This window comes from Sphingobacterium multivorum (assembly GCF_900457465.1).
Classification (GTDB): Bacteria; Bacteroidota; Bacteroidia; order Sphingobacteriales; family Sphingobacteriaceae; genus Sphingobacterium; species Sphingobacterium multivorum.
Genome location: NZ_UAUU01000009.1, coordinates 980,411 through 1,038,081, shown reverse-complemented (window position 1 = coordinate 1,038,081; position 57,671 = coordinate 980,411). Strand labels below are relative to the sequence as shown.

Here is a 57,671-nt window from a genome sequence, read left to right as displayed (position 1 = left end):
GCCGAAAGAGTAGGCTGTCTCGGGTATGCTATCCCGCTCATCACTATTAGCCCGCGATACTGAGATATTGAACAGCATAAACATGCCGAGCAATAGGACGGTTAATCTGGCAACTTTTTTGTTCATAATCTGTCAGTTTTAATAGTAACGTTAATAAGCATTTTTCTCTCCTTGCAGCATGTTCAAAACGGTCATGCACACAATTTTAAAGTCGAGCATGGCCGACCAGTTATTCATATAATCCAGGTCATATTCGACCCGTTTGGCCATTGCTCCAGGATCCTTAGTCTCCCGCGGCAGCCATTGACCTGTGCCCAGCCCGTAATTCCGGGCTTTACAAAATGACGCACCATATAATGCTGGATCAGCTGGCTATAATGTTCGGTATGGGCAAGCATATGCGGACGTGGACCGACAACACTCATCTGCCCCAGAAACACATTGATAAACTGCGGAAATTCGTCCAGATTTGTCTTTCTTAAAAACTGACCTATTGCCGTAATACGCTTATCGCCTTTGACGGCTTGCTTTGCATTGGACTCCGTATTGACAACCATACTCCGAAACTTATAGCAATCAAAAGTCTGATTATTACGTCCGGAACGCGGCTGCTTGAAAAAAATCGGACCTGGACTCTGGATCTTGATAATCAAACCGATAATAGGAATCAACCAGGATAAAATGAATACGATCACGAAAGTAGAAATGACAAGATCGACAATGCGCTTCTTGATGCGGTTTTCCATCGTCGAAAGCGATTCGTCATGCGAGCGAAGCACGGGCAACTCCACCGTCAGCACGCCATCTTTGCTGGAATACGGCATCATTTCAGCCGGAGCAGTCACAAAATTGAGATGCACACATTTGCTGTCAGCTGCCATGATCAATTCTCTGCTGCAGCTCGAAATATCGGGGGAATTGACGACAAACACATCAAAGATCCCCAAACTGGCGACCTCCTCAAAATAACGTCTGAACCTAGTCAAAGTATCATCTTTGCTCGGCAAACCAGGATCGTCGCGGTAAGCGATTGTGTTGACATGATAAAATGGATGCTCCTTGGCAAGGATCCCTGCCACACCAGCCATGTAATCGTTGTGGCCGATCAAGGCTACTTGCTTGCTCCAACCTAAGCGCCGCGGCAATACCGTATAGACATAGGTCAACACAAAACGGGACAGAGCAAGGTAGATAAACATACCTGCTGCCACCACGACAAAGAAAACCCAAACTCCCCTAAAATGATGGCCGATCAGGATACAGCCCGCAAAAATTGCAACTAGTAACAGTGCCGTACGCAACGTGATACGGAATACATTCTCAAGCCGCTCGATGGTCGCATCAGCATAAAGCCGCATATAGAGCGACGAAATGATAGCAACAAGATTAAAAGTCGTCCACAATGAGTAAAAACTAGCCGGCACCTCCTGCCCCACATCCATCCAACCATTGTTGGCTACGACAGAGTAGGCAAGCACAAATAGGATATTCAAAGACACTGCATCTGTCAAAGCGAGCAGCATTTTTAAATAAGCTAAAACGCGATTTTGAACATACTTATGCATAAAATAGTTAATAAAAAATTAAAAAACCTAATTTTAAACATTTTTCCCAACAAGAAACATAAGCGGCGCAAAGTACCCGTACAGGTAACTACCTATACTTGAGAAAACTATAGCTCAAATTGACTTCCCCATGAAGCCGAAGAGCAATAAATTCACTTTTTCTATGTCAGTTCTATCTGTTTATGATCAGATCTCAATAATTGTTTTTTTTAAATAATAAGGCTTCTCTTCAGAATTTAGTTGACTGGATTTTTCCGCACAAATTGCATCATCCGCTTGGATAATCATGCAGTCAAATACTCTCGTGTTTTAATAATTGTAGATTGTAGTATGACAAATATAGACAACAAAATTTAATAATCTTTATCTTTTTTAATGTTTTTATCAAAATTTCACAATTACTTCACAATTCCTTTAAAAATTGAGCTTATTTAGACCGTAATTTGCACGAGAAAATGCACTTATTTCCTCGAAATCAGGAAGAAAACCTTTAAAATTTACGGAGAATAAAAAAATTAGGAAATTGTCACAAAATTATGACCAGGAGAATCTGCCAAATTAAAAAAAACTTCTTCAACTTGGAAACTTGGGTCAAAAGGGGGAAGCCGGTCGTAGATTGGACTGCACTTTAATTACCTCCTCGATCAGTAGAGGTACAGAATTACCATAAGAGGCGGCTCAATTGAAATCAAAGTTGATATATCAACCGAAAAGTCCGAGGAACTACTTCGCAACCAAAGAAAGGGCACTAAATATCAAATGATTGCTTTCTATTTTTAAAGTAATCCAAGGGATACGTATGGTCATCGTTTGCTGCGTGTTCAATTGCATAGTCGGAATATACGAGCAATTCACTTTCTGATTCCAAAGCTCTGAACGCGGTACCATAGCCTGCAGGAACATGAAGTACGCGTAAATTGGCCGCAGATATAACCATATTATCGACAGGAAGATCTGGGGAGGCTACTTCCCAATTGTCAATTTTCACCAAATCTACGGAAAATGATCCAGAGAGTACATAAAACCAACGTTGTTCAATCTTATGAGCGCGCCAACCTCTTACCAGCTCTGTATCTAGATTCTTGATAATATAAAAGCGCTTAACAAGACTCATGTCAAAATCATTGACAAATCTTATTTGTCCTCTATGGTCTTTGGCGACTCCCCCTTGTATTATATTAATCCTATTTTTCATTTATCCAATGTTTGAAATACTGAATTTTGTGATCGGTATTCGGGCACAATTTGCTTTATCAATCTTACAAGTTCCATTTTATCTACACGAGGGTTTGCATTTTCTACAAATTGACAAAGATATTCTACTCTACTTTTTTGGATAGCTAAGTCAGCGGTATTTACTTTGGCAATCATAATCTTTTCATGATACGTCTTCTCGGTATTTTCCCCATTTGCCAAAAGTTCCTCAAATATTTTCTCCCCAGGCCGCAACCCCACCACCTTAATATCAATATCCTCTGGATAGTTATATCCTTTTAAGCGGATCATCTGCTTGGCGAGATCCATAATCTTAACGGGCTCGCCCATGTCAAAGACAAATATTTCACCTCCTTTACCCATTACCGCGGCTTCCTGTACCAATTGGCAGGCTTCGGGTATGGTCATAAAATAACGGGTGATATTCGGATCGGTAATTGTCAGCGGTCCACCTTTGAGCATTTGTTTTTCAAACAATGGAATGACAGAACCATTGGAACCTAATACATTGCCAAAACGCGTGACGATAAAGTTGGTTTTGGAGTTTATATTCACCGTCGATATAGCAATCTCCGCGACACGTTTGGTTGCCCCCATGACATTGGTGGGATTCACTGCCTTATCCGTGGAGACCATAACAAATTTGGAGACCCCATAATTATCTGCCAACTTAGCTAAGGTATAAGAGCCGCACACATTGGTCAATATTGATTCATAAGGATTGGCCTCCATGAGCGGTACATGCTTATAAGCTGCTGCATGAAAAACATAAGTAGGCAAAAATGTTTGAAAAACGTTTTCCATAAAAGGCCTATTCCGGATATTCCCAACAATAAAGGTAAAACGGTCGAAATTCACATTGGAACTAAGTTCCTGCTGAATTTCGTAAAGTGCAGATTCTGCCTGGTCTACAACAATAAGTTTCAACAGATCGGTATGTGCCAATTGCCGTACAAGTTCGCTGCCTATAGAACCCGCGCCACCAGTTACCAATACAATTTGGCCTTTCATTTCCGATGCAATCGTCGGATTATCGAGATCAATCGCTTTACGCCCAAGCAAATCTTCGATTCGGAGACTTCGTATCTGCCTCGTGGCAACTTCTCCAGCAAGTAATTTAGCCGTGTCAGGAATTATCTTTACAATAAGTGGAATTGGTTCTGCCAGTTTAAATATCATATTCAGGCGCTCGGGAGCCCTATTATCTATAGCTACGATAAGTTCAGCTGCATTTCCGTGCCGTTGAACAAATGCTTCATTCAATTCACTGATATCGTGGATCTTGAAACCTTGGATACGGTTACCAATACGATGTGGATTATCATCCATGATAGCTACGATCCGATATTTGTTGCGTGATGTTGTATGGATAAAATGAAAGGCTGTATTACCCATATTTCCTGCACCAAACAAGATAACGGGAATACGGTTGTCTTCATTACCCCACATCAGTTCGTGATATAGCGCACGGTAAAGCACGCGGCTAAAGGTCATACTGAAACCAGCAATCAAGGCATGAAAAAGCAATTGTGTATCTGAAAAAGGAAAGATTGTTTTTAAAAAGTCAGGCTGCGACCATTCTAATATTTTAGAGACGAATACCGTAGAAAAATAAGACAGTACAATAGCCATCACAATGCGCTGCAGCTCACGTATACCTGTTTTATGAACCACGCCCCTAAATGTGTCCAACGTACAGAACCAAATTAGGTATATTGCAGACACCAACATACATTGCTGTTGCGTTGCATTGATATTAATACCACCTCTATGCTTAAAAATCAGCACATAGCTCGCAAAGAAAGCAATAGCGACTATGAGCATATCCAACACTAAAATGATCCAACGTGGCTTGTTAATCGACAAGCCCTTTTTCCATACATTACCCATGTAGACTATTATAAAATATTATGATCTTCTATTACAAAACACAATATGAATCCATTTCGTAGACCGGTTTCAAAAATACTGAATAAAACGAAAAGTTTTTCCGTTATATAACAAAAATCCTAATTCAATACCCTCCCACCGTAATCTTGTCCGCCTGTAATGTGTACACTATATACTAATGGACTGAAATTTTCAACTTACTAATTGATCAACACCTTGCGTAAACCGACCTTTTAAAATTTCGTTTCTCACACTTATCGACCATACTGCATTTCCATCGGAGTATTTTAAAATTGAAATCACTTGCGTTCTAAACGTTAAAAAAGCGGCGATCTTTTGATATAGCAAAGTTGCTATATTTAAATCGCTAAATTTTCTTACACCACCATGGTAAATTTAAACGTTTTTATTCAGATTTTATCGCTTATCGACCGCGAATTATGCAAGGATTTGGTGGCTAAACATAATAGTGATAAACATAGCAAAGGGATCAATAGTTGGACGCATCTTGAGAGCATGATATTCTGCCATTTTTCCTCGGCAGATTCAGTTCGGGATATCAGTATATGATACTCGCTATTTGCTGGACAACTTTTTACTAAACTAAGATATAATTATGATACATTTTTAATTTCCTGATAGAACTTATCATCAGTCCAATTAGACAGTGGCTTTTGTCAAAAAGATATTTTTGAACATTTGGAACAAAAATCGCTAAAATATATTGTTGCTGCAAAGTTTACCCACCCTGTACAACATTTAATCGACTAGCAAGATCCCAGGTTGATGGTGGATGAGGGAATTGATATCTGCGACAAGCGCTATCACTTGGGACAAGCAACCTAGACTGGTAAGCGTCCGACAGAAGATAGCCAATAGACCCAATGCACCTGGCAGGAATTTAAGTTTATTTCCTGAGGATGAAATCCACAGAAATTATCGCTATTCTGCATACTTTACCAATAATGAATTTGCTGCAACTGATGTATGGCGGATGTATAGCCAACGTAGGGATGCAGAAAACAGAATCAAAGAATTGAAGGCTGATTTTGGAGCAGAGAGCTTTAACCTGAAAGCATTTTATACAACAGAAGCTGTCTTAATATTCTCCATGATAGCCTATGATCTAATGTCGCTATTCAGAATATTCGTCTTGCAGGAAAAAACGCAAAAAACACTATCAACACTACGTTACAGAACTTTTGCTATTGGAGCTTATTTTGAAAAGGTAGGTGATACACTCAAACTCAAAATTGCACTAACCAAATAAACCTAGAAAATGATTCCGTGGACTTTGGGATTGCCCTATAGATCTTCAAATGAAAAGATCTACTGCGTAATCTGGGTTAAAGTAGATCCAAAAGAAGGCCAGATATGATTGGAATCTTTCCAATCTTGTGGCATTCATCAGAATGAATATCTTCGTGAAAATAAACATCTGGAAATGGATAGATGATCCATTTGTCAGGCCTTCGGTCAAAGAAAAAAATGGTTAGCTGAACATCTTCACGGAATGAAAAGTAGGGCTCAAAATTCAAATGAGCAAAAAACTATCGTTGTAAACACAGAAAACGACTCCTAAAATTTATTTAGGACACATATGATACGTACATTATTTATGTAATGCATAATTCCTTAATAGATAGCCGATCAATATAAAATAAATTCCGCTTAAGCTGGTCAACAAAATTATAGCGAATGTGACCTGTATATTGATTGCTTTTTCTGAACACCAGATCACTCCATAGCCAATAACAATTTGAATAATCGCATACAAAAACGACACCCATAATTTATTGAAACCAGCTTCATTGACCAAATACTGATAGAGGTGCGAACGATGCGCGGCAAAAATATTTTCTCCCCGCAATAAACGTCGAACAATGGTCCAAACTGCATCAATTCCATAGACCACTAAAAACAGCATATATATCAAACTACCAGTCTTTATTATTAACGCACCTAAAGCAAATAAAAGAATATAAGCGATTGCGACGGAGCCAACGTCACCGGCGAAACATTTTGCAGTTATCCTAAAGTTAAAAAAGGCGAATACTACAACACCCAACATAGGGAATATTAGAAATTCATCTTCTACAAAATGCACTTTTTTGTTAATTAATAGCAACAATCCGCCCACTGCGATACTATAACAAGCTGTTATTCCATTTATCCCATCCATGAAATTGTATGCATTAATAACGCCAACAACAACAATAAAGGCGGCAAGTAAAAAATACCAGGGCATTGAAAAGATATTCAACTGGTAAGCCATTAATAATACTGAACAAAAATGAAATAACAATCTTATTTTGTTGGACAACGTAAATACATCGTCCAAGAAAGAAATCGCAACCATTAAAGATAACCCTAAAAAGAACCATGGATACTGAAATCCTGACCATATACAATAGGTCACTGACCCAAAATAAAAAATGATTCCACCGCCCCTTAAGGTAACATTGGTATGAGAAGATCTTTCGTTTGGCCTATCTATGATATTAAATCGATCAGCAAATTTAAAATACAGTAATTCAAGGACAAACAGTAGAGCGGTAACAATAAAATACATCATAAAAAAAATCCAACTTACAAATATAGCATTTATCTCATACTTTTTTTCAAAGATAATCTGTATATTTCAAATAAAAATTTGCTAGAAATGGATATCGCAAAATTTGGATGGTCTGATTACCAAATTGTAATCAGTGATCAAAAAAACAAATATGAGTTGGAAGCAGCAGAACTATTGAAAACTTCTTTATTTAGAATTACTGGCGCTTTTATCCCCATTGTTAACAATAATGAAAAATCGAAAAATCATGAATTGATTATTGGATCAAAAACAATCAGAAATTTCGAAAATGAGGTAGTAGCAAAAGACTCGTTTGTCATCTTTCGGGAAAATGAGAAAATCTTTATTGCCGGCAAATCCCGGGCGAATGTTTTAGGGGTAGCTTATTTTATTCAAAAATATTTAGGTGTAATTATGACTGTGGAGAATGACATATCGTATATTACACAAAATATACTTTTAATCAACAACATTAAAAACGAGTTACAAAAACCTGATTTTGAATACAGACTAGTCTACTCTAGTTTATCTTTCTCAAGAGATTATAGCAACCATAACCTTGCAAGCCTATTTGGGAATGACTCACAAACAAACTATAAAACATTTGAAGACACAGGAAACCCATCACACAGTATATTACCGCTTTTGGGACACGACAAATATTTTAAAAGCAATTCTGAATTTTATGCACTTATCGCCGGAAAAAGAAAATATGGGGAAAATATTATGCCCTGTTTATCCAATAATAATGTCTTTGACATTATTGTGGCAAACTTAAGAAAAAGAATTGCAGATGAGCCGAACTTTAAAATTTGGGATGTCAGCCAACCAGATGGAATTCTAGATTCTTCAGGTTATTGCTCCTGTAATCTATGTAAGCCGAAACATGACAGAGGTAACGGCCTATCGGAAACCCTATTCCCTTTTGTAAATAAGATTGCCTTAAAATTTCCAGATAAGATTATACGTACGCTGGCTTATAATATTACCTCCAAGCCGCATACAGCAAAAACAATTATTTCATCTTCGCAAGAGATTCCAGGAGGAAGGTGTGTATCCAATGTTGAGGTGATGTACACATTGACGAATAACAACAAAATCAGAGCAGTTAGAACGGCAAACGATGAAAGTTCTATCTTATTAAGAAGGGAATTAGATCTTTGGACCAAATCAACGAAAAGGTTATTTATATGGGATTATGGTGTCAATTATTCGTATATATTGTTTCCTTTCCCTACCCTTCATGTCGCTAAAGATAATCTAGCATATTTCAAAAGCAAAGGCACAGCCTCAATGTTCATGGAATTAACGGCAGTTGAGTGGTGCTCCATGAAAGAGTTAAAAACGTTTGTTTATTCTTCATTATTCTGGGATCACAATCAGGATCTGGATAAATTAATCTCAAGGTTTTGCGCGGATTTTTATGGCGCTGGTGCGATGGAAATGAAACAATATATCGATTTACTACATGAAAATGCTATGAAAGCTGATGACCACAAATGGGAAGTAATGTCTTCGACAGGATCAATGATCGAACATGCGAATCCCCAATCCAATATGGAGAATTCGAAAGTTTTTAGTATAAAACACCTCGAAGCTTATTATAAATTGATCCACGCTGCATTATCAAAAACAAGAAGAACGAAATATTATTTTCGGATCAAGCGGGAACTATTATGTTTAAAATTTGTTGAAATTGAAACGGCAACAAAGTACGCTAACAAGAAAAACTCAGTTTATTCTGAGCAGTTTGTAGGCTACTTCAAGAGAAACAAAAAAAACATACTGGACATCCTTAACGAATTCCAGGCACTATGTAAGGAGCTTGAAATTGACGTCGTCAGTGAATGGGGAAGAACTGTTAACGACTATACTAGAGATGTAAAAGAAGGGCTGATCTGATCTCTTGAACAATCAGATCATCTACCCAAATGATCTGATTGTTTTATATAAACCTTCTTTCGCGGTTGTTGGTAATTTTCTGATTCCTAAGACTGACTTAGCTTTTACATTCGATAACAATAAAGTACCCGTCATTTTCTTTAATCTTTTTGTATTTAGCGGAATTGGTATTCGATCACCCAGACCTGCAATAAATCTCACCAAAAAGCGAGGTATTGATAAATTCAGAATTCTCTTACCAGTTACTTCTTTCATGATAGCGATAATATCCGAAGTGGAGACATACTCATCATCAGCGATATGATAAACCCCGGAATCGATTGAATGTCTACGCTCAATAAACGCTTTTATAAAGAAAATAAAGTTATCAATACCTATAAATGACCTGCTATTGTTAAATGAAGATAGTGGATAAGGAATTCCTCTAGATATCAAACGATATAACAATCTCAAACTTCCTTTATCTCCAACACCATGAACCATAGGCGGACGAACGATAATGATTTTCTTTCCCTCATTTAGCTCTTGCTCCAATAACCATTGCTCAGCAATCAACTTAGATTTTCCATACCAAGATAATGGATTACAAGAATCAGTCTCCACCAACGGAGAAACTGATTCATACTCTTCTACCGCAGCAATTGAGCTCACGTGAATCAACACACTTGCTTTTGAATTATTAAATGCTGTAAAAATTTGCTTTGTCAACTCAAAATTTACATAAAAATAATCTTCCTCTGTAGCGTCACCTTTATGATCATGAGCTTTCCCAACCAGATTGACAATAACCTCTGCACTTCCCAATCTTTCTTGCAAATCATCATTTCTTAATGAAACGCCAAAGGATCCCTCAATATTTTCCAACAGGTTCTGGCCAATAAAACCAGAGCTGCCAAGTATGGCAATATCTTTCATACTACGTTAATATATCATTCCAATAGTTTACATTTCTTATACCAAAGACTTCTTCCACCCACCCCTGCAATGACATGCTCTTTAATAACTCCGGGTCAATAGCTTTAAACTCACTTCTAAAAAAATCTAGTTGAAAATCAACATGATCTCGATCAATGATATAAATATTTTGCGGATCGAAAAATGGATATTTTTTTATATCGGGATTGGTTGTAATAAGCTTTCTGCCGCTACCAAGGGTTTCGAAAGTCCTCATAGTCAACCCATTTTGACCTGGATGATTAATATCCAATATCACTTTCGAAGATCTATAAATGTCAATAATTTGATTATGCGAGAGACTTTGAAACGAAATCTTATTAAAGTCAAAATTCCTAAAGTTCTTATCTACCAACTTTTTAAACTTAAATAAGGTTTTACTAGGCGAATAATAGAAAGTAAACATTTTAAGAAAATTATTCTGACACCAGGATCGTGCTGTCTCAGCAATTAAATAACGATCAGAATGCGCTGTACCAATAAAGGCCAGATCATACAAAATCGCATCTTTTTGTGTGTAGAGCGCACTGTAGTCTTCTGCGTAAAATAACGGTCTGAAACCAATATTATACTTTTTGGAGTCTTCACTGTCAAAAGTATATTTATAATCAAAGTTTGGCAATATTGCAAGTCCATTCGAATTATTTTTGAAAGAATCGTATGTATAAAATATAAGTTTTATATCAGGATTATTTTTTCTCAAAAAATCAATAAAAAACTGCGGCGTCGCTTCACCTTTAATCAGCAAAAAATAATGATATCGATTAGACTTTATTTTTTCGATTACTCCTTTAAAATAGGAATTGATCTTTTGGGCATAAACCTCCTTTTTTATACGAATAATGGCTTTGCTAAAAAAGGAATTTGATGGGCGTTCATCAAATAAATCAACAATGCCCCCCATTTCCTCAAGTTGTTTCTTAATCAGACATTCGTAATTAAAAAACTTTACCGAGACCAGCAATACTCTTTTATTGACAAGAACACACTCTGCCATAGCTTTTACTTATACAATCCCTTGACTTTCATTTCATCGATCGAACGCTGATACTGATCTTCCTGGACCTGTTGCGTATTCACCCATGATGTAAACTGTTTGAGGCCTTGTTTAAAAGACACTTTTGGTTCAAATTCCAGCATGCTTTTAATCTTAATGAGATCGGCAAAATTATGTCGAATATCTCCCAACCTGTAATTTCCTGAAACTGTTACTGGCACTTCAACACCATAGTTCTGTTTTAATTCATTCGCAACGGTAAGTACATCAGTAGGCACTCCTGTACCCACATTGAACACTTGATTATTCGCAGCTTCTTTTTCCAAACCCAATATTGTGGCATCGACAACATCATCAATAAACACAAAATCACGTGTTTCCTTGCCATCCTCAAATATATTAATTCCATTTCCGTTTTTTATTTGAGTAGAAAAAATAGAAAGAATACCAGTATATGGATTTTTTAAAGATTGGCCGGGGCCATAAACATTTTGATAGCGAAATGCCACTGCCGCAATACCAATAGTTGGGCAAACGGTGAGAACCATCTGCTCCTGATTTTGCTTGGAAATACCATATACCGAAGATGGGTGTATTTTTGAATTTTCGTCCGTTCCCACTAACGCCAATGCTGAAGAGCCAGGGTACTTCACTTCAAAGTCGCCTTTGTCCATGTCTTCGGTGGTACGTTGTGTCGGATATACATCTCCAAACTCTGGGCTTATATACTTTCCCTCCCCATATATAGACCGTGAGGATGCGACAACAACTTTTTTAATATTGTGATCTGAATTCACCAATAAATCAAGCATTATTGCAGTTCCACCAATATTAACGTCAATATATTTTTTCACTTCATACATTGACTGCCCGGTACCAGTTTCAGCAGCATAATGGACAATAGCATCTTGTCCCTCCAGAGCCAGCTTCCAGTCGTCTTGATTAGTAACAGAGCCATGAATAAATTTCACCTTATCTTTGATACTCAAATAAAGAGGTGAGGTTTCAGTCGGATTATTACCATGAATCTGCGGGGAAAGATTATCCAAAACTGTGATATTATAGCCTTTCTCAATCAGCTTCAATGCTAAATTGGAGCCAATAAAACCTGCTCCACCAGTAATTAATATGTTTTTCATTTTTATATTATTTTTTCCCATTGCTGAGTATCAAAGTTAAACCTCTTAACAATACGCGCAGGAACACCAACAATCACACAATAGTCAGGAAACACACCTCTTACAACGGAATTCGCTCCAACTACACATTGTCTTCCCAAAATAGTACCAGCTTGGATTGCGGCTCCAATTCCAATAAAACAATTTTCTCCAATTTGGGTATTTTTAATCAACATTTCCTGCTCTAATATATGTCGATCAATTTCGGTATAATTATGATCTATATTAGTAATAAATACATTTGCCAGTATTGTTGTAGATTCCCCAATAATAAGATTGCCTCCGGACGTAATGTGTACATTTTGCCCTATTGCTACATTATCCTCAATAGTCAAAGAAGAATCATCACCATGTACCTCAAGTCGTACATTTGGAAAAATCCTCACTCTTCTACCAATGGCTATTTTATTAATCCCATGCAGAAAAACCGGCTTTCCTATATATGACGGAAATTCAATTTTTTTAAAGAAAAATTTATATAAGATAGCTCTTACCGCCCAAAATAATTTACAGATCATTTATATTTTAATTTTCTTACAACATATTTTAATCTCGAAAACATTCTAAAGAAAAAATATTCAAAAATATTTATATATCGCAAGGTATACATTTCCTTAATATTTTTTTGGACACCTTGTTCCATCCCGGCAATATTACTTGATAATCCACTGAAACCAACTGAAGGTTTTCCACCTCCTGTTATTACTAATTTTTTATTAAGAATTACCATATTGGCGACTCTTGAAGCTTTCATCCAATAATTAGCATCCTCTGAATATTTCTGATTCTCATCAAATAGCCCAATACGCTCCAAAATGCTTCTTTTAAATACAGCTGTTGATGTTTGTCCAACAACCTTGATCATTAACTTCCTTAATGTAACAGATGCAAATTTATCATCAATTAGTTTATACGGGAACCCTATCCTATCATTATTCCTTAAACAAGTCACAAAATCAATATCCGAACGCAAATACGGGAGTTGCCATTCTAATTTATTAGCAAGCCATTCATCATCTGAATCGAGTAGAGCTATTACCATTCCACTTGCATTTCTTAATCCAGTATTCCTAGCTTTAGATACTCCTCCATTTGGCTGGGAGATCAACTTTAAATCCACCTGAGGATATGCTTGCTTAAAAGCTATTACTTCATTCTCCGAATTGTCTTGAGACCCATCATTAACTACAATTATTTCTACATTTCCTTGATATGTTTGCTGTACAACAGATTGTAAAGCCCGCACTATTGTATCCTCCGAGTTATACATCGGAATGACTACTGAAACATCTATTGACATCGATTGAAAATATTACTTTATATCTATATTTTTAAACTTATCTTTTAAAGCAGATTCAATTGCTTCATTACTGTAATAATTAACGAAGATACCCCTAGAATAATCATTTAATGGAAAAATCCTACTCTTCTCTAGCCGTTGCAACGTTTTCAGAAAGTTATCCTTATTACATTCGATCATTGCACGATCGTCCCTCACATATCCCTCAAAAGCCTCCTTTGTACCAACAATAGTCTTGCCATACATCAAAGCCTCTGCCGTTTTAGTTTTCATTCCTCCACCTGAAAATATCGGTGCGATCACCAACGAAGCATTATAGTAATATGTAGACAAGTCTTCCATAAAACCATATATTTCTAGCCGCTCATGATGATATTTCTCTTTATAAGCGTCCATCCCCTTTCCAATTATAATTAATTTGCCTTCAACATTGGGTAATATATTTTCTATAAACCACTCTATCCCGTCCAAATTACCAAAAAATGCCGTTCCCACAAAAAGATAAATGGGCTGTTCCAATGCATGGGTCAATGCCCTAGATTGCTCAAATTGATCACGGTATCCAGCTGGTAATATTAAATCGTATCTTTTTTGATAAATAGATTCTAAAACATGGCCATCTCTTTCATTTAAAACAATGTTAATATCGGAATATCTTACAGCTCTACTTTCATTAAAAGAAGCCCATATATAGAAGGGATAATGCCTCAAACCTGAAGTTTTTAAAAATTCTTTAGCATAATGTTTTTCTATATTATGATAAAAACAAATAATAACAATATCCCTTTTGACCTTCCGCTTTATTGCCTTCGCAAGCCGCCCCACCAACGACTGGCTAATAAAAACAAACTGGATTGAAGTATCACTGACCAATAGTTTTAATACCTGCCGTTCAATCGTTGAATCAAGTCCGCCTATATAGAACTTCAATTTATCGCTGACTGAATTCCCCCTTTTTAATGGCGTAAGAATAAATTGGTCTCCAAAAATATTCTTCAAGATATCGATATTCCGCTTGTTTACTGAATCTGATCCACAATCAATTCTTGCAATATCTTCACCCACATAAAGCAACTTTGACATATTTATACTATTATTTTGTTTAATTTATTTATATAACAATCCAAACCATAGCTATTTTTATAATAATCGTGAAGAAAAGTACTTCTATCTTTGTAAGTCTCAATCATAGTTTTTATTTGTTGCAAGATATTTTCAAAATCAATTATGTCTACTCCAGGATCATTATTATTCTTAAGTTCACCAACAGCTCCAACATTATTGCCTAATACCGGGATTCCTGCTGACAGTGCTTCTAATGTTACCATCTCAAACCCTTCATAATGGGAAGGGAAAAAGAATATATCTCCAGAATTATAAAAGGTATTAATATTTTCATGATTTAAACCGACACAAATCAAGGTTTTCTGTAAGCCGTCGAACAAGTCTGCATTATTTGAATTATTACAAGCTATTGAAAACTTAAAGTTTTCAGTTTTCTCAACCAACCTCGCCAATTCCAAAAGTTTTTGAAGCCCCTTTCCTTCGTCAAGTCTTCCACAATATAACACATTGATATAAGTATTCCCTTTTTTTTCGTTTAGAGGTAAAAAAGTGGTGTCATCTACTCCATTATGTACAACAAAAAATTGCCTTTCGGCCTTTGTATAGTATTGCTTCACTTCGTCGATAGCATTCTGGGATACCGCAAGTATCTTGTCTGCATTTTTTACAGCGATACGCTCCAATTGAAAAAGAATGCGATGAGACCAGCTTATTCTAGTCTTAGTTTTTAAACAGTATCCTTTCAATGTACCATGAATAAAGAGATAGTCGTTTTTGAAAAAAGGAGCATTAAAGCCATGAGCAATTTTCACATCCCCTTTATTTCTATTATTCCTTATAAATAATGATGCAAAAAAAGTAAATGCTATGACGTGAAGCTTTCCAAAAACACGAATAAATATTTGTGCATATTTAGTTTTTTCAATCAGATTTCTGTCAACAACAATCACATCGAACCCCTTGTCTGTCATTATCTTATTAAGATAAAAACACACTTTCTCAACACCACCAGAGTTGGACAGTCCATTGTAGGACACCAAAAAACATTTTTTCCTGTCTACCTTTTCCATAATGATTTTGAAATATTTTTTATTGCACCCAATAGTAAATCAGAAACAAATTGTAATTCAACCACAACGCTGGATTTTGAAATCTGATACTTCTTCTGAATTTGCCCCCAATTCTTCTTTAAAAACCGATGATTATTTTTAATTGTCGATTTATACCAAGCTAATCTGCCTGAAGCATGCGAACCTCCGGAGGAAACGCTTCGAGGTAAATTGATTTGTACCGCATTAGAGTTAAACATGATTTTCGCCCCTAAAAAAATGCAACGAACAAAAAAGTCTGTTTCCTCTCTATAACCGTTACCTAAATAACCAGAATCGAACATCACATTTTTTGCTAATGATGCCTTTACCAAGGCTGAGGCTTGCACAAAAGGAACCTCCTGTGGATTCGCTACCGAATATATAAAATTTGCCTCCAATCGCTCTAAATCACACAGTTTTTTACCGGTAGGTAGATTAATATCATATTTTCTGACCACCTCATGGAATTCTATACGTTCATCCTCTTGATCCATATACAAAGCTTTAGCTCCACAAATATCGGCCTGATGCTTTAAACAAGTCTCATAAAGGATTGGTATACAATTATCATATAAAATACTATCATCATCCCCAAAATAAATCCATGGTGTATCAACCATATTGATCCCAACGTTTTTTGCAAAAGCCTGCTTGGAATTCTCACTCAGTCTAATATATTCTAATTCAGGAATATGCAATAACATTTCTTTAACTACAGCCTCGGTATCATCAGTAGAACAATCATCTACCAATATTACCTTACTTACACCTTCTTGTAAATATGTTGGAATGGTGCGTTTCAATAAATGTGCTCTGTTATATGAGGGAATAATTACTGTTATCATAAGCTATCTTATCATTTCTGCTGGGAAATCCGTATCAAAAATACCTATCACCGAATTCATATATTGACTGTCTTTAAAAATCCGATACTCAAAATTTCCGGAAAGTAACGTTTTAACGTTATAAAAGGAGAATAACAGGAATATCATCATCAAAAGAAAGCTATTTACCTTATTTTTTAGCAATATCGTTTGATTATTCTGGATTACGAAAAACAGTATGACCAAAAGTATCCCTAAAAAATAGAAATGTCGAGTAGATATGGTCGAATTAAATAAAAAGAGAAAGGCATAAGAGAGCGACATTAAACTCAAGATATACAAATATTTATCTGCACTCTTTACTTGCCTTAAAATATAGACTAAAAAAATTTGTACTACCAAACAGATCAACAACATGGTCTTATCAATTCCTAATATCTCTTCTCCAAGAAGATATTCTTTCATCTTCAATGTCAGAGGAAGCACGGGCAACAATACGAGTAAAATCACACCAAAAAAAGGAGAAATAGTAAGAATCATACGATCTTTGTTTTTAAGCCAAATGAAGAGAAAAAAAACAAGAATATAAAAGAGAATACTCCAATGACTTAGTGCTGCAAGTACAAAAAATTGCCATGAACTTTTATTTATTGCTTTTCTGGAAATCGCAACAAAAAACAGCACCATCGCCAAATACTGACGCAACACATTTGTATAATTTGGGAAACTGATCAATAAAAAGAAACCTAGAAACCAAAATAACAAGGAAAAATTTCTAAGCCCCAGTTCTCTACTTCCTGTATTCATCGAATAAATCCTAAAATTTAAAGCCGCATAGAGAATGAGCCCACCATTTAGAAATGATAAAATAAAACTGAACATCCGTGGATCAGTCGGAAAAACCCGAGCGATACCATACTGCAAAATATGAAAGAAAGGATCCCCGGCATCAAGAATAAACAACCAAGATTCATTCAAAGTAGTATTGGCAAACAAGTTATAGTACATATAATATCGCACGATATCGTAATTGCCCTGTGTTGTCGTCGTAAACTGCGTGAATGCAACAACAGAAAACACAAAAACAACGAATAGGAAATACGATATGGGGACTCGTTTAAATAAAAGACTAGCGCAGATAAATAAAAGTATCCCTCCAAAAAAAGATCCAAATAAACTTGTTAGAAAAATAAATAGCAACAAAACGTTTGCAGCTTTCAAACTATTTTTTTTCAACATATCACGTGTTTTTTTGCATTATTGATAAAACTATATTTTTGACTCTAACTATTACTTTACGAAAATCACTGCTGATACTGGCAAATACAAATATACTGACTAAGAGATAAGCAATCGATAATAATAGTGCATTTTTGACCCATTGAAAATAGTTAACATTGTCAAAATAAGGTAGAAAGGAATATAACAAGCGGCTAAAACAAAAAGATAGCACAATGCAAAAAACATATATAAAGATCTTTTTCAAATAAATTGCAAAACTTTCTCTTATTCCAAATTTAAAAAGGAAATATGGCTTCCAACACATCATTAATAAAAATTGACTTATCAATATTCCAGCCAAAATCCCCGTAAGACCAAATTTAAAACCCAAAAATGTTGATAATCCAAGATTTAAGAACATTTCCAGTATTTGGGCCCAAACATCCTGAAACAGACCATAGGCATAAATAAATCCATCTGTCACCCGGACTACTAAAATGAACAAATAGGCAACTAATAAATATAAGTCTATCATTGGCAAAACATATTTTTCCCCCACCCATAACGCTATAAAACCTTGCGTCTGAAATATCATGACAAAACAGATCACTGAAACTATCCAATATTTTAAAACCGCAAATTCTCCAAAAAAAGCTAAAATTTTACCTTTATTATTTTCAGCTACCAAATTTCCGATTCCAGCCTGTGCTCCCGAAAACATAGCATTGATAAACAACAAAATACCATTTACAATTAACATATAATTACCATAAATAGCAACTGTAGTCAAAGACAAAATACTAAAAATAATAATCGGCGTGGTCTGATTTAAAATGAACTGTGAAAGTTGATGGAAGATCAATTGCTTTGTCTTAGCGATAATATGTGGGTACTTTTCTCTCAAGGAACTCCCCTCTGCAACTTGGATCTTTAACCAAGGATAGGTCTTAAAGACAATCCTATGCAAAAAATAGGCTGTTAGAACAGAAAAAATCAATTCCAATGTCAGCCATAATATATAACCATTCTGAAAATAGTAAACCGCTATAATCTGTAGTATAATCTTGAGAATTCTTGCACCTTGGGTGATACTATTAACTTTGTATTCCCGCTGGTCAGCAACCAAAAGAATTTGCGTATAATTTACTAGATAACTCAAAATAACCCCTGCCAAAGAGATCAGAAAAGTTGCATAAATAATTCCCAACGAAATAGACGTATTACGGAATATAAAGGGAATAGCTAGGAGCAAAAACAATGCTACAACAAGAACAACTCGGGCTACTTTTCGATAAAGCCAGCCCTGTATGGACATGATATTGTTTATTTCATTTTCATTACGATCCAGCAACGGTTTATATAAGCTAAAAGAAACCGCTGCTGCAACCCCCAATTCCGCTAAATTTAAAAAACTTAAAATATTTGCTATTGTCGTACTTAGACCAAGTAATTCTGCCCCTAATTTATCTAAAAAAACCTTTCTGGAAAAAAACTGCAAGAAAAGATAAAGAAAATAAAACAAGATCGCATATCTTGCATTTTTCAGACTCTTAGATGTTCTAGAAGCTTCGCCTTTCATAAACTGCCTAGAATTATTTTTTAATTTTCAATAAATACTCTCCATACCCACTCTTGCGTAAAGGTTCCGCAATCTTCTGCAATTGCTGCTGATCAATATATCCCATGCGATAAGCCACCTCTTCAATCGCCCCAATTTTCATACCTTGACGCTCTTCAATCACTTGTACAAACTGCCCTGCTTGCATCAGCGAATTGATAGTCCCCGTATCCAGCCATGCTGTTCCACGATCAAAAACACCAACTTTTAACTTTCCGCGTTTCAAATACTCCGCATTAATATCCGTGATCTCCAATTCTCCACGCGGAGAAGGTTTAATATTCTTCGCAATTTCCACAACATCATTGTCATAGAAGTACAATCCTGGCACCGCATAATTGGATTTAGGCTCTTTCGGTTTTTCTTCTATAGAAACAACTTTATTATCCTGATCAAACTCAACCACACCATACCGTTCAGGATCAGAAACCTGATAGGCAAAAACAACGCCGCCGTCGGGATCTGATGAGTCTTGCAATAACTTAGACATCCCCGAAGCATAAAAGATATTGTCCCCTAAAATAAGGGCTACTTTGTCATCTCCGATAAACTCCTCGCCCAGTATAAAGGCTTGTGCCAAACCATCTGGACTGGGCTGCTCTTTATAGGAAAACTTACAGCCTATTTGCGATCCATCACCCAACAACTTTTGAAAATTCGGCAAATCTTGTGGCGTGGAAATAATTAAGATCTCGTTGATCCCTGCCAACATTAATGTCGACAATGGATAATAGATCATGGGTTTGTCGTACACGGGCATCAACTGTTTAGACACGGCTAAAGTCAATGGATGTAAACGTGTACCGGATCCTCCGGCTAATATAATTCCTTTCATAATGTACTGTCGATTATAATTTTTGCAACATGATTTTCAAACTGTCTTTCCAAGAAGGAACAGAAATGCTGAACGTATTTTTAATTTTTGATTTATCCAATAAGGAATAATGAGGTCTTCGCGCAGGTGTAGGATATTGTGTCGTCGGAATTGGGTTGATTTTACAAGATAAACTTTCCAAGTCCCGAATTGCAACAGCAAAGTCATACCATGAAATCTCTCCTTCGTTGCTGAAATGATATATTCCACCTTCCCATACACCTGAGTCAATAATAGCCAAGATAGCATTGGCTAAATCTCTTGCATAGGTCGGTGAACCAATCTGATCGTTTATAACAGAAATTTCTTCACGCTCTCCCATTAAACGGATCATTGTTTTCACAAAATTATTGCCATAGGTCGAATAGACCCAAGATGTGCGAATAATAATACCCTCAGGCAACCACTTTTGAATTGCCTGCTCGCCCTTAAATTTGGTCAATCCATATACATTAATAGGATCAACTGGCGCATCTTCAGCCAGTGCGATAGCTGAGTCCCCATTAAAAACATAGTCTGTCGAAATAGCTATCAATTTTGAGCCATGAATACGACAATATTGTGCGATCTCCTCACTAGCCAGATGATTGATTCGATCAGCAAGTTCGGGTTCAGACTCCGCTTTATCGACAGCTGTATAGGCTGCGGCATGAATAATAATATCGGGTTGATATTGTGCCAAGATATCCTGTATAATAAGCGTTTGCTCTAAAGGCAGTTGCTTACGATCCAAGAAAAAACAGTCTCTACTCGTCTGTCCGGCTAGAAGATCTCGCAGTTCTGATCCAAGCTGACCATTGGCCCCGGTAACAACGATTCTCATAGACTAAAAACCTCTTTAAAAGTGGGGGCTGATTGATCTTTCTCTGATAGAATCATTTCACCAACTGAAATCTGCCAATCTACAGCCAAATCGGTATCCAAAGGATGTACTCCGCACTCGGACTCTTTATGATAAAAATTGTCACATTTATAAAAGAACGTCGCCGTCTCGCTTAACACCACAAAACCATGCAAAAATCCACGTGGAACAAATAGCTGTAAGTTATTGTCAGCAGACAAGTTAACCGCTACATATTGACCAAAAGTACCCGAATTTGGCCTTACATCCACCGCAACATCAATCACTTCTCCTTGCAGCACTCGTACCAATTTCGCCTGAGCATGTTCACCTGCCTGTGCATGCAGACCTCTCAAAACACCCCGTGTTGAATAGGACTGATTATCCTGCACAAAATGGGTATTTGTACCCGTCAGCTCATTGAAAGTTTTCTCATTAAAACTTTCCATAAAATACCCTCTTGAATCACCATATTTGGCAGGTTCCAAAATAAAACAGCCTTTTAATTTTGTTTCTGTAACTTTCATCAACTAGATTAGTTATACTGATTTGCGTAATAATTTTGGTAATCGCCTGAAGTAACCCGATCTAGCCATTCCTGATTATTTAAAAACCAATCGATGGTGATGGAAAGTCCCTGCTCAAAGGTTACAGATGGCTGATAACCCAATTCCTGATTAATCTTGCTGGCATCAATGGCATAGCGTAAGTCGTGTCCCGGACGGTCTTTAACGAAGGTAATAAGTTCGGTAGCAGTACCAACTGGCCGTCCCAATTTTTCATCAACCTGCTTACAAAGTTCCTTCACTAGATCTATATTTTGCCATTCGTTAAATCCACCTACATTATAGGAGTCGCCGTTTTTACCATTATGGTAGACCAAATCGATCGCTTTGGCATGATCAATAACAAACAGCCAATCACGCGTATATTTCCCATCACCATAAATAGGCAAAGGTTTATTGTTTAAAATATTATGAATACACAAGGGGATTAATTTCTCCGGAAAATGATTCGGTCCGTAGTTATTCGAACAATTGGTTAACACGATTGGTAGACCATAGGTATCGTGATAGGCACGTACAAAATGGTCGGAAGAAGCTTTCGAAGCAGAATAAGGCGAATGTGGATCGTATTTGGTCTCTTCCGTAAATAATCCTGTTGCACCTAGTGCGCCGAAGACTTCATCGGTAGAAACATGATGAAAACGCTTACCTTCATAATTATCCTTCCAGATGTCTTTCGCAGCGTTTAATAGATTAACCGTGCCAATCACATTGGTCATCACAAAGGCGGTCGGATCAGTAATCGACCGATCGACGTGAGATTCTGCAGCCAAATGAATAATGCCATCCGGCTGGTACTGACGGAAAATAGCAAAAATCAAACTAGCATCGGTAATATCGGCTTTTATAAACTTATAATTGGGTTTAGCTTCGATATCCGTTAAATTTTCTAAATTCCCCGCATAGGTCAAAGCGTCCAGATTGATGATATGATATTCAGGATATTTATTAACAAACTCACGTACCACATGGGAACCTATAAATCCGGCTCCGCCGGTAATGATAATTGTTTTATTCATATAGCTTAAAATCTTTTAATTTATTAAATCGTTATTCAAATAAAGTTTAATCTTTTGTTCGCTGTAAGCTTTATTAAAATAGATACATACCTTTTTACCGAGATGTTTCCCAATTCTCTCGGCTAACAGCAATAAGTATGCCTCATTTATACGTTCACCCAAAATAAATACCTCAATAGCTCCACTGTCAAGGCCCTTCGCATAGTCGCCCAAATAGGCTTACCTCATGGATATCACCGGCCTGATCCAATACTTGTTCAACCAATTGATCAATCTCTAAAAACGTATGAATCAGATGCTGAAGAGGTTTGAATAGCGAATGCGCTCTGTTCGTGGCTGATACAAAAAACTTGATCAGCAACTTCAATCGTGTCTTTGAAGTAATAAGCGTTTCTAACATTGGATAGCTTTATTGAGCAACAAAAGTACTCCTATAGATCTAAATTAACAAATGTGCATGTTAACTTAGTTCTTCTTTAATATAATTTTATTTAAAAATAATACGGTTATCAATATGCAAGAATAAAACATCGTATATTAGAAACATCCTACAATAGACTAAGGCCATGAAAAAGATTAAAATTAAAAGTCAATGCGGCTTAGATTAATATTTCACTACGGTATAGGATTTTAATCAATCAATTTTGATTGGTGGCGTTCCAATGTATTATAGATTTTTTTGACATCCTGTGACCTCTCTTTTTGTAGTACCAGTACGGCATCTTTAGTATACACAAGAATTGCATTTTTTAAACCAACAAATGCGGTATAAACATCTGTACCAATGACCATATTGCCATTTTCGTCCACTGGATGTCCTGTGGTCTGTAGATAATCATACATGGATTCAAAGGATCCTAAATCAGACCAATCAAAAGAAGTCGCCACTACGCGAATTTTCTTAGACCGCTCCATAACGGCGTAATCAACGGAGATGGAAGGAATTTCTTTGGACAGATCTAAATCAAGTTCACCCTCCTTGCGGTGCTGCCATGCCGCCAAAGCCGTTGCATAAACTTTTGGTTCAAAGGTCTGCAATTCGGAAAGGAACGTATCTGCCCGAAAGCAAAACATCCCAGAGTTCCACAAAAAGTTGCCGCGTTCGATAAAATCCTCAGCAGTATCTTGATTGGGCTTTTCGCGAAACGACAATACTTTATCATCCTTGTACTCAATATAGCCATAACCTGTCTCTGGCCGTATTGGTTTGATACCAAAAGTAACAATATAGCCTTTTTTTGCTTTTTCTATTCCTTCACCGATAGCGTCCTGATAAGCCTTGTCTCCAACAATAACATGATCGGAGGGGGTTACAATCAAAATATCATCTGACTGAGCTGCGAAAGCAGCAAAAGCGATCGCAGCAGCCGTATTTCGTGGAGTAGCTTCAACAATATCCGTATAGTCAATACCTTGATTTTGCATCACTTCCTTACTTAAGTCATGATTGTCACGATTGCCAACAACAATAACCTGCCCGCATAGGGATTGATTTCGTTTGACAGTCATTTCAAAAAGAGAACCGTCTTTAAAAAGGGATAAGTACTGCTTAGGATAACTTTTACGAGAGAGTGGCCACAGACGGCTCCCGACTCCTCCGGTTAGAATGACGTGGATAATATTACTCATTTTATGTTTTTTTGTGCTTCTTTTTCGAATACTACCTTACGCAGCTGCGCGCTGGAAAAGCGATGTGTACGCTTATTATAATAAATATCTATTCCTTCCTCTATACAGTACTTTTTGCCTGAAAAATCCTTATCACGATATTCTTCGCCAATAATCCGGAGATTGATTGGCAAGGCTTTGATCATATCAATCAGATCCTGCTCAGTTTCATAAGGTATAATTTCGTCTACATAACGACAGCCTTCCAATTGAATATAGCGTTCTACGATAGTCTGCGTAGGTTTGGCTTTATCAGGAAAAAAATCAGAAGGATCGGTATTCAATCCAACAATCAAATAATCGCAATGGCGCTTTGCTTCTTCGAGCATCATAATATGGCCTGCATGCAACAAGTCAAATACACCAAATGTAATACCTATTTTCATTAAAAATAAACTTATTTGTCAGTTAAAATCAGCATCGTTTCTTAAAAGAACCGGCTGTTTGTCTCAATATAAAACGTTGAAAATTGATTATTGTTCAGACTTTTCTGCAACTATACGTCTCAAACCTGAACTGGAGAACCGATGGTCGCGACTATTAAAATAAAGTTGGATACCCTGCTCTTCACAGTATTGACGTCCAGTAAATTCTTTCTCCCGATATTCATCACCAACAATACGCACATCGATCTTAAAAGAACGCAAAACATCCTCTAAATCTTGCTCCGTTGCATACGGAACAATCTGATCTACATATTTGCATCCCTTGAGCTGGATATAGCGCTCCACGACGGTCTGTACAGGTTTATTTTTTTCTGGACGATCTAAGGTAGGGTCCGTCTGCAACCCACAAATCAAATAATCGCATTGGCGCTTGGCATCTTCAAGCATTTTGATATGACCAGCATGTAATAGATCGAATGCACTGAATGTAATGCCGACCCGAATCTCTTTTAAAGGTGTATTTATCATGTATGACTAATAATGTGTGTTAGCTAAACAGCAAAGTGTATGCCTAAACAACCTGGCATTCAAATATAATGACTTATTTATCTTGTTCCAACCGATGTTTCAAAAAAAGCTGTGCACATGCTCTGGCATCAGAAAGTGCCTCGTGATGATTAAGCGCTATCCCCATCACGTCACAACACGCATTGAGACGAGCTGGCTTAAAACCCTTGCTTTGATAAATTTTAAATGTACATTCCCACAGATTAGACAAACCTAAGCTCTCGTAAGACAAGTTATAGTATCCCATCGTCTTACGAAGTACATTTCGATCAAAAAGTTCATTATGAGCAACCATAATACGATTGGAAATTAGGGGCTTTATATCTTTAAAAAGCTCCTTAAATGTTGGCGCTTGAGCGGTATCACGAGGTTTAATCCCATGAACGCGGGTGGTTTGCCACATATATTGGTTTTGTGGTGGCTGGATCAGCGAATAAAACTCCTCGACAATAATGCCCTTTTCTACCAAAACCAAACCTATTGCACAGGCGGAATTTTGATTTGCGGTAGCAGTCTCAAAATCAATAGCTGTAAAACTTAAATCTGCTTCCATTTCAATCTTCATTCAATCAAACAAAGGTAAGAAAAAATGACAATCCAATATTATAACCCATTATATACGTCACAGAAAGAGTTTTAACGTTTCTTGATCATACCGCGGTCTGGTCGTATATTGAACTCGCCTCCATCAAGACTGCGATATCCCTTCCGGCTTATGGCATTGATGGAAGCTTTGGTGGTGATACCCGGTGCAGCATCGTTCAAGGCTGTCGCCAACATCGTTTCTTTCTTGTCACCCACATCAACAAATACATAATCTTCTATATTTCTTTTATCGGGGACAAGTCCATCCCAATAGTCCGAAAAACCAGCAGAATTTTTCAAAAGAAAGGAAACTGGCCAGAAAGAGACCTTATTCTGGACTTCCTGTTCAAAGAAGCCTACCGGTTTGCCGTATGTACGGGTACCAGAGGCGATAAGCTGTACCTGCAGATAAGGTTTGAGCACATTAATCAGCATTTCAGCCGCCGAAGCAGTACCTTCACTAACCAAAAAATATACCTTAGTCAAGTTCAGATTACTTTTTCCTTCGAATTTTGTATCCTGAAACATTTTATTGATGCTCGGCGTCGCTTTGATATAATCATTTACCTCATAGGTAAGCATCAGTTTCCCCTTTGTGGTGATACCACCGATCTTATCGGCGATATAGGCCGAAGCATCCACATAACCACCGCCATTGTAGCGTAGATCAACAATTAAATGTTTAATCTGCTTGTCCTGAAATTTGGAAAAGACGGCGTCGATATTTTGTTGATTGACATTATTGTTTTCTATTTCTTCGAACGAAGACAATGCTAAATAGCCTACATTGTTGCCCGCAGATTCATAGACTGTGTCTTTATAAATCGGGTTGATGGTATAGTCCTTTTCATAAGTAAGATCTTTGGTCACCGTTGTCCCGTCCTGATGTTTCACTTGCAGCTTAAGCGGGCCTGCGTCCAGTGCTGCATTCAGTTTGTTCATCATTTTATCCCGCGCACTTGCATCATTGATGGTACAACCGGAATTTGTACAAGTGATAGCGATCGAGTAATCGGAATCTCCATTGACAGCTGTAATAAAATCAGACCGTTTGAGACCCGCCTTTTGCGCCGGTGAACCACCTTCTACAAAATAAATAATGGGCTGCGCCGTTTTTCCATCTTCGGTACCCAATTGGACATAGATACCATATCCATCGTTGGTATCCATTTTAAGCCTGCCCGAAGCTGTTGTTCCGGTGTTATAGCCGTCTATTCCCTCCATATAGGAAAACCGGTCAAATACACCGCCTGAATAGGCCGCGTGCGCCGGGGTAAGCGCTTTGAGGGCAGCAAGAACAGCATCAGCAGAGTTGTATTGATCTGTAAATTTGGATGGATCACTGGTATAATCAGGTATCGATTTGTCCCAAAGTGAATATAATTTATAATACTTGTAGATATCATCCTTAATCAGCTGCGCTTCGGTCCGCTCGACGGGTTCTGGCTCGGGTTCAGGTTTAGGGGTATCCTTTTTGCAAGAAAAGAAAAAAAGTCCAGTCCATGCTAGGACGGCCAAACGTCCTGTTTGTTTTAAAGGCGCTAAGTTCATAGTTGAAACATTTGTAAAACAAACATAAATAATTTAAGTTGATCCGCAATAAAAAAACACGCTGACCATGGGGAGTGCCAGCGTGTTTACTACCTATTGAAAAACGTTATGATAACAAGCAAAGGTACGAGATAGTTTTAAAAAAAATTAAAAAATACCTGCTAAGGCTGTTTTTTTATGACATATTGATTTAATACTTATATTTTTCCTTCCATTTGTCCCGGAGACTTTGCCTCAATTTTTCTTCCTGCGAATTCTGCCCGGGATCATACAATTTGACGCCACTGATTTCCTTGGGAAGAAATTCCTGCACAACAAAATTCCCCGGATAGGCATGTGCATATTTGTATTCGGCGCCATAATTTAGGTCTTTCATCAATTTGGTCGGTGCATTACGGATATGCAGCGGTACAGACAGATCTCCTGTTTGCTTCACCAAGGCCTGTGCCTTATTGATGGCTTCATAGGAAGCATTGCTTTTAACCGAAGTCGCCAGATAGATCACCGTTTGCGAGAGAATAATACGTGATTCGGGCCATCCAATCACATTCACTGCCTGAAAACAGTTGTTGGCCAACAGTAAGGCATTGGGGTTGGCATTGCCAATGTCTTCAGAAGCCAAAATCAATAACCTTCGGGCAATAAAGGACGGATCCTCCCCCCCTTCGATCATCCGTGCAAGCCAATAGACTGCAGCATTCGGATCTGACCCACGGATGGATTTGATAAAAGCGGATATAATATCGTAATGTTGCTCCCCCGCCTTGTCATAAATAGCCATGTTCTGCTGCACCTGTTTCAGGACAAAAGCATTGGTAATCGGCTCTTTGTGCAATACTGCCGCATTGACAACCAGTTCCAGCACATTCAACAATTTACGTGCATCGCCGCCCGACAGCCTTAATAAGGCCTCATATTCTTCGACAACAATAGTCTGTTGCTGTAGATATTCATCTTCATGTAATGCTTTTTGAATCAATCCAATCAGATCTTCTTCCGAAAGATGTTCCAATACATATACCTGACAACGCGAGAGCAATGCGGAGATGACTTCGAACGAAGGGTTTTCTGTCGTAGCACCAATAAGTGTCACCAGACCACGCTCAACAGCCCCCAAAAGGGAATCTTGCTGGGACTTGGAAAAACGGTGAATCTCATCTATAAATAAAATGGGTTGATCTTGGTTGAAGTTCATCAGCCGTTCGGCTTTTTCAATCACTTCACGAATATCTTTCACCCCGGCCTGAATGGCACTTAATGAAAAGAACGGCCTGTCGAGTTCTCTTGCGATCAGCAAGGCCAAACTTGTTTTTCCGACCCCCGGAGGGCCCCACAGAATCATGGATGGAATATTTTTTTGCTGGATCGCATGGTAGAGTACCGCATCTGGGCCGACAATATGTTGTTGTCCCACGTAATCGCTCAATTGCCGTGGTCTAAGTCGTTCTGCTAATGGAATTCGTGTCGCCATAACACAAAGTTAAACATTAAACGGCACAGCGACTAAATATTTTAGCTTTAATCAGCAAAACTGTTCCATTAAATTTTCTCAAAGCGATAAGCTTCAAGCTTTCAATAGCATAGTTTCAGCGCCCAGCATTCGCCTGTCGATATTACTTTAACATTTTTTCACACAATTTTTCGGCACATTTGCGCTATGATATATGTAAATTGCTTTTGGCAGAATATCATTGAGCACGTAAGTTTATCGAAGAGCGTTGTAGATTGCTCGAACAAGCCACATAGTCTAAATTTATGTAGACGTGAATGATAACGTAATATTTTATGAGAATGACAAAATACTGGATCGCTATATTTACCATATTGGCAATTTCTATGAATATACCTAGTCAGGTTATGGCCCAAAGCGTAGACAAGGATTATACCGGCGCAATAAAAAAATACGATACTTCATTCAAAGGCATTGGTCCCGAGGTCTATTTTTTACCGCCCCCAAAATCCGCCAATGAAATACTGGCAGAGAATTATGCGGACAAGAAATCGTTCAGCAAAGAAATTGCAAGGCAACTCCTGCTCCAGCGACTACTATTGCAACTGCGGAGCACCAATAACCTGGGCCATTTTCAATATTTAATGAATCCCTTGCCAGCTACGGCGAATAACTGGAACGATGCAATTGAAGCCCAGAAAAAAGCGCAAAATTGGATGGCGGGCTATGCCCTATCGAATGAAGCGGCCTTATTTTCCATTAAAAATAACGATAGCAGCAATGCGTCAAAGTTTTTATATCAGGCACTTTCTTTGGCAAATCGTACGGATAATCGGGATGATATCGCGACCATCAATATGAACATCAGCAATTTCCAGTTGTATCGTGGCGACTTTGTCCGTGCAGAAGAAAGTGCACAAAATTACCATACCTATGCCATGACGAGCAAAAGCTATGCGGAGCAAGCCAATGCCTGGCTGTTAATTGCCATGGCTCGAGCCGGTCAGGGAAATTATAAAGCGGCGGAAAATAATATTATCCGCAGTGCAATCCCCCTATTCAATAAGGCCAAAGCCTATGAAGGGAAAATTTTTGCATGGGAAATGCTTGCTGAGATTTATTTTAAACAGAATAAATTTACCGAGGCGCAGTGGTTTCTGCTCCAGGCCCGTGATTTGGCCAATGCCAAAAAACTAAGTAGCGAGCTCGCTGAAATCGAATACTTGCTGGCCTCATCCAAGCAAAAAGATGGTAATTATAAGGTAGCGATCAAAGAATTTGTGCAGGCGGCAGAATTGGCTTCGGGTGAAAATAATAAACAGCTCTCACTCGCGATATTGGACAAACTTGGTGAAGTGTATCTTGTGCTAAAGGACTATCCATCTGCTGATCAGACCTACAAGGCTTATACGCAGTTAAAAAATGAACTGTATAATTGAAACATTTAAAACAATCTACCCCATTCAGTGGTCTGTTGAAAGAGCAGTGTACAAAGCGATTTTAAGCTTTTTGTAAATATTAAAGGATAAATCAAATAAATTTTTAGATTCTGCGGTAATGTGCTATGAATTTCACTAAATTTAGCACGCTTATCAATAAGAGCTGAATATTTTTTAAAAAAGAATGATTATTAAAACCGTCGAAAATATGTTTAGGAAACTCATATTTGCACTTTTTGTTGTATCCATTGTTTCTTGTGGTTCTAAACCACGGGTAGCGTTGCCTGAAGATGGGGGACTTAAACCAAGTACACAACATCAGATCATCGCGAAGGAAGTCTCTGGTTTATTGGAAAATGTGAGCTACAAAAAGGTCAAAATGAATGATTCGATATCGGGTATCATATACGATAATCTAATCAAAAGTCTGGATCAGGGAAAAAATTACTTGCTTCAATCGGATATTGATGCATTTCAAGCGTACAGAAGCAATCTTGCACAGGATATCAAAAATGGAGATCTTTCTGCGGCATTCCATATTTTTAATGTCTATTCGAAGAGATACCTGGACAGAATGCAATATGCGCTTTCAGAAATCGATAAGAAACAGGATTATACCAAGGACGAGTATTACCAACCTAACCGTGAAAAACTAGGCTGGTTCAAAACCGCAAACGAGGCCAACGACCAATGGCGCAAACGCGTAAAATACGATCTGCTCAACTTGGAAACCGCGAGTGGCAAGTCTACCGACAGTGCGAGGACCAAACAGGTGGAAACACTAAAGAAACGCTATGTCAATTTGATCTCACAGGCCAAGAAAACAAATGCAAACGATGCCTTTCAGGTGGTCATGCAAGCATTGACAGATGCTGTTGACCCGCATACCTCTTATTTTAATCCATCCTTTGCACAGGCATTCAATGAAGGAATGGCCAATACGTTTGAAGGAATTGGCGCTCGGCTCATGATAGACAATGAAGCCATAAGTATCAATGAAATTATCCCCGGTGGACCAATATTCAAAGACAAAAGCATTCATGTCAACGACAAAATCATTGCGGTAGCCCAAGGAAAAGATGGTGAATTTGAAGATATTATTGGCTGGAGACTTGATGCTGCTGTAGCAAAAATCAAAGGGCCAAAAGGAACAATTGTTCGCCTTAAAATTATACCTGCTGGTCAGCCCATGAACTCTCATCCACGCATCGTCTCCTTAGTAAGGGAGAAAATCGTCGTTGAAGAAGAGTCTGCGAAGAAAGAGATCATGAACGTGAAAGGTGCAGACGGAAAAACGTACAAAGTGGGTATCATCAATATTCCGAAGTTCTACATGGATTTTGAAGCTTACAGAAGACGCGATCCAAACTATAAGAGTACAACGAGAGACGTTAGGTTAATCTTAGACACGTTGAAACAGGAAAAAGTAGATGCTGTGGTTATCGATTTACGATTCAATGGTGGTGGATCCTTACCGGAAGCTATTGATTTAACAGGTTTATTTATCGATAAAGGTCCTGTTGTACAAGTAAGAGATACAAAGGATAACATCGATGTCGAAGAAGATAAAAACGCAGGCGTATCCTGGGATGGTCCTTTGGGCATCATGATCAACCGTTTCTCGGCTTCAGCTTCTGAAATCTTTGCCGGTGCTATCCAAGATTATGGCAGAGGTATCATTTTAGGCTCTCAAAGTTATGGTAAAGGAACCGTGCAATCGGCAATTGATATGTCACGTGTTATCAGTCCGACCAGCCGCCTGTTGTTAAAAGCATCAGGAGAAAAAGATCCGGATACCCCAGAAGGTGCACCGCAATATGGACAGATCAATATTACCCTCGGTAAATTCTACCGTGTAAACGGTAGTAGTACACAACATAAAGGGGTTACACCAGATATCGTATTCCCTTCACAGTTCTCCGCAGAGAAATTTGGCGAGAGCTCAGAAAAATCAGCACTCCCTTGGGATCAGATCCAATCGAGCAACTTCAAAAAAGTAGCTGATCTAAGTGCTGTTGACAAAAAATTAGAAGCAATGCATGAGGCACGCATTAAAAACTCATTGGAATATAAGTATCTGAAAGAGGATATTGAAGAAGCTCAAAAAGATGAGGATGTTAAAATTCCATTGGAATTAAACAAATTCAAGAAAGAGAAAGATGACAACCTCAAGAAAAATAGAGACCGCATCAACGCTTTATTGAAATTGCAGGGTAAACCAGCTTGGGAGGAAGGTAAGTCCCAACCTAAAATCGATCTTGACTTTGTGAAAGATGAAAGTGCCAAAGTGATGACCGATTATATCATCAACTTTGGAACAAAAAAACCGTTGTAATTTCAACGTTTCAAAAGCTAGAAAATGAAAGGCAACCGTAACTGCGGTTGCTTTTTTTTTAATATTAAATTCACGTTTTCTTTGTAACTTATCGCTACATTCATTGTTTTAGTAATATACCGGTACTGCTTAAAGTCCGAATGATTCCCATAGCTCATACGCTAAAGATTTTGCAGGACAGGATGCACCAACCAGGTTATAGAAGTTAAACGTATAAAAAAGAACATCATGAAACGTATCCTCCTGTTAACTGACTTTTCAGAAAATGCTCTTCTGGCAGCACAACAAGTAGCCCTATGTACAGAAGCCTGGAAAACGCAAAAGGTTATTATCTACCATACGTACAACAGTGTTACCATTGTCAATAACGAACCTATAGTCATTGTTAATGATGAGGTAAAAGAGGCCAAAGAGAAAGAACTGACAGCATGGTTTGACCAAATTAGATTATTGTTCCCTCCACAAGTGGAACTAACACATCAGATGGAAGATGTTGATCTGCCATTGGGAGTCAATGACATGTGTAAATCGCACGACATTGACCTTGTCGCATTGGGTATCACCGGACAAACAGGTTTTGCTAAGATCTTGGTCGGAAGTAATGCTATTACACTGATGGACATCTGCATTAAGCCCATGCTTATCGTTTCCCATAAGGTAAATCCTGCCATCCCCAAAAATGTGTTGGCGACAACCGATCTGAAGGAGGTAGACAGAAAGCTGGATTCATTCAATTTAGATCAGGTGTTAGATACGTTCAATGCACAATTGTATGTGTTGAATGTTGCTAAAAAAGAAGGTTCAGCCGCAGACTTGGCACAGGAATTAAAGCACCTCCATGAACGCCTAGATAAATATCATCCGATTTATGACTACATCAGCCATGATGATATTGCACTAGGTATTGAAGAATATGCCAAAGAGAAACATATTGATCTCATACTTTCATTCCATAAAAAGCAAGGACTATTAGCGAGCCTATTCAAAACAAGCATTTCTAAAAAAATAGCCTGGAATGGCGCGGCCAACTTATTGGTTATTCCCATGGATAGATCGTAGAAATCTGTGCTTTGTACATATCCACAGCGATGGACTCCTTGTCCAATAGAAACAAATTATACGACAAAAACGCCGCAATGTATGCTAAATTGCGGCGTTTTTGTCGTATCGTTGTTCCTCCGGGAAATCTCTTCCCGAGAAATCTCTTATTTCTTGTCAACCGAATGTTTACCCGGCCCAATAAGGATAAGTCCTAAAAACACAAAGCAAAGCTCAATCGCATGTGATGCACCAGCGATACCATCTCCTTTAGAAAGATGCATTAATCCAGCGATGACCATCGTAAATGCAAGCAATAATGCCGCTGGTCGGAAAAAGAGCCCCAGCAGTAAAAATAGCCCCCCAACAGTTTCGGTAGCAGCTGCCATAAAGCCCCAAAAAGTAGGCATAAAATGAATACCAATATTACCCATTGATTTTCCGACACCTGCCCAGAGCTCAGGACCGCCCTGCAATTTGGGCAGACCATGCATGATCATCATCACCCCAAGTCCAACACGCAAGACCAAAAGTCCCGTATCCCTATATTTACCCAATGAATTCCAAATTGCCATAAAAAACGTTTAATTTATTAAAACTTGAATTACCGATCTCCCTAAATTAATGAAATTATTTAAATTGAACAGCTCACCGTACTCACCATAATAAATAAAGCTATTGCATTTATAATACTTAATGCGTAATTTGATGACGATAGACCCGATTATAATGCTTTGGAACGGCTAAGACAGCGTAAAAGACCTTAGCCACGGATTATGGATCAACAAATAACTAAAGGATGAAAAACCTACTCTTGTTAACAGACTTTTCGGACAATGCCTATACTGCTGCTCGATATGCCGCACAATTAGCTCAACTTTGGGGCATTGAAAAGGTTGTCCTATACCACACATACGAAGTAATCCCTACCGTAGGTACTGAACCTGTTGTCATCAGCAATTCAGAAATCTTGGAAGAAAAACAAAAGGACCTTAATACCTGGCAACAGGAACTGATGTTGCTTTTTCCTGAGGGCATTGCCTGGAAATCAGTTCTTGAAGAATATGAACTTAGCTATGGTGTAAATCGTACCTGTGCTGAGGAGGACATTGACCTTGTTATCGTCGGAACTGCAGGTAAAAGTGGCTTAAAGAAACTGCTTCTTGGAAGCAATACCCTCAAGCTGATCGAAAATTGTCACACACCATTACTGGTGGTCCCCGCACGAGCAGAATTTCGGGTACCCAAAAAGATGTTGATCGCCACCAATCTCAAAGAGGTAAAACTAAAATTAAACCGTCTTTTGGTGAATGCGTCCGAAGTATTACGGAAAAGTGAGGTCTATGTCGTCCATGTGAATAAAGAAGATCCTGCAAATAAGGCGGTAAATGCCGAAATAAAAACCATGCAGGATTTACTTGCTCCTTATCATCCCATCTATAGTTATATCCTCAACGCAGACATTGCTGCAGGGATCAACCAATACATCAACGAAAATCATATCGACATGATGGTCACTTTCCATCGGGACAAGGGCTTATTAAGTCGAATTTTCAATACGAGCATTGCGCAAAAGATGGCCTGGAAGAGTCAGGCTGCCATGATGGTCATCCCTGTACATTCGGGATAATCAATAAACGGGATAATCAATAAATAAAACAACGAGATTCTGTTCAGCTTCCCCTACAAATAGGTTAACTGAACAGAATCAGCTGTAGTCTGCAATTTTACTTTTCGCCCAAATACCAGGGCGTGATTATCATCAATATGCCCGGCAGGATAGCCAAATGCTACCGGAAAATCATATTCTTTAACTATATCCCACACAATTTCCTCCACACGCTGCCCAAAAGCAGGATCATTGTCTTTCATCGCAGAAAAGCCACCTACAATTAGACCATTCAATTTTTTTAATTTCCCCGCGCGTTTCAACGCCCTTAGCATTCTGTCTACGGAGTAATAGGCTTCACCGACATCCTCTATAAATAAAACTTTATTCTTGTAATTGACATCCGAATTAGAAGCAAGTACAGATAGTAAGATTGCTAAATTTCCGCCGACCAATTTTCCTTCGCCTTTACCCGCACGATTGGGGAATAACGTTTGCTTGTAGTCAAAATCCATATTATGGCCAAACAATGCATTTTTTAACGTTTCCAACGATGCTTTTGTGCCCGTTTCAAAAGACTTGGGCATCTGTCCATGTATTGTAGCAATTTTATAATTGCGTTGGATATGGCTATGCAATACGGTTATATCGCTAAAACCCACCAACCACTTGGGATTTTTTTCAAAGTTTGAAAAATCGATTTCGTCGACAATACGAACACAACCGTAACCTCCGCGCGCGGCAAAAACCGCTTTAATCGACGGATCATCCAGTGCCCACTGCAGATCGGCAGCGCGTAAATTGTCATCTCCGGCAAACTGATGGAACGATGTCCCAACAGTCTTCCCAACCACAACCTCCAGCCCCCAGTTCTCCAATGTTTTTATGCCAACATCAATAGAGCCACGTATAAAACTCGCAGGACAAACGATAGCTACTTTATCGCCTTCTTTCAGAAAATCAGGTATTTTGGACATCTTTTTTATCGCTAATGATCAAACAAAACCTTCATGGCTTCGAAGACAACAACAGCTATGCAAGCGAACTGAAGAATCTTTCTGGCCAATAACATCAAACACTTTCAAAAAAAAGGACCGCTACTTTGCAAAGTCCGATTAGAAATATACTTGATATATGGTGCTTATATGTACAAATAAACGTAAATTTATCTAAGTTTTCTACCGCTATGTTGAATAATATTTCTACGATAACAAGCTGTTAAATGGAAGCGCATTTTAATCAAGTTGAAATAATCGTAGAAATAAGTCAAAACAAGAATTCAAGAATAAATTGTTCGATATGACACGCATTTATATTGCATATAAACAGCAATTTATCTAAGTTTGCCAAAGAAAACAAGTACACACTTTAATATACTTTCAAGCATTGAGTATTCTAGATAAAAAACGTTATACCATCACATCGGCATTACCTTATGCCAATGGTCCTTTACATATTGGACACCTTGCCGGAGCTTATATCCCAGGGGATATCTTTGTCCGCTATTTGCGTCTGAATCAAAAAGATGTAGTCTATGTATGTGGTTCAGATGAGCATGGTGCGGCGATTACCATCCGTGCAAAAAAAGAGGGCATCACCCCGCAACAAATCATTGACAAATACAATAAACAAATCAAAGAAAGCTTTGAGGAGTTTGGTATTTCTTTCGATATATATCACCGTACGTCGGAGCCCATACATCACCAGTTATCGCAGGATTTCTTCTTGAACCTTTACAACAAAGGCGAATTTGTGGAGAAATTTTCGGAGCAGTACTACGATGAGGAATACCATCAGTTTTTGGCCGACCGTTACATTACGGGAACTTGTCCAAATTGTAAGTCCGAAGGCGCCTATGGTGACCAATGTGAAAAGTGTGGGACATCACTTAGCCCAACAGATTTGATCAACCCGATTTCAACGTTAAGCGGAAAAACGCCAGTTTTGAAAGAAACGAAACATTGGTATCTACCTTTGGATAAATACCAGCCTTGGCTTGAAAAATGGCTGATCGAAGGAAAGAAAAATATCCTGAAGTCCAACGTTTTTGGCCAATGTCAATCTTGGCTTAAATCCGGTTTACAGCCGCGTTCAATGACAAGAGATCTGGATTGGGGCGTCGATGTACCTTTGGCTGAAGCAGCGGGTAAAAAACTATATGTTTGGTTAGATGCACCTATCGGGTATATCTCAGCAACAAAACAGTGGGCTTTAGACCATGGTAAAAACTGGGAAGACTATTGGAAAACCCATGAAAACCCAGCAGACGATTCTACGCTGATCCATTTTATTGGAAAAGATAATATTGTTTTCCACTGTATTATTTTCCCAGCGATTCTTCATGCACACGGCGACTATATTTTACCAGAAAATATTCCCGCCAACGAATTCCTTAACCTGGAGGGCGATAAGCTGTCCACGTCCAGAAACCATGCGGTTTGGTTACATGAATACCTACAGGAATTTCCTGATAAGCAGGATGAATTGCGCTATGTATTGACAGCCATATTACCGGAAACTTCGGATGCCGAGTTTACCTGGAAAGATTTCCAAGCTCGGATCAACAATGAGCTCGTTGCTATTTTTGGAAACTTTGTCAACCGTGTCTTGGTACTTTCTCACAAATATTTTGATGGCAAGGTATTGAACGGTTCGCCACTAACAGCTGTAGACCAAGCGGTACTGGATGAATTAAAAACATACCCTACTTCGATCAAATCGTCTTTGGAGCAATTCCGCTTCCGTGAGGCATTGGCAGAATTTATGAATGTAGCTCGTCTGGGCAATAAATACCTTGCCGATGAGGAGCCATGGAAAATCATTAAAACAGATGAGGAACGTGTCAAAACAATCCTAAATGTAGCGGCACAGATCGTTGCCAATCTTGCCGTTCTTGCACAGCCCTTTTTACCGAAAACAGCGATCAAATTATTTGAAATGCTTAATTTTCCACAAGGAAACTGGAACGACGCAGGTTCAGATGCTTTGATCCAAGCTGGACACCAATTGGGTGAAGTGCAATTGTTATTCGACAAAATAACCGATGAACAAGTCGACTTCCAATTGAATAAGCTTGCCGAAGCAAAAGCAAAAAACCTAGCCGATAATGCCAAGGTTGCTCCAGCAAAAGAAAATATTAGCTTTGATGATTTTGTCAAAATGGATATCCGTGTCGGAACCATTACAGCCGCTGAAAAAGTTGCCAAAACCAAGAAGTTGTTAAAATTGACGATAGACACCGGCTTAGATACACGCACGGTCGTTTCGGGTATCGCAGAATTCTTTAGTCCGGAAGAGATCGTAGGCCGTCAGGTATCCATCTTAGTCAATCTTGAGCCTCGTGAAATAAAAGGAATTATGTCACAAGGAATGATCCTGATGGCAGAAGACGCTGATGGTCGACTTGATTTTGTCAAACCAGATACAACAATTAAAGTAGGAAGTACGGTACGTTAATATAAAACCGGTATTTCTTTTATACAAAAAGCCTGTTCGTATGAACAGGCTTTTTTTTTCATCTCGACGGGACAAGAACGGTATAAGATTATCCCCTAAAAGAGTATACTCTGCAGTCGTTTTTTAAAGGCCTTCTCATCCATATAGTCATAGACGGTATCTTTCAGCTTCTTTATGATCTCCGCTCTGGATTCCGCAACCACCTTTTTCTTTTTGGTCAGCACATTGGAAAATGCTGTATTGGTAATCTCCACCTTTGTGGCAAACATATTGACATTCATACTTGGGATGGATACACCCATTACCAGCCCCGGGAGGCCATGAATGAGTTCCGGGCCGCCCGAGATGGGAATTTGTCCCGCAAAAAAAGCGACAACATAGACCGAATCCTGAATAATACCATTGGCTCTCCGGCAATCGTACCCAGCAATATTACGGTATTCATCGGTATACTTCCATTTTACAGCCGGCAGCGAATCTTTAAGCAGCAGCTGTTCATCTCCAAAGGGGAGCAATTTTAAAAACTCCTGATTCTGGAAATTAATGTAAGTTTTTGAGTCTGGAAGAATGGAATTATAGTGGGTCACATTACGATAATTCGCAGGATAATCTTCCTGTACCGTTTCAAACAGGGTTTCATTATCGTAAAACTTAAGGATATGATGGGTCACAACTTCTCCAGGCCCATTCTTCACCGCATTGTCGACCATCAGCTTATCCCAGGTATCTAGATCGGGTTTGCTGAGATAATTACGTTTTAAGAAATTCTGCACATGAAACTTCCGTTCATAAGTCACCGTTCCGCTACTTGGAAAATACGCGTGTTGTGCATGGGCTGCTCCTGTGCTCAGCAATAGTACCCAGACCATCAACTTGATATACTTACTCATTTGGCATCTCCTTTCATCTGTAAATAATTTAATTTTTCCATCGGCCAGATGGAGCTTACCATGATTAAATTCATGGAAATCATTGAAAAAAAAATCGTTAATTTAATCATGGACGGTTCATTGTTGTAAAATTGTAGATTACTTTTAGCATTCCATAACGACGCAGTACATCGTTGCTGGTCTGGATAAATGAAGTTCCATTTTGATAACGGTACACCCCATTATTTTTGTTTAAAATATCGTTGACAAATACCTGTACTTCCAAAGACTTATCCTTCAATAATTTTTTGGAAACATATCCATTCATATTAATGATATTAATGGATTGCAATGTTTTCGTCGCTGCCTGATAATTCTGGTTTGTCGACAGGGAAATTTTGAAGTCTTTTGGTAAATAATACGTAATCTCCGAGAACGTCCTAAATTTAAAAGTCGTGCGATTTAATTCAGGTTGCAAATAGGAATTCATCTGCTCCACACCAGGGCTCATGGAGATGTAAAAATCCATTTTATTTGCCTTGTACCGACTGAAGCCAAGGCTCGGCGCCACACTCCATGTTTGATTTCTATTGAGCTCAGGATCTTCGTTGTAAGTAGATAAATAGCTAAACTGGCTGTTATACTGCGCGTTCATACCCAAGTTCATTTTTAATCCCCATTTTTTCTTCAATACAAAACTGTATCCTCCACCGCCATACATACGCCAATTGTCTTTATCAATATTCACGTAGGAAATTTGCTGCGTACCTTTATCTAGATCATAGCGTACGCTATTGTTGATACTTTTCTTTCCTTGATCTGCACTGACATAAAAATAAATACTCTGGTCTTTTAACTGCTTGTAGTTGTTGAAATTAATTGAATAGGAGTTGTTAAAGCCCGCTTCCAGATCTGGATTGTCCAAATACTCGACGAGTGGCTGGGCATTTTGTTTCAACGGCTCTATTTGCGTCAACGATGGCTGGCTCGTGCGGCCACTGTATCGGAAGCTCACATTTTTGCTTTTCGAGATTTTGTAGTTGACGGAAAGGACTGGAGCAACAGAAGTCTGGTTCCGCTGTAGGATTGTATTCAGGTTGTTATAGGTTCTCTTGACCTGCTCAAAATCAACCTTATTGCTCAAATTTACAGTTAATGTGTTGGACTTGTAGTTCAAGGAGGCGTTGACACCATTTTTTAAACTGTTAAAATCAAAATCGTTGAGCAGGTCTTGGTCCAATACCGTATATTTTCCTGTAACCGGATCTCTATCAAATGACTGATTGAGTGTTTCCGATTTATTTTGATTGAATGCATAACCTATTGCAGCAGTCAACCTTTTAGACAAAGGCTCCGAATAGGTTACTGAAGCACCATACGTATTGTTGGCCAACTTATCATTTTTATATTGATCGATCAAGGTTGTATCTCCGGAACTTTGGAAGAAATTTTCCGAAAAATACTGTGTCTTGTTACGATTTTGATCTGTATTCGCATTGACATTGAAAGTAATGGAGCGGCGGTCCTTTTTAAAACGACGTGTAAGCATCGCATTGACATTAAACTTATCCTGATCGTTATTTAAATCTGTCTTGGACGAAGTCCGTGTAATCAATGTGCCATCCAATTTACGCTGGTCTGCTTCGGAATTGGATAAATTGTCGCGGCTAGATTTGGTAAAGCCCATAGTGACAGTCAAGTCTGCGAGCGAATCAAGCTTATAGTCATACCTTAAATTCGCGATATTGGCCTGTGTTTCGGTTTCAGATGCTGTCACATTATTATCGACCTGCGCACGTTCAGGAAGATTGTTCTGCGCATTATAGGTACTTGTATTATTGACATTGATCTGATTCCGTTTGAAGTTGACATTGATCTTATGCTTATCATCTTTGGATTTGTCGGAATAACTTGCGCCCATGTTCACGGCCTTAGGCACGCCACCACCATAGTATTTACCATCCCATCCACCGTCGGAGCCATCACCACTAGAAGAAATCATAATGCCGCCGCCGTCCATCATCTGTACATTGCTGCTTCCGCCCACACCATATTTTTGGCTATCTTCAAATCCTAATCCGACCATTCCATCATTGGCGAGAATGCCATAAGCTGCAATTTTCTGCGATCCCTTAAACTTATTGAGCATGACTTTTCCGCCATAATATTTATCGGTACCAGCTCCCGCAACAGCTTGGCCGAACATTCCTTTTTTCTTATCTTCTTTGAGCTTAATATCAATTGTCTGCGTTCGTTCGCCATCATCTACTCCGGTACGTACAGCAAGATCTGATTTCTTCTCATACACTTGTACCTTGCTAACCATATCTGACCGAATATTCTTGGTAATCAGGGTTGGATCATCACCAAAAAACTCTTCCCCATCAAGCAATACCTTTTTGACTTCCTTGCCCTGAGCAATGATCTTGCCTGATCCATCCATCGTAATACCCGGCAAGACCTTCAATAGGTCCTCTACTTTAGCATCCTTCTCTACTTTAAAACTACCGGCATCGTATTCGATGGTGTCGCCTTTAATAACCACAGGAATTTTGCCATTCACCTGAACCTCTTCCAAGAGCAAAGCCGCTTTAGACAGTTTTACCATACCAAGATCCATGTCTTGAGCATCGATACGAATATCTTTGACTAAATCTGCATATTGGGGATAGGAAACCACCATTTTATAGGTACCGGTATCGAGATTAGCGATTTGGAATGATCCATTTTCCTTTGTTCGACCAAATTTTACCAGAATCGAATCTTTTGGGTTAAGCAGCGCGACTGAAGCTTGATGTAGTTTTGCAAGATCTTTAACATCTACCACCGACCCGACCAGTTTATGCTGCGCATAAGAATGGGAACTCAGGACAGAAAGTAAAAGAAACAAAACTAGGGAATAGGTTAGTTTCATAAATTTTCGTTTATATATTGTCGACGTAAATATATAAATGTTGCTACGGAAAATTCGTAAAATAATGTTAAATAATTATATAATTAATAAATTAAGCTTACACTCCTCAAACAAAACACGGTAATTCACTTTATACCAATAACTTTACCGCATAAAAAAAGAGGCGTAACTTATTTGTTACGCCTCCAATCTAAATAGAAAAATATATTTTATTTCCTTTAATCTACATTTAGGTTCAATTCTTTTTCCTTATTGATTAAATGGGCAATACTTGTATCATTTAAAATCTGCAACATGGCATTTCTCACCTCGACAAAAGTATCGCGTATGCCACAGGCATGCTCTTGTGTGCACTCTTCGCAGGAGCGGTAGAAGTTCAAGCTCACGCAGGGTAGCAAGGCTATGGGGCCATCAATTAGACGCATCACCTGCGATAAAAAAACATCTTCGGGAGCCTTATTGAGGCTATAACCACCTCCAGCACCTTTTTTGCTATAGAGAATTCCGGCATTTCGCATTTCAAGTAGAATTTGTTCCAAAAATTTTTTTGGAATATTCTCCTCCTGCGCAATCTTCAAGATTTGCATCGGCTCATTACCGTAATTACGACCAAGCACCATCAGTGCCTTTATTGCATATTTTGTCTTTTTGGACAGCATAATTTGTTAACCCCCTGTTGAATTGCAAATTTACGTTTTTTATTCAATAGAATAAAACCTTCATGATTTCACGCATGCAGCAACAGTTTCCTTATTGCCCCAATACCGCCGTGATCGGTTTTCCGATGCTACCATTGGGCTCAGTAATGTGAAGTAGTGAAGAAATTGTCGGTGCAATATCCACAATATGTACCTCTGTATTAGATACACCCGGTTTAATTCCCCAACCCATAAATACCAAAGGAATATGGGAATCATAGCCAGACCAGGTACCATGTGTTGTCCCGGTGGAGCGCGGTGTGCCGTCATACCATTGTGGCTCACAAACGATCTGAATAGCACCACTACGTTTAAAGTTGTAACCGTTGATCATTTTTTCGCGAATAGGCGCCGGGATCATCAGACTTTCCCCTTTTTCCATATCAGCAACATACGCGACACCTTCGGTATGGCGAAGTTCACGAATGATGGTCTCTTTTATTTTATCACGATCCAAGTTCAACGAATCAATCAATTGATTATTTAAGTGCACCTGGTAGTTCATCATGCTTTTAACAAGCTTCTCCTGTCCAAATTTTTCTTTAAGGGTTTTGTTAAGTCCTGTGATAATCTGACGAGAATAGAAATAACCACCATTTCCTTTCATATCCATAAAGAAACGAGAGTTATAAGAAGCGCCATGATCTGCTGTCAGGAAGAACGTGTAGTTACCCTTGCCCACCGTCTTATCGAGGTAGTTGAAGAAATCGGCAAGCTGTTTATCGAGCTGCAGATAGATATCTTCAATCTCCACTGCTGTCAATGAGTAACGGTGTCCAACGTAGTCTGTTGCAGAAAGACTCACACAAAGGAAGTCGGTATTTTTAGTTGGGTTATTTCCCATCTGCTCATTTTTGATTGCTTCCATAGCCAGATCCAACGTAAACTGATTTCCCATTGGTGTGGTTTTGATTAGCTCATAGCCTTCGTCTTTCATTAGCTTAGAAGTTGCGCGCGGCAAAGTCGGTTTTTCTTCGCCAGGGTATTTACCTTCGTAAATATTATCATCTGCAATGCTGTTGGCAGCATAGGTACTAATATCATACATAGGCTTCCAGTCGCCTTTTAGGTACTTTTCAGCTAATTTACGCTTATTGAAGTCCACCACCCATTTTGGTAATTTATCCATGTAGAAATTAGAGGTGATCCAATCGCCTGATTTAGCTTCAAACCAATACGCCGCATCGGCAAAATGCCCCGCTGGCAAAATACCACCGCGGTCTTTGATGGCAATACCGATCACTTTGGACTTAAAGTTAGAAGCGAGTTTCAATTGATCCGTTACAGTCGATGCAAGCAAATTACGTGGAGACTGCTGCCCTTCCTTGGCGGTAGTCCCTACACCGACAACATTATCGTCCTGCGTACAGTACATATTTTTACCCGTCTGTTCTTCGATCCAGTCATTGCCCGCAATGCCATGTATGGAGGGAACGGATCCTGTATAGACCGAACTGTGCCCAATGGCTGTGTATGTCGGAATATAGTTAATCAATGTATTTTCACAGGAAAATCCTTCTTTCAAAAGTCGTTTGAAACCATCATTTCCATATCGATCCGCAAAACGATATAAATAATCCCAACGCATTTGATCCACCATCAGGCCGACAACCAATTTTGGTCTTTCCGGTTGTTGCGCCATGGACGAAAGCGCCGCTATTCCAAGGACGACACTTAAAAAAAATCTTTTAATCATAATCGTATTAAGTATTGAAATATTAGTTTTTTATTTACTGTATACTATTCTATCAGACCTTAACAAAAGGAACAATAAAGCGCAACTTATTGGCAGTCCAGTTGCCCTGAGACAGATTACTTCACTTCGCTAAAGTAGGATTTAATCTTTTAAATGTGTCTTTAAAAATTGACCTGTATAAGAATCTTTACAATGAATAAGTTCTTCAGGAAGTCCCGCAAAGACGAGCTTTCCACCTTTATTACCGCCCTCAGGACCAATATCGATTACCCAATCTGCCGATTTGATCATATCCATATTATGCTCGATCACTAATATACTGTTCCCTAAGGCAATCAGTGCATCAAATGATTTCAATAACTTTTTAATATCCTGAAAGTGTAAGCCTGTTGTTGGCTCATCAAAGATAAAAAGTGTCTTCTTGCTATTATTTCCCTTAATGAGGAAGGAGGCGAGTTTAATCCGCTGTGCTTCACCGCCAGACAATGTACTTGACGATTGCCCGAGCTTAACGTAGCCTAGTCCAACGTCCTGTAAAGGCTGCAATTTCGCTAATATTTTAGGCTGGTCTGCAAAGAATACGATCGCTTCATCAACACTCAGCTCGAGAACATCTGCTACCGACTTGTTCTTATAGTGTACATCAAGCACAAACTGTTTAAATCGCTTGCCCCCACAGGCCTCACATGGCAAAACGATATCGGCCATAAATTGCATTTCAATTTTAACTTCACCTTCACCCTGACAGACATCACAACGTCCACCTTCAACATTAAATGAAAATGCCGCAGGTTTCAGTCCAGCAGCTTTGGCTGCTGCCTGGTTGGCATATAAGGCCCTGATTTCATCCCAGGCTTTCACGTAAGTCACCGGGTTGGATCGCGAAGAACGACCGATCGGGTTTTGATCGACCATTTCAACTTGTTCTATATGGGTAATATCCCCCTCGATCGCATCATAGACCCCAGTCTGTTCACCAGAGTAATTGCCTATCGACTTCTGCAATGCTGGGTAAAGGATACGTTTGACCAAGGAGGTCTTACCTGACCCTGAAACACCTGTCACCACAGTAAACGTATTCAATGGAAATTGTACATCAATCCCTTTGAGGTTATTCTCATGCGCTCCTTTAATGGTCACACTATTGGACCATGAGCGGCGCTTTTGGGGTACCTCAATCTGGCTTTTACCACTGAGGTATTGCCCCGTAAGGCTCTTTGTATCTTTCAGAATCTGCTGATATGTACCTGCGAAGACCATTTCGCCGCCATTGATCCCGGCTTCCGGTCCGATATCGATCAGGTAATCAGCCGCCTCCATCATCTCCTGCTCATGCTCGACCACCACAACCGTATTACCAACATCGCGCAGGGATTTCAGCACAGAAATCAGACGCTGTGTATCACGTGGATGAAGTCCAATACTTGGCTCGTCCAACACATAAATAGAACCTACGAGTGAACTTCCTAATGAAGTTGCCAGATTGATCCGCTGTGATTCCCCTCCAGAAAGGGTATTCGATAGCCGGTTCAAGGTCAGGTAACTTAATCCAACATCGCACAAAAATTGCAATCTATTATTAATTTCAGCAAGAAGTCTTTTGGCAATGACCAGTTCATTACCCACCAGCGGTAGGGTTTTAAAGAATTCCAAGGCTTCCTCAAGCGGCATCAAAACGATATCGGTGATAGACTTGCCCCCTACTTTCACGTAAGTCGCATCTTTGCGTAAACGGGTACCGCGGCAATCCGGGCAATCTGTCTTCCCGCGGTAGCGCGATAACATCACCCGGTATTGAATTTTATAGGTCTGAGCTTCGAGCTCTTCAAAAAATTGAGTAAGACCTGCGAAATATTTATTTCCCGTCCACAGCAGCTCTTTCTGCGCCGCAGTCAGGTCCATGTAGGCACGATGTATTGGGAAATCAAATTTCAACGAACTTTTAACAAGCACTTGTAACCACTCGCCCATTTTCTCTCCTCGCCAAGGTGCAATTGCGCCATCGTAGACCGAGCGGCTTTTGTCTGGAATAACAAGATCAGGGTCAATACCAATGATCTTTCCATAGCCCTCACATCGACGACAGGCACCATAGGGGTTATTAAAACTGAAGAAATTTGGTGTAGGTTCTTCAAATGTTATTCCATCAAGTTCAAATTTATGGGAGAAATGATGTCTTTGACCATTTTCTTCCATATAGAGCTCACCCTTACCTTCGAAAAAACCTGTTTGGACAGAGTCAGAAAGTCGATTGACGGTATCATCGTCCTGTTCAACACGGACCCGGTCGACGACAATAAGCACTTCACCATCCTGAAGGTCTTTATTGGCGACGGCCTTATCATCGATAATAGCTTCGATTTTCTGCATGCTATCCCCAAAGACGACACGCACAAAACCTTTCTGTAACAGGAGCGACAGTTCTTCCTTAAGTTTACGTCCATGAGCAGGAATAAGTGGCGCGAGAAGTGTCACCGTTGTCCCCTCTTCCAAATTCAAGGCAAAATCCACCACTGAACTCACACTGTCTTTGGTCACCTCGCGACCTGATATAGGAGAAATTGTCTTGCCGATCCGGGCATACAACAATTTCAGATAATCATAGATCTCAGTGGATGTCCCCACCGTCGAACGGGGGTTGGACGTAATGACGCGTTGCTCAATGGCAATTGCAGGGGCGATACCTTTGATGTAATCCACCTCCGGTTTATTCATCCGTCCCATAAATTGTCTTGCGTACGAAGAAAGACTTTCGACATAACGTCGCTGTCCTTCGGCATAGAGCGTATCAAAAGCTAAGGAGGATTTTCCTGAGCCCGACATTCCAGTGATAACAACTAATTTATTTTTTGGGATATCAACGTCAATATTCTTTAAGTTATTAACTCTTGCACCCTTTATCTGAATATATTCTTTTGGAGTGTGCTCCACCTGTTTACTCATAATAATCCTTATCTCACACAAAGTTACGTATTCTTGGCTGATTATATTCCTGCGAATTAAAAAGCTATTCGGTTTTCTATCACCTAAATTTCAAAAAAAGTTTATGATCTCGCATGCAGCAATAGCAATGATAACGAATTCTTTCTATCCATTAGCCGCCCTCGGTGAGTTCATTGGCCCCTGCATGATAACAAATAGGTCTAAAAGTAACAGATTCACAAATGTTTGCTAAGGCCGCGCTTTGAATTATCAATAACGAAAAAAGCCATCGAATCAGATTCGATGGCTTTTTTATATAGCGTTTAACTATTGACTATTGAAATTTCTTCGCGTTTACTTTACGCTCGTTTTCAGTCAAATAGATTTTACGCAGACGCATTGATTGCGGTGTCACCTCAATATACTCGTCAGCTTGAATATACTCCATACATTCTTCCAAGGAGAATTTGATTGCTGGTGCAATACGTACGTTGTCGTCAGAACCAGAAGCACGCATATTTGTCAACTGTTTTCCTTTGGTAACGTTGATCGTTAAATCATTGTCACGGATGTGTTCACCTAGGATTTGTCCTTCATATACATCCACACCTGGATCTACGAAGAAACGACCACGGTCTTGTAACTTATCGATGGAGTATGCTGTTGTTGAACCTGTATCCAAAGAGATCAATACACCAGCCAAACGACCAGGAATTGTACCTTTCCAAGGCTCGTAACCTTTCAAACGGTGTGCCATAACAGCTTCACCAGCTGTTGCTGTCAACACGTTGTTACGTAAACCGATGATACCGCGAGAAGGGATAGAGAACTCAAGATGTTGCATATCTCCTCTAGCTTCCATAATCAACAACTCACCTTTACGTTGGGTCACCAACTCAATTACTTTTCCTGACACATCAGAAGGAACGTCAACAACAAGTTCTTCGATTGGCTCACATTTTTGACCATCAATTTCTTTGATGATAACTTGTGGCTGGCCCACTTGCAATTCATAACCTTCACGACGCATTGTTTCGATCAATACCGACAAGTGAAGGATACCACGTCCGTATACCAACCAAGCATCTGGAGACTCTGTAGGAACGACACGTAGTGCTAAGTTTTTCTCCAACTCTTTTTGTAAACGATCGTAGATGTTACGTGATGTTACCAATTTACCTTCTTTACCGAAGAAAGGAGAGTTATTGATGGTAAACAACATGTTCATTGTTGGTTCATCAATGCTGATAACTTCCAATTGCTCTGGATTTTCAAAATCTGCAATGGTATCACCGATATCGAAACCTTCGATACCTACTACGGCACAGATATCACCGGCACTTACTTCAGGCACTTTGATGCGGCCAAGGCCTTCAAATACCTGTAGTTCTTTTACACGTGATTTCACAACTTTTCCATCGCGTTTCACCAAAGAAACCGGTTGGTTTTCCTTGATCGTACCACGCGCAACACGACCGATAGCGATACGTCCTACGAACGTCGAATAATCCAATGATGTTACCTGCATTTGCAAAGTACCTTCAGATACTTCTGGTGCAGGGATATATTTGATGATGGCTTCCAACAAGTCCGTGAAGTCTTCTGTCCGATTTTTCCAATCTGTAGACATCCATCCTTGTTTTGAAGAACCGTACAATACTGGGAAGTCCAATTGCTCTTCAGTAGCACCTAAGTTGAAGAATAGGTCAAAAACATGTTCGTATACTTCTTCAGGACGACAGTTTTCTTTATCGACTTTATTGACAACGACGATAGGTTTGATACCTAATCCCAAAGCTTTACCTGTAACGAAACGTGTTTGAGGCATTGGTCCTTCGAAAGCATCGACCAATAGCACTACGCCATCAGCCATCTTCAATACACGCTCTACTTCACCACCGAAATCGGCGTGACCTGGGGTATCGATGATGTTGATTTTAACACCTTTATATGTTACTGATACGTTCTTAGATACAATAGTGATCCCGCGCTCACGCTCTAAATCATTATTGTCTAGGATTAATTCACCAGCATTTTCATTTTCTCTGAATTGATTGGTAAAATATAAAATTTTGTCTACAAGCGTAGTTTTACCGTGGTCGACGTGAGCGATGATCGCAATGTTTCTAATGTTTTGCATTGAGCAAGAATATTTTTATAAAATTTTAGGGTGCAAAGATAAACATTTTGCACCACAAAATTTATAACTATGTGTATTTTATTTAATTACACCTAATTCTTTACCTACTTTGGTAAAGGCGGCGATTGCTTTATCCAGGTGAGCAACTTCGTGTCCTGCCGAAATCTGCACACGGATACGGGCTTTTCCCTGAGGTACAACAGGATAGTAGAAACCAATCACATAAATTCCCTCGTCCAGCATCTTGGCTGCAAACTCCTGTGCCAATTTCGCGTCATAAAGCATTACAGGCACGATTGGGTGGAAACCTGGTTTGATATCAAATCCAGCAGCCGTCATTTTTTCACGGAAATAAGTTGTATTTGACTCCAATTTATCGCGCAATGAAGTTGTCTCACTCAGCATATCTAAAACCGCTACAGAAGCCCCTGCAATTGCTGGTGCCAGGGTATTCGAAAATAGGTATGGACGTGAACGCTGACGTAACAAATCGATGATTTCTTTTTTACCGGAAGTGAAACCACCAGAAGCACCGCCTAAGGCTTTGCCCAAAGTGCCCGTAATAATGTCTACACGATCGATAACATTGAAAAGCTCGTGTGTACCACGTCCCGTTGCACCGATAAATCCAGTACAGTGCGACTCATCGATCATCACTAGCGCCTGGTATTTGTCTGCTAGATCACAGATCTGATCCAATGGCGCGACAGAGCCGTCCATCGAAAATGCGCCATCTGTAACAATGATTTTATGCCGAGCACCAGATGCAGCCTGCAATTGTGCTTCCAAATCAGCCATATCTGCATTTTTATAACGGAAACGTTGTGCTTTACACAAACGAACACCGTCAATGATAGAGGCGTGATTCAATTCATCGGAAATGATGGCATCTTCAGCACCAAATAAGGGTTCAAACACACCACCATTCGCGTCGAATGCTGCCGCATATAAAATAGTATCTTCTGTTCCGAGGAACTTTGAAATTTTTGCTTCTAACTCTTTATGCACATCTTGGGTACCACAGATGAAACGTACGGATGACATTCCATAACCATGTGTATCAATCGCTTTCTTAGCTGCTTCGATTACTTTGGGGTGCGAAGACAGACCCAAATAATTGTTAGCACAAAAATTGACAACTTCCTGTCCTGTACTCACTTTGATGTCTGCTCCTTGAGGCGTAACGATTACACGCTCTTGTTTATACAATCCCGCTTCTTTGATTGCTTCCAATTCCTTTTCTAAAACTGGTTGTAATGTATTGTACATAATTCGATTTTATTTTTTTATACAATATTACAGTTTTTCATTGAGATAATGTGTTTTTCAATGGCTAATGAAGCGATCAATAGCATAATTTTTTCGCAATGCTATTGATGGTTTTCATTGGAATAAGTTGCTTTACCTTGCGAGAAAAGGGCACTTTTCCTCTTGCTTTGATAGCGACCAACAGGGAGACAATCGCGAGACATCTTGGGGCTGCAAGCAGGGTGAATGTAAAAATAGAGCGACAGGGGGGCCAATGTCATTTACTCGTAACGAAGCGCATCGACGGGATCCAGTTTAGATGCTTTTGAGGCGGGGTAATAGCCCGATAGCATACCAACGAGTCCACATACCGCAAAACCTAAAATTATCGCTCCCCAAGGTATAATAAAGGATGTGCCGAGCTGTAGCGCCAGGATATTACCGATCAGGATACCAATAAAGATTCCGGCCACACCTCCGATCATACAGATCACGATGGCTTCCATCAAAAATTGTTTCCGTATAACACTCGGTGTTGCACCGATCGCCTTGCGTATGCCGATCTCCCGGGTACGTTCAGTAACCGAGACTAGCATAATGTTCATCAATCCGATTGAAGCTCCCACAAGGGTTATAAAAGCAATCACCACGGCTCCCAAAGTAACCATAGCCATATTTTGCATCAGCATCTGGGCAACCGCATCGGATTTGGTGATTTCAAAATCATTGGACTGCCGTGATGTCAATCCGCGGATATTCCGAAAGACGATGGTAGCTTCGCCGATTGCGGCTTCCAATCGCATCGGATCATTGGAAGAAACAGTTATCACATAGGAGGGCTCGGTACCCTGCATCACTGCCCGGGCCTTGATCAGTGGAATAAAGCAGGCCCTATCCCCGCCCATCCCGGCAGAAGAACCTTTACTTTTTAAGACTCCTATCACCAAATAGCGGATATTGTTAACCGTAATAAACTGCCCTATTGGATCAATAATTTCGTTGAATAGCATTTTACTCACTTCACTACCGATGATGATCACGCCACTACCTGTTTCAACCTCCCGCGTAGAAAAATTACGGCCTTCGCTAACAACATACCCTGATGTCTGCAGATAATTTTCATCTGTCCCGATCAGGCCGATATTGGGGTTTGTTTTTTTGGATTGATATTTTGCGGTCGTATTCCAGCTTACATTGGCACTGATCGATGTCAGCGCATTAAAGTGAAAATCCTGCCTGAATCTTGCAGATTGTGCATAGGTAATATTAGCAAAGACTTTTGAGCGAGTTCCTTCATTACCGATCCGGACATTTAATCCCCTGTTGCGTATGTTGAAGGAATTTGATCCCATGGATGAAAAGGAATCTGTTAGCGAGTTTTTCATGGCATCGATCGAGGTCAATACTCCTATTAAAGCCATCATTCCTATGGCAATGATCAGTGCTGTTAAAAATGTCCGCAGCTTATTCCCTACAATGGACTGTAGTGCAAGCTTGACATTTTCAACATAAGACATTTTTACGGCCATAGAGCTGGTATTTATAATTTGTAGGGATGAAAATACTGTAATTCCAGCACAAAACCAAAAAGGCAATTTACTTCCAAGAAATAAATTGCCTTTTGGATGGAATCTGACCTATCCATGCAAGCGGATTATGTTGATTTTGCGGCCATTTTCTGCCTTAATTAATTCTTTTCCATGTCTCGGTGCGTCCAAGCAGGCTCACACCAACATAACCCCTGATATCAAGCTTATCTCCTTTTAAGGTCATCTTGCAGCTATACGTTTTGCCCGACTTCGGATCATAGATCTTGCCATCAACATAGGTATTGCCATCCTTATCAAAATTGGTCAGGATTTCGAGGCCCTGCACATTTCTGCCCTGCAATGCTTTATCTGGGTTTTTTATATCTTTCTTGGGCTGACCGGCTTCATTATTTGGAAATTTCAGCCAATAAAGTTTTCCAAAAAACTTATCGCCTTTCTTGTAAATTTCAACACGACCTTCGCCGCTTGGGTTTTCCCACTTTCCGATGATGGGATCGGTCTGCGCAAATAATGCCACTGTAGTCAGCAGCATTATGAATGACATCATAATTTTCTTCATGGGTCTATTATTTTATGAACTTAATTCTTTCAATTTCCCCGCTATTGGCGATCCGATCGCTTGTTTAAACGACTTAAATACGTCTTTCAATTCTTTTCCACCATCGGCAATCGTCATACATAACACGCATAATCGTTGATGACCATACGGCTAGAGCATGCATAGCTTCTGAATAAATATACAAAATATTTACTATGCTTGCATATATTTTTTATTCCAGTATTGCTATTTATCAATCAGCCCCAGTTATTAATACAAGTTAACGATCCATCCATCCATCCATCCATCCATCCATCTAACCCCAAAGATTAAAAACGATAATTTAAACAAAGTTTGGCATTGGGTTTGTACGACAATTATTATATTATTACTTTATTTACTCGTTATAAATTAGCACATATTATGAAATTTATTATTAGTCTTTTAGTTACTGGCCTGGTAGTCGCAATTGCTTGCTGGGTTGTCCCTGGTGCGGAAGTTGCTGGTTTCGGCTGGGCGATCGTTACAGGACTTGTCATTGGATTTGTCAACGCCACTGTGGGATCGATTTTAAGGTTATTTACTTTCCCATTGAATTGGATTACCTTGGGTCTAGTTTCCTTTATTATTACCGTATTAATGGTCTTGTTGACCGATTCACTTCTCGGCTCCAAATTTGATGTACATGGATTTTGGACCGCAGCGCTGTTTGCCATTGTCGTTGCCATATTGGAAATGATTATTGGCAGTATGTCAAAAGATTAAGAGTACATTCATTACATAGCATAAGGGGCTATCCAAAAAATTGGATAGCCCTTTTTCACATTCCTCCATTGAAATAACCTATCAGTTGAAATATATTTTTTACCGGTCCGATTCCTCTAAAATAGTCGTCTTTATGGATGAGTTTATCCCCATTCCCTCGCTTTTTACGGCAGAATTCGGTAAATTTAATTCTCATAAAGAACCGCTGATATATGTGCGAACACAACCACGAGCATAGCCATGCCACACCGGAGCATGGTCTTACAACAAAGGAACAGCCTTGGTGGATTACCCAGCGTAAGCTGGTCATGGCTCTCGTCATCTTACTTACTTTACTCCTATTGAAATATGCGTTTAAGATCAGCCTTCCCTTTGGCATCAGCTTGACCTTAAATAGCGTTGCCTACCTTCTCGCGGGAATCCCCGTTATTCAAATGGCATTTCGCAAGGCAAGCCGTGGTGATATTTTTAATGAATTTTTTTTAATGACCGTTGCAACCTTGGGTGCTTTCGCCATTGGAGAATTTGAAGAGGGTGTCGCGGTAATGGTATTCTACCAAATCGGAGAGTGGTTTCAGGATACTGCCGTCGATAACGCCAAGAAATCAATTAAATCGCTATTGGATATCCGTCCCGATAAAGTAACGGTGCTGCGCAACGGGCAACAGCAGCAGGTAAATCCAAAAACCGTCACAATCGGTGAAATTATCCTTGTAAAAGCAGGAGAAAAAGTGGCGCTGGATGGTAAATTGAAAACGGAGAAAGCCGCATTTAATACCGCAGCATTGACTGGAGAGAGTAAACCCGATACAAAATATAAGGACGAAGCTGTTTTTGCAGGCATGATTAATCTGGAAACGGTTGTTGAGATCGAGGTAACCAATACATTTGAGGATAGCAAATTGAGCAAAATTCTCGAAATGGTCCAGGATGCTACCGCACGGAAGTCCAAAACACAATTGTTTATTGCCAGATTTGCCAAAATATATGTTCCTATTATTTTCGGCCTCGCGCTTTTGGTTCTTATTTTACCCCTGTTTTTTGTTCAGGACTATAGTTTTAAAGAATGGTTCTACCGGAGTTTGGTCTTCTTGGTGATCAGCTGTCCCTGTGCCCTGGTTGTTTCGATTCCCTTGGGGTATTTTGGTGGTATAGGTTTAGCCTCCCGAAATGGCATACTATTTAAGGGCGGGAACTTCCTCGATGCCATCACCGCTGTCGATACCATTGTCATGGATAAAACGGGGACACTTACAGCGGGTGTATTTGAAGTAACGGAAGTTTTTGCTGTCCATCGAGATCCAACGGAATTACTGAGTTACGCTAAGGCTGTCGAGGCACATTCAACACATCCCATCGCAAAGGCGATCGCAAGTTATCATCCCGGCAGGCCCGCATTGCAAGCTGAGAAAACCCAGGAAATAGCAGGCCACGGACTCCTCGCCACTGTTAATGGAAAACGTACACTCGCAGGCAACAGCAAGTTACTGGACAAATTCAATATAAGCTATCCTGCAGAGCTAAGGCAAGTGGCCTACTCCATTGTATTGCTTGCCATCGAAGATCAATATGCGGGTTATATCACTGTGGCGGATCGGATTAAGCCCGATGCCAAGGAAGTGATCCAAACCATGCGTGCTCAAGGTTTATATACCGTCATGCTATCTGGGGATAAAACAGCGGTAGTAAATGAAGTTGCCAAAGAACTTGGGCTAGACAAAGCTTATGGGGACCTCCTTCCGGAAGATAAGGTAAATCATGTACAACAACTGATCGATCAAGGTCGCCGTGTTGCCTTTGCAGGTGACGGCGTAAATGACGCACCTGTAGTAGCTTTGGCGCAGGTCGGCATTGCCATGGGTGGACTCGGAGCCGATGCAACCATCGAAACGGCTGATGTGGTGATCCAGAACGATGAACCCCACAAGATCCTGTCTGCCATCAAAATCGGTAAAATTACCCGAAGCATTGTCTGGCAGAACGTCATTCTCGCGATGGGGATCAAAATCATTGTCTTGGTTCTTGGTGCCGGTGGTGTTGCAACGCTCTGGGAAGCCGTTATCGCCGATGTTGGGGTAGCACTTTTGGCTATTTTAAATGCCATTCGAATTCAGCAGAAAAAAGTCTAACTAAAAGCGGGGCTGTCCAAAAGTTGAACAGCCCCGTTTCTTCTATTTCATCCCGGATCTAATTTAGATCACAGAGAGCAATTTTAATCCCGCCAAGCTTTGTACGCATTGATCAATCCATTTGTCGAAGAATCATGACTTGTAACCGGATTGGCGTCGCTTAATTCCGGGAGGATTTGATTGGCCAATTGTTTACCGAGCTCGACACCCCATTGATCAAAACTATAAATATTCCAGATCACACCCTGGACAAAAATCTTATGCTCATACAATGCGATAAGTCGTCCTAAAGTGCGTGGCGTCATTTTTTTGAACAGGATGGAATTCGTTGGGCGATTACCTTCAAAAACTTTATAGGCTTTCAGTGCTTCAATTTCCGGGTCCGACTTTCCGGCTTTCTTAAATTCAGCAACCACTTCGGCTTCCGTTTTGCCATTCATCAAAGCCTCAGTCTGCGCAAAAAAGTTAGACAACAGTAATTGGTGGTGGTTTCCGATCGGATTAAGACTATTGGCAGGTGCAATGAAATCACAAGGAATCAACTTGGTGCCCTGGTGAATCAACTGATAGAAGGCGTGCTGCCCGTTCGTACCAGGTTCACCCCAGATAATCGGTCCAGTCTGATAATCCACCTGTTGACCATTGCGATCAATATACTTACCGTTACTTTCCATATCCCCTTGTTGGAAATAAGCGGCAAAACGGTGTAGGTATTGATCGTAAGGAAGAATTGCGTGACTTTCCGCTTGGAAAAAATTATTGTACCATACACCAAGCAAAGCCAATATCACGGGAATATTGGATTCAAAGGAGGTTTCCTTAAAATGAACATCCGCTTCATAGGCACCTTTCAACAGTTCCTCGAAATTATCGAAGCCTATTGCCAAACTGATTGAAAGACCTATTGCAGACCACAGGGAATAACGTCCGCCCACCCAGTCCCAAAACTCAAACATATTCTGGGTATCTATTCCAAAGGCACGTACTGCTTCTGTATTGGTGCTCAATGCAGCAAAATGCTTAGCGACATCTTCCTGCAGGGCACCACTGGCCAGAAACCAATCTTTAGCGGTATGAGCATTGGCCATCGTTTCCTGTGTTGTGAAAGTTTTTGAGGCAATCAAAAACAACGTTGTTTCAGGATCCACAGCTTTCAATGTTTCAGCAATGTGTGTACCGTCTACATTGGAAACAAAATGGACATTTAACCGCGTCTTATAAGCTTTTAATGCTTCTGTTACCATCACAGGGCCGAGATCTGAACCTCCAATACCGATATTAACTACATCGGTAATTTCTTTTCCTGTATATCCTTTCCACTGGCCAGATAGAATCTCTTCGGTGAAAGTTCTCATGTGTGCCAACACTCGTTTAACATCAGGCATGACGTCCTTTCCATCCACATATACGGGTTGGCCGGATT

At 39.4% G+C, this 57,671-nt stretch carries 49 protein-coding genes (2 of these 49 running past the window's edge); 10 read left to right on the top strand and 39 right to left on the bottom strand.

Annotated elements, in window-relative coordinates; genetic code table 11:
* The 5 genes from DTA23_RS16030 to DTA23_RS16010 all read right to left on the bottom strand — a co-directional run.
* On the bottom strand, positions 1–78 hold the 5' end (the start) of the coding sequence (locus DTA23_RS16030; protein WP_146753093.1) for a hypothetical protein. 477 nt of this gene lie to the left of the window's left edge; only the first 78 of its 555 coding nucleotides appear in the window; it begins with the start codon at positions 76–78; its stop codon lies beyond the left edge, outside the window.
* A 72-nt stretch (positions 79–150) separates the two neighbouring features.
* Entirely contained in the window at positions 151–270 is a 120-nt protein-coding gene (locus DTA23_RS30460) for a sugar transferase (protein WP_112375307.1), read from the bottom strand.
* Positions 234–1,565, bottom strand: coding sequence for an exopolysaccharide biosynthesis polyprenyl glycosylphosphotransferase (locus DTA23_RS16020; RefSeq protein WP_112375306.1), 1,332 nt, complete (start codon positions 1,563–1,565; stop codon positions 234–236). The genes DTA23_RS30460 and DTA23_RS16020 overlap by 37 nt, the downstream gene beginning before the upstream one ends.
* A gap of 748 nt (positions 1,566–2,313) precedes the next feature.
* Positions 2,314–2,760, bottom strand: coding sequence for a cupin domain-containing protein (locus tag DTA23_RS16015; protein ID WP_112375305.1), 447 nt, complete (start codon positions 2,758–2,760; stop codon positions 2,314–2,316).
* A complete protein-coding gene (locus DTA23_RS16010; RefSeq protein ID WP_112375304.1) occupies positions 2,757–4,670 on the bottom strand; it encodes a polysaccharide biosynthesis protein in 1,914 nt (637 codons plus the stop codon). The genes DTA23_RS16015 and DTA23_RS16010 overlap by 4 nt, the downstream gene beginning before the upstream one ends.
* A 387-nt stretch (positions 4,671–5,057) precedes the next feature.
* On the opposite strand from DTA23_RS16010, the gene DTA23_RS30455 reads away from it, so the two are divergent.
* Positions 5,058–5,240, top strand: coding sequence for a DUF4372 domain-containing protein (locus tag DTA23_RS30455; RefSeq protein ID WP_112375303.1), 183 nt, complete (start codon positions 5,058–5,060; stop codon positions 5,238–5,240).
* Between the two features lie 223 nt (positions 5,241–5,463).
* The gene (locus tag DTA23_RS16000) at positions 5,464–5,940 is read left to right on the top strand and encodes a transposase (protein WP_204990897.1); all 477 of its coding nucleotides are present in this window, start codon (positions 5,464–5,466) and stop codon (positions 5,938–5,940) included.
* A 342-nt stretch (positions 5,941–6,282) separates the two neighbouring features.
* Here the strand turns inward: DTA23_RS16000 and DTA23_RS15990 are convergent, their stop codons facing one another.
* Positions 6,283–7,029: an MraY family glycosyltransferase gene (locus tag DTA23_RS15990; protein WP_239468910.1), complete on the bottom strand. Its 747-nt coding sequence runs from the start codon at positions 7,027–7,029 to the stop codon at positions 6,283–6,285.
* 303 nt (positions 7,030–7,332) lie between these two features.
* Between DTA23_RS15990 and DTA23_RS15985 the strand changes: the two genes are divergently transcribed.
* The gene (locus DTA23_RS15985; RefSeq protein ID WP_112375300.1) at positions 7,333–9,147 is read left to right on the top strand and encodes a DUF4838 domain-containing protein; all 1,815 of its coding nucleotides are present in this window, start codon (positions 7,333–7,335) and stop codon (positions 9,145–9,147) included.
* A gap of 21 nt (positions 9,148–9,168) precedes the next feature.
* Here DTA23_RS15985 and DTA23_RS15980 read toward each other — a convergent pair whose 3' ends face one another.
* The 21 genes from DTA23_RS15980 to DTA23_RS15880 form a co-directional block, all read right to left on the bottom strand.
* Positions 9,169–10,062 (bottom strand): NAD-dependent epimerase/dehydratase family protein, encoded by an 894-nt coding sequence (locus DTA23_RS15980; protein WP_112375299.1) that lies wholly within the window; start codon positions 10,060–10,062, stop codon positions 9,169–9,171.
* A 1-nt stretch (position 10,063) separates the two neighbouring features.
* On the bottom strand, positions 10,064–11,098 hold the full coding sequence (locus tag DTA23_RS15975) for a WaaS/CpsH family glycosyltransferase (RefSeq protein WP_112375298.1): 1,035 nt from the start codon (positions 11,096–11,098) through the stop codon (positions 10,064–10,066).
* Between the two features lie 5 nt (positions 11,099–11,103).
* Positions 11,104–12,237, bottom strand: a complete 1,134-nt coding sequence (locus tag DTA23_RS15970) for an NAD-dependent epimerase/dehydratase family protein (RefSeq protein WP_112375455.1) — start codon at positions 12,235–12,237, stop codon at positions 11,104–11,106.
* A 2-nt stretch (positions 12,238–12,239) separates the two neighbouring features.
* Entirely contained in the window at positions 12,240–12,794 is a 555-nt protein-coding gene (locus DTA23_RS15965) for an acyltransferase (RefSeq protein ID WP_112375297.1), read from the bottom strand.
* Entirely contained in the window at positions 12,791–13,576 is a 786-nt protein-coding gene (locus DTA23_RS15960; RefSeq protein ID WP_112375296.1) for a glycosyltransferase family 2 protein, read from the bottom strand. The genes DTA23_RS15965 and DTA23_RS15960 overlap by 4 nt, the downstream gene beginning before the upstream one ends.
* Before the next feature lie 12 nt (positions 13,577–13,588).
* Complete coding sequence (locus DTA23_RS15955) at positions 13,589–14,641, bottom strand: glycosyltransferase (protein WP_172462429.1); 1,053 nt, start codon at positions 14,639–14,641, stop codon at positions 13,589–13,591.
* Between the two features lie 20 nt (positions 14,642–14,661).
* Positions 14,662–15,711: a glycosyltransferase family 4 protein gene (locus DTA23_RS15950; RefSeq protein ID WP_112375294.1), complete on the bottom strand. Its 1,050-nt coding sequence runs from the start codon at positions 15,709–15,711 to the stop codon at positions 14,662–14,664.
* The gene (locus tag DTA23_RS15945; RefSeq protein ID WP_112375293.1) at positions 15,699–16,577 is read right to left on the bottom strand and encodes a glycosyltransferase family 2 protein; all 879 of its coding nucleotides are present in this window, start codon (positions 16,575–16,577) and stop codon (positions 15,699–15,701) included. The genes DTA23_RS15950 and DTA23_RS15945 overlap by 13 nt, the downstream gene beginning before the upstream one ends.
* Positions 16,578–16,580: 3 nt before the next feature.
* A complete protein-coding gene (locus DTA23_RS15940) occupies positions 16,581–17,795 on the bottom strand; it encodes an EpsG family protein (RefSeq protein WP_112375292.1) in 1,215 nt (404 codons plus the stop codon).
* A gap of 1 nt (position 17,796) precedes the next feature.
* Positions 17,797–19,356 (bottom strand): lipopolysaccharide biosynthesis protein, encoded by a 1,560-nt coding sequence (locus DTA23_RS15935; protein WP_112375291.1) that lies wholly within the window; start codon positions 19,354–19,356, stop codon positions 17,797–17,799.
* A 13-nt stretch (positions 19,357–19,369) separates the two neighbouring features.
* Entirely contained in the window at positions 19,370–20,230 is an 861-nt protein-coding gene (rfbA, locus tag DTA23_RS15930; RefSeq protein WP_112375290.1) for a glucose-1-phosphate thymidylyltransferase RfbA, read from the bottom strand.
* A gap of 13 nt (positions 20,231–20,243) precedes the next feature.
* Positions 20,244–21,092 carry a dTDP-4-dehydrorhamnose reductase gene (rfbD, locus tag DTA23_RS15925; RefSeq protein ID WP_112375289.1) on the bottom strand — a complete coding sequence of 283 codons (849 nt, stop codon included), beginning with the start codon at positions 21,090–21,092 and terminating at the stop codon, positions 20,244–20,246.
* Positions 21,089–21,637: a dTDP-4-dehydrorhamnose 3,5-epimerase gene (gene rfbC, locus DTA23_RS15920; RefSeq protein WP_112375288.1), complete on the bottom strand. Its 549-nt coding sequence runs from the start codon at positions 21,635–21,637 to the stop codon at positions 21,089–21,091. Before rfbC ends, rfbD begins: the two co-directional genes overlap by 4 nt.
* 8 nt (positions 21,638–21,645) lie before the next feature.
* A complete protein-coding gene (gene rfbB / locus DTA23_RS15915) occupies positions 21,646–22,695 on the bottom strand; it encodes a dTDP-glucose 4,6-dehydratase (RefSeq protein ID WP_112375287.1) in 1,050 nt (349 codons plus the stop codon).
* Positions 22,696–22,882: 187 nt separating this feature from the next.
* Complete coding sequence (locus DTA23_RS26945) at positions 22,883–23,095, bottom strand: hypothetical protein (protein WP_146753091.1); 213 nt, start codon at positions 23,093–23,095, stop codon at positions 22,883–22,885.
* A gap of 230 nt (positions 23,096–23,325) precedes the next feature.
* On the bottom strand, positions 23,326–24,324 hold the full coding sequence (locus DTA23_RS15905; protein WP_112375285.1) for a mannose-1-phosphate guanylyltransferase: 999 nt from the start codon (positions 24,322–24,324) through the stop codon (positions 23,326–23,328).
* Entirely contained in the window at positions 24,321–24,749 is a 429-nt protein-coding gene (locus tag DTA23_RS15900; RefSeq protein ID WP_112375284.1) for an adenylyltransferase/cytidyltransferase family protein, read from the bottom strand. Before DTA23_RS15900 ends, DTA23_RS15905 begins: the two co-directional genes overlap by 4 nt.
* Positions 24,750–24,836: 87 nt before the next feature.
* Positions 24,837–25,277, bottom strand: coding sequence for an adenylyltransferase/cytidyltransferase family protein (locus DTA23_RS15895; protein ID WP_204990895.1), 441 nt, complete (start codon positions 25,275–25,277; stop codon positions 24,837–24,839).
* Positions 25,278–25,350: 73 nt separating this feature from the next.
* A complete protein-coding gene (locus tag DTA23_RS15890) occupies positions 25,351–25,869 on the bottom strand; it encodes a 3'-5' exonuclease (RefSeq protein WP_112375454.1) in 519 nt (172 codons plus the stop codon).
* An 83-nt stretch (positions 25,870–25,952) separates the two neighbouring features.
* Positions 25,953–27,452 (bottom strand): S41 family peptidase, encoded by a 1,500-nt coding sequence (locus DTA23_RS15885; RefSeq protein ID WP_112375283.1) that lies wholly within the window; start codon positions 27,450–27,452, stop codon positions 25,953–25,955.
* A 190-nt stretch (positions 27,453–27,642) separates the two neighbouring features.
* A complete protein-coding gene (locus tag DTA23_RS15880; protein ID WP_112375282.1) occupies positions 27,643–28,923 on the bottom strand; it encodes a replication-associated recombination protein A in 1,281 nt (426 codons plus the stop codon).
* Positions 28,924–29,237: 314 nt separating this feature from the next.
* Here DTA23_RS15880 and DTA23_RS15875 point away from each other — a divergent pair, with 314 nt between their 5' ends.
* From DTA23_RS15875 to DTA23_RS15865, 3 genes are all read left to right on the top strand, one after another.
* Positions 29,238–30,341, top strand: a complete 1,104-nt coding sequence (locus DTA23_RS15875) for a tetratricopeptide repeat protein (RefSeq protein ID WP_146753090.1) — start codon at positions 29,238–29,240, stop codon at positions 30,339–30,341.
* A 184-nt stretch (positions 30,342–30,525) separates the two neighbouring features.
* The gene (locus DTA23_RS15870; protein WP_256603965.1) at positions 30,526–32,676 is read left to right on the top strand and encodes a carboxy terminal-processing peptidase; all 2,151 of its coding nucleotides are present in this window, start codon (positions 30,526–30,528) and stop codon (positions 32,674–32,676) included.
* A gap of 228 nt (positions 32,677–32,904) precedes the next feature.
* Positions 32,905–33,735: a universal stress protein gene (locus DTA23_RS15865; RefSeq protein ID WP_112375280.1), complete on the top strand. Its 831-nt coding sequence runs from the start codon at positions 32,905–32,907 to the stop codon at positions 33,733–33,735.
* A gap of 146 nt (positions 33,736–33,881) precedes the next feature.
* On the opposite strand, the gene DTA23_RS15860 is transcribed toward DTA23_RS15865, so the two are convergent.
* On the bottom strand, positions 33,882–34,289 hold the full coding sequence (locus DTA23_RS15860) for a DoxX family protein (protein ID WP_112375279.1): 408 nt from the start codon (positions 34,287–34,289) through the stop codon (positions 33,882–33,884).
* A gap of 224 nt (positions 34,290–34,513) precedes the next feature.
* On the opposite strand from DTA23_RS15860, the gene DTA23_RS15855 reads away from it, so the two are divergent.
* Positions 34,514–35,344, top strand: a complete 831-nt coding sequence (locus DTA23_RS15855) for a universal stress protein (protein WP_112375278.1) — start codon at positions 34,514–34,516, stop codon at positions 35,342–35,344.
* 53 nt (positions 35,345–35,397) lie between these two features.
* On the opposite strand, the gene DTA23_RS15850 is transcribed toward DTA23_RS15855, so the two are convergent.
* Complete coding sequence (locus DTA23_RS15850) at positions 35,398–36,300, bottom strand: S66 peptidase family protein (protein WP_112375277.1); 903 nt, start codon at positions 36,298–36,300, stop codon at positions 35,398–35,400.
* Positions 36,301–36,709: 409 nt separating this feature from the next.
* On the opposite strand from DTA23_RS15850, the gene metG reads away from it, so the two are divergent.
* Positions 36,710–38,779, top strand: a complete 2,070-nt coding sequence (gene metG, locus DTA23_RS15845) for a methionine--tRNA ligase (protein ID WP_112375276.1) — start codon at positions 36,710–36,712, stop codon at positions 38,777–38,779.
* Between the two features lie 95 nt (positions 38,780–38,874).
* Here the strand turns inward: metG and DTA23_RS15840 are convergent, their stop codons facing one another.
* The 9 genes from DTA23_RS15840 to DTA23_RS15800 all read right to left on the bottom strand — a co-directional run bounded on the left by DTA23_RS15840 (position 38,875) and on the right by DTA23_RS15800 (position 53,375).
* Positions 38,875–39,669: a GLPGLI family protein gene (locus DTA23_RS15840; protein WP_112375275.1), complete on the bottom strand. Its 795-nt coding sequence runs from the start codon at positions 39,667–39,669 to the stop codon at positions 38,875–38,877.
* Positions 39,670–39,775: 106 nt separating this feature from the next.
* Positions 39,776–42,562 (bottom strand): outer membrane beta-barrel protein, encoded by a 2,787-nt coding sequence (locus DTA23_RS15835; RefSeq protein WP_112375274.1) that lies wholly within the window; start codon positions 42,560–42,562, stop codon positions 39,776–39,778.
* Positions 42,563–42,780: 218 nt separating this feature from the next.
* A complete protein-coding gene (locus DTA23_RS15830; RefSeq protein ID WP_070565866.1) occupies positions 42,781–43,221 on the bottom strand; it encodes an RrF2 family transcriptional regulator in 441 nt (146 codons plus the stop codon).
* 91 nt (positions 43,222–43,312) lie between these two features.
* The gene (gene pafA, locus DTA23_RS15825) at positions 43,313–44,956 is read right to left on the bottom strand and encodes an alkaline phosphatase PafA (RefSeq protein ID WP_112375273.1); all 1,644 of its coding nucleotides are present in this window, start codon (positions 44,954–44,956) and stop codon (positions 43,313–43,315) included.
* A 141-nt stretch (positions 44,957–45,097) separates the two neighbouring features.
* Complete coding sequence (gene uvrA / locus DTA23_RS15820) at positions 45,098–47,899, bottom strand: excinuclease ABC subunit UvrA (RefSeq protein WP_112375272.1); 2,802 nt, start codon at positions 47,897–47,899, stop codon at positions 45,098–45,100.
* Between the two features lie 313 nt (positions 47,900–48,212).
* Positions 48,213–50,018 (bottom strand): translational GTPase TypA, encoded by a 1,806-nt coding sequence (typA, locus tag DTA23_RS15815; RefSeq protein ID WP_112375271.1) that lies wholly within the window; start codon positions 50,016–50,018, stop codon positions 48,213–48,215.
* Between the two features lie 78 nt (positions 50,019–50,096).
* A complete protein-coding gene (gene kbl, locus DTA23_RS15810; protein ID WP_112375270.1) occupies positions 50,097–51,287 on the bottom strand; it encodes a glycine C-acetyltransferase in 1,191 nt (396 codons plus the stop codon).
* 260 nt (positions 51,288–51,547) lie between these two features.
* Complete coding sequence (locus DTA23_RS15805) at positions 51,548–52,795, bottom strand: ABC transporter permease (RefSeq protein ID WP_112375269.1); 1,248 nt, start codon at positions 52,793–52,795, stop codon at positions 51,548–51,550.
* Between the two features lie 154 nt (positions 52,796–52,949).
* On the bottom strand, positions 52,950–53,375 hold the full coding sequence (locus tag DTA23_RS15800; protein ID WP_070565860.1) for a DUF2147 domain-containing protein: 426 nt from the start codon (positions 53,373–53,375) through the stop codon (positions 52,950–52,952).
* A 402-nt stretch (positions 53,376–53,777) separates the two neighbouring features.
* Here DTA23_RS15800 and DTA23_RS15795 point away from each other — a divergent pair, with 402 nt between their 5' ends.
* On the top strand, positions 53,778–54,119 hold the full coding sequence (locus DTA23_RS15795) for a phage holin family protein (RefSeq protein ID WP_112375452.1): 342 nt from the start codon (positions 53,778–53,780) through the stop codon (positions 54,117–54,119).
* 212 nt (positions 54,120–54,331) lie between these two features.
* Positions 54,332–56,248, top strand: a complete 1,917-nt coding sequence (locus tag DTA23_RS15790) for a heavy metal translocating P-type ATPase (protein WP_112375268.1) — start codon at positions 54,332–54,334, stop codon at positions 56,246–56,248.
* Positions 56,249–56,331: 83 nt separating this feature from the next.
* Here the strand turns inward: DTA23_RS15790 and pgi are convergent, their stop codons facing one another.
* A protein-coding gene (gene pgi / locus DTA23_RS15785; RefSeq protein WP_070565858.1) for a glucose-6-phosphate isomerase crosses the window boundary here: on the bottom strand, positions 56,332–57,671 show its 3' portion. 331 nt of this gene lie beyond the right edge of the window; the window shows 1,340 of its 1,671 coding nt (coding positions 332–1,671); the start codon falls outside the window, past its right edge — the gene reads right to left on this strand; its stop codon occupies positions 56,332–56,334.

Bases quoted from the DNA above. Each gene is read 5' to 3' on its own strand.
- DTA23_RS15860 (WP_112375279.1), bottom strand. From the start codon at position 34,289: ATGGCAATTTGGAATTCATTGGGTAAATATAGGGATACGGGACTTTTG.
- DTA23_RS15990 (WP_239468910.1), bottom strand. From the start codon at position 7,029: ATGGTTGCGATTTCTTTCTTGGACGATGTATTTACGTTGTCCAACAAA.
- DTA23_RS15840 (WP_112375275.1), bottom strand. From the start codon at position 39,669: ATGAGTAAGTATATCAAGTTGATGGTCTGGGTACTATTGCTGAGCACA.
- DTA23_RS16000 (WP_204990897.1), top strand. From the start codon at position 5,464: ATGAGGGAATTGATATCTGCGACAAGCGCTATCACTTGGGACAAGCAA.
- DTA23_RS15965 (WP_112375297.1), bottom strand. From the start codon at position 12,794: ATGATCTGTAAATTATTTTGGGCGGTAAGAGCTATCTTATATAAATTT.
- typA (WP_112375271.1), bottom strand. From the start codon at position 50,018: ATGCAAAACATTAGAAACATTGCGATCATCGCTCACGTCGACCACGGT.
- DTA23_RS15870 (WP_256603965.1), top strand. From the start codon at position 30,526: ATGATTATTAAAACCGTCGAAAATATGTTTAGGAAACTCATATTTGCA.
- DTA23_RS16010 (WP_112375304.1), bottom strand. From the start codon at position 4,670: ATGGGTAATGTATGGAAAAAGGGCTTGTCGATTAACAAGCCACGTTGG.
- DTA23_RS15905 (WP_112375285.1), bottom strand. From the start codon at position 24,324: ATGAGTAATATTATCCACGTCATTCTAACCGGAGGAGTCGGGAGCCGT.
- DTA23_RS15960 (WP_112375296.1), bottom strand. From the start codon at position 13,576: ATGTCAATAGATGTTTCAGTAGTCATTCCGATGTATAACTCGGAGGAT.
- DTA23_RS15985 (WP_112375300.1), top strand. From the start codon at position 7,333: ATGGATATCGCAAAATTTGGATGGTCTGATTACCAAATTGTAATCAGT.
- DTA23_RS30455 (WP_112375303.1), top strand. From the start codon at position 5,058: ATGGTAAATTTAAACGTTTTTATTCAGATTTTATCGCTTATCGACCGC.
- DTA23_RS15935 (WP_112375291.1), bottom strand. From the start codon at position 19,356: ATGAAAGGCGAAGCTTCTAGAACATCTAAGAGTCTGAAAAATGCAAGA.
- DTA23_RS15940 (WP_112375292.1), bottom strand. From the start codon at position 17,795: ATGTTGAAAAAAAATAGTTTGAAAGCTGCAAACGTTTTGTTGCTATTT.
- DTA23_RS15970 (WP_112375455.1), bottom strand. From the start codon at position 12,237: ATGAAAAACATATTAATTACTGGTGGAGCAGGTTTTATTGGCTCCAAT.
- DTA23_RS15980 (WP_112375299.1), bottom strand. From the start codon at position 10,062: ATGAAAGATATTGCCATACTTGGCAGCTCTGGTTTTATTGGCCAGAAC.
- uvrA (WP_112375272.1), bottom strand. From the start codon at position 47,899: ATGAGTAAACAGGTGGAGCACACTCCAAAAGAATATATTCAGATAAAG.
- DTA23_RS15795 (WP_112375452.1), top strand. From the start codon at position 53,778: ATGAAATTTATTATTAGTCTTTTAGTTACTGGCCTGGTAGTCGCAATT.
- DTA23_RS15805 (WP_112375269.1), bottom strand. From the start codon at position 52,795: ATGGCCGTAAAAATGTCTTATGTTGAAAATGTCAAGCTTGCACTACAG.
- DTA23_RS15875 (WP_146753090.1), top strand. From the start codon at position 29,238: ATGAGAATGACAAAATACTGGATCGCTATATTTACCATATTGGCAATT.
- DTA23_RS15885 (WP_112375283.1), bottom strand. From the start codon at position 27,452: ATGAACTTAGCGCCTTTAAAACAAACAGGACGTTTGGCCGTCCTAGCA.
- pafA (WP_112375273.1), bottom strand. From the start codon at position 44,956: ATGATTAAAAGATTTTTTTTAAGTGTCGTCCTTGGAATAGCGGCGCTT.
- DTA23_RS15800 (WP_070565860.1), bottom strand. From the start codon at position 53,375: ATGAAGAAAATTATGATGTCATTCATAATGCTGCTGACTACAGTGGCA.
- rfbD (WP_112375289.1), bottom strand. From the start codon at position 21,092: ATGAGAATCGTTGTTACCGGGGCCAATGGTCAGCTTGGATCAGAACTG.
- DTA23_RS15880 (WP_112375282.1), bottom strand. From the start codon at position 28,923: ATGGCGACACGAATTCCATTAGCAGAACGACTTAGACCACGGCAATTG.
- DTA23_RS16015 (WP_112375305.1), bottom strand. From the start codon at position 2,760: ATGAAAAATAGGATTAATATAATACAAGGGGGAGTCGCCAAAGACCAT.
- DTA23_RS15900 (WP_112375284.1), bottom strand. From the start codon at position 24,749: ATGAAAATAGGTATTACATTTGGTGTATTTGACTTGTTGCATGCAGGC.
- DTA23_RS15790 (WP_112375268.1), top strand. From the start codon at position 54,332: ATGTGCGAACACAACCACGAGCATAGCCATGCCACACCGGAGCATGGT.
- rfbA (WP_112375290.1), bottom strand. From the start codon at position 20,230: ATGAAAGGAATTATATTAGCCGGAGGATCCGGTACACGTTTACATCCA.
- rfbC (WP_112375288.1), bottom strand. From the start codon at position 21,637: ATGAAAGTTACAGAAACAAAATTAAAAGGCTGTTTTATTTTGGAACCT.
- DTA23_RS15835 (WP_112375274.1), bottom strand. From the start codon at position 42,562: ATGAAACTAACCTATTCCCTAGTTTTGTTTCTTTTACTTTCTGTCCTG.
- kbl (WP_112375270.1), bottom strand. From the start codon at position 51,287: ATGTACAATACATTACAACCAGTTTTAGAAAAGGAATTGGAAGCAATC.
- DTA23_RS15865 (WP_112375280.1), top strand. From the start codon at position 32,905: ATGAAACGTATCCTCCTGTTAACTGACTTTTCAGAAAATGCTCTTCTG.
- DTA23_RS15830 (WP_070565866.1), bottom strand. From the start codon at position 43,221: ATGCTGTCCAAAAAGACAAAATATGCAATAAAGGCACTGATGGTGCTT.
- DTA23_RS26945 (WP_146753091.1), bottom strand. From the start codon at position 23,095: ATGTTAGAAACGCTTATTACTTCAAAGACACGATTGAAGTTGCTGATC.
- DTA23_RS30460 (WP_112375307.1), bottom strand. From the start codon at position 270: ATGGCCAAACGGGTCGAATATGACCTGGATTATATGAATAACTGGTCG.
- DTA23_RS15855 (WP_112375278.1), top strand. From the start codon at position 34,514: ATGAAAAACCTACTCTTGTTAACAGACTTTTCGGACAATGCCTATACT.
- DTA23_RS16020 (WP_112375306.1), bottom strand. From the start codon at position 1,565: ATGCATAAGTATGTTCAAAATCGCGTTTTAGCTTATTTAAAAATGCTG.
- DTA23_RS15945 (WP_112375293.1), bottom strand. From the start codon at position 16,577: ATGATAACAGTAATTATTCCCTCATATAACAGAGCACATTTATTGAAA.
- rfbB (WP_112375287.1), bottom strand. From the start codon at position 22,695: ATGAATAAAACAATTATCATTACCGGCGGAGCCGGATTTATAGGTTCC.
- DTA23_RS15850 (WP_112375277.1), bottom strand. From the start codon at position 36,300: ATGTCCAAAATACCTGATTTTCTGAAAGAAGGCGATAAAGTAGCTATC.
- DTA23_RS15975 (WP_112375298.1), bottom strand. From the start codon at position 11,098: ATGGCAGAGTGTGTTCTTGTCAATAAAAGAGTATTGCTGGTCTCGGTA.
- DTA23_RS15890 (WP_112375454.1), bottom strand. From the start codon at position 25,869: ATGGAAGCAGATTTAAGTTTTACAGCTATTGATTTTGAGACTGCTACC.
- DTA23_RS15895 (WP_204990895.1), bottom strand. From the start codon at position 25,277: ATGATAAATACACCTTTAAAAGAGATTCGGGTCGGCATTACATTCAGT.
- DTA23_RS15950 (WP_112375294.1), bottom strand. From the start codon at position 15,711: ATGGAAAAGGTAGACAGGAAAAAATGTTTTTTGGTGTCCTACAATGGA.